The sequence below is a fragment of the uncultured Faecalibaculum sp. genome (assembly GCF_910588395.1).
GTDB lineage: Bacteria > Bacillota_I > Bacilli_A > Erysipelotrichales > Erysipelotrichaceae > Faecalibaculum.
The window spans coordinates 1-48,244 of the sequence record NZ_CAJUPA010000018.1 but is presented as its reverse complement, the minus strand read 5'-3'; the positions used below and the strand labels follow the sequence as shown (position 1 = coordinate 48,244).

The window sequence follows — 48,244 nt, the reverse complement described above, 5'->3', positions numbered from 1 at the left end:
TCCCATAGTGGACTTTCACCACCCAGATATGTGCCATGCCGGGCACACAAAAAAAGGGCATCCGCCAGGATCATTTGATCAGATGGCGGATGCCCTTTTGCGTCTTGTGTGTGGCAGGCATGGCTGCGGGCAGCGGCTGCCTCAGGAAGCAGTGTCCCAGGAACCGGATCCGGTCATATCCAGACAGGCAGTCTCCACCCAGCCCAGGACGCTGTGTTTCTTGATCAGAGCCTGGTCCTGACAGATCAGAACCACAGAGACCTGCTCCCCCTGTTCCACCGGCATCCGGTAATTGGTGTATTCACTGACATTGCCGGATTCCAGAAACGCATCCGGGACCCAGAAAGACCGGCGCAGCCACAGGGAATGCACCAGCGTCTGTGAACCGGCATGGTCTTCGATGGTGATCTCCCGGTGATTCCAGCTCATCGCAAACGGAATCTGAACACCGGGTCTGCAGCTTTGGATGACAGTGGTCCGGGGCAGCGCATCCACAGAGGCTGTGGTCACAGTTCCTTCCTGAAACAGGAGGGCATTCAGCTGTCCGGAACGCTTGACCACATTGCCGCCGTCTATGGACCAGATATTCCGGGCGGGATCGAACACCGGCTGGAAATCAATGGTCCGGCTGCGGTATTCCGAGACCGGCATATGACCCACGATGACCGGTCTGGAAAAAGATTGATCCGTGTGCAGGAAGAAGGGGGTGGTCATGACCTCCCGGAAATCCGATCCGAAATCCGTTTCGTTCATGATTGCCGCATGGGCGTAAATCCGTTCTGGAGATACCAGCACATGGGGCAGATCCGCGAGAAACGAGAGTTCCGGCAGATACGCCTGCCGCAGCTGCTGACAGAAAGCATCCATGTCCATGGTTTCCGGACTGATTCCCAGTGAATCCGCCATTTCCATGATCAGAGACTGTCTGGAGGTGATCACGGATTTCAGAAAGGACAGCCGGTAGGAAAACAGGACGTTTTTTGCTGTGAAATCGCAGTTGCCCATCAGACACCATACATCTCCGGTTTTCACCTGTTCCATCACATACCGCAGCAGAGCGAGATTTTCCGGTCCTTTTTCCACCAGATCACCCGCCAGAATCAGCCGGTCAGTCCCATGGCGGTAACCGCATTCTGCCAGCAGCCGGCGGTACAGAGACAGCGTACCGTGAATATCGGAAATGACGATTTCCCGCGCACCCGGACGGTCCAGAACCGGCAGCCGGCGAACGACCACCGAGCGGTTCATTGCAGCAGGAACCGGAGGAAGTCTCCGGCTTCCGACTGCCATGATTCCTCTGTATGTTCCCCCTGGGGTTTTACATGGAAACGGACGGTCATTCCTTTGTTCATGAGTATATTGGCCAGTGTGGTGCAGGCGGCAGTTTCCTCGATGAATGCATGCATGCCTGATCCCTCATGGGCGCCCCATGACATGTACATACGCGAAGGGAGCTGGACTTTCGCAGCGGAAACATCCGCCAGCAGCGTGCTGAGCACAGGCAGAATATAGGGTGAAATCACCAGAGACCGGGAATAGACATCCGAATGACAATAGGCTGCATACAGGGCCATAAGACCCCCGCAGCTGCTTCCGCCGATCCAGGTCCAGCGGCGGCTGGGTCTGGTGGGGAAGTGGGCATCGATATAGGGCTTCAGGTCATTGATGAAGAAATCCATGGTTTCCTGTCCTTTGCCGCTGAAATAGCCGAACTGGGCATCATAAAAGGGAAAGGGGCCATATTCATCGAGCCTGGCATTGCCTTCATGGGAGCATTCCTGTCCCACCACAATAAGGTCTGCGCCGGCATTGCGGATTTCGTCCTCCAGCCGCCAGGAGCGGCCGAAGGTGGCGTCTTCATCAAAAAACAGATTGTGGCCGTCAAACATGTACAGGACCGGATAGGTCTGCCCGGAGGTCAGATAATCATCCGGCAGGTACATGTGGATCATGCGGTCACACTGAAGCTTTTCCATGAAGACTTCGAATTTCAGGATCATTGCCGTTCAAAAGCCTTCAGGAAAAACTCCTGCCGCCGCTCCATGGAGGTGAAGCGGGCTTTGATTGTCACATCTCCCATGGCTGCGGCAAAGGCAGGTGGCAGATATTCGGTGTTCAGCAGTTCCGGACGGAACATATCTTCGATTTCATTCACGGAATAGCGGTAGGGGACCCCGTTGCGCCGCCCGGCGAATCCGGCGGAAAACTTCAGTTTCGAGGAGACTGCCGTATCCTTGCCGGTGATCACCTGAGCCCAGAGATCATAGATGTCCATGTCATTGGAGTAGTTCAGCAGATCAGGCGCGAATCCTCCTGGCGGCCGGAAATTCACTTCCAGGCCCATGAGCATGCCCTTGTGACCGAGTCCCGGCTTGTCCTGCCGCAGGCGGAAGTATTCTCCGTGGAAGAACCGGCTCCGGATGCCGAATGCATCCGCCACCCGCTGAGCTGTCTCGCGGTATTCCGGCGATACATCAAAGGTATAGTAGGTGCCGATGGAATCGTGCTGCTGCACGGAATCCATGCAGTTGCCCACATACTCCATGCTGCCCAGGAACCGGATCTGTCCGTTCTGATCCGTGATGCCATCCAGTGTGATCACATCCGCATCAATGTACTCTTCAAGAATCATGTGCAGATCCCTGGTCTGACTGAAGCAGTCGGCAAGCTGGGCTTCGTCCAGAATCTTGTAGGTGAAGGATGCGCCCACTCCGTGATCGGGTTTGAGCACAACCGGATACCCCACTTCGGCGGCGAAGGCCTTCGCTTCTTCCAGCGTGGCAGGCAGACACCAGCGGGAGACAGGAACGCCGGCTTTTTCATAGTATTTTTTCATGGCGGATTTCGACTGGAATTCCGTGATCTGTTCCAGGCTGAAGCCGGTTTTCACATTGAAATCATCCCGGAGCCGGGCATCCAGTGTGAGCCAGGCTTCGTTGTTGGATTCGATCCAGTCGATTTTGCCGTATTTCCAGGTGAAGTAGCCCACGGCTTTCAGCACTTCTCCGTAGTCGTGGAAGCTTTTGACGACGAAGCACTCGTCGATATGCGCCTTGAGTTCCGGCTTCAGTGAATCATAGGGCTGATCCACCACAGCCAGCACTCTGGCATTCTGCCGTTTGAGTCCCCGGCAGAACATCCAGAAGCTTTCCGGATAGTTGGGACTGATGAACAGAAAATTCATGTATTCTCTTTCTCGCTTTTCTTTCTTTCTTTTCGGATTTGCTTACTCTCCGGCAGCACCGGTATCCGAAAACCGGCAGCCGCCTGTGTGTTCCAGAACAGCCAGATACACAGCAATCAGCGTCTTTCCGTCGCAGATCTCGTTTCGCTGTGCCATGGCCAGGGCCTCCGGCAGATCCAGCCAGACAAGCTCCAGATCTTCATCCGGATCCGGATCCAGCCGGTGAAGAGCCGGTTCGGGATCATGAGCCTGATAGATGTAGAGCATTTCGTCGCAGAACCCGGGCGTGGACCAGAATTTCTGGATCAGGGTCATGGAACTGCACGTCAGTCCGGTTTCTTCGTTGAGTTCCCGCAGACCGCAGGTCAGAGGATCTTCACCGTATTCCAGCTTGCCGGCGGGTATTTCCAGTGTGCAGGCATTGACTGCAGGACGGTACTGCCGGACGAAGAGCATTTTTCCGTCCCGGACAACCTGCACCCCGACACCGCCGGGATGGCGGATGATTTCCCAGTCGTGGTCATGGAGCCGTTCGCGGTTCAGCGTGAAGATGTTTCCTTTGTACAGTGTTTCTTTTTTCATTTCCTTTTCCCTTTGGAAACGATTTTACCATACCGGAAAAGATAAATAAAAAAGTCCCTGCGGACTTAGTTGACAACTTTCAGAAAGGCTTCTGCAACCGCTTCCCCGATCCGGTCCTGATAGCTGGTGTCGGTGAGCTTGGCATAGTCATCCGGATTGGTGATATAGCCCAGCTCCAGCAGAATGCTGGGGAGTTCCCGGTCCATGAGAATGGGAAAGTTCGAGTAGTGATCGGAATCAACGCCCTCAAAGCTGGACAGGTTGATGGAAGACACTGCCTGACCGGCGGCTTTTCCCAGCGCCTCCAGCTGATCGGAAGGCTGCGTGAATACCGCAAACCCCCGGTCCAGGGGATCGGGACTGCTGGAGAGCTGCACGGAGACCAGGTACTGGGCCCCCTGCTGTTTCATGCGGCTGATCCGGTCCTGACTGGCGGCGGCTTCGGTGTCGAAGTCCGGCACATCGTCCGACTCTCTGGTGTAAATCACCTGATAGCCCGCAGCAGCCAGCTTCCGGCCAACAGCCTGGGCCAGATCCAGATTGATGTCCTTTTCCGGTATGGTGGTATCCGAGGCATAGCCGTAATCGGTGCCGCCATGGCCGGCGTCTATGGCGATCACAGCGTGGGACTGGCTGGTGGTCAGCGTGGCGTCTTCGTTGGTGGTGGACCCGTTCTCGCTGACAGCGGGGACACGGACGTCCGGTCTGGAGAAGGAACTGTCCAGTCCGGGATGGAGCACCAGCAGGGCAAACAGACCCAGCAGCAGATAGATTGCGGCTTTTTTCATCCCGGCAGACCCCCTTTCCCGAAATTCCGGAAGTCCTATCAGTATATCACAGTCTCATGGGTACATGTTCTCTTCTATGGTATAATTCCCGAAGGTGAATGCATGGAATTTTTGGTTACACTGAATGAATTTGAAGGACCGCTGGATCTGATGCTGCATCTGGTGAGACAGCACAAGCTGGATCTTCACAACCTGAACATGGCGGAACTGGCGGATCAGTATATTCTGTATCTCAAAAGCATGGCGGATCTGCATCTGGAAATCGCCAGCGAGTACCTGGAGGAGCTGGCGGTGCTGGTGGAGTACAAAAGCCGGATGCTGCTGCCCCGCCAGACAGAAGAACAGGAAGACAATTATGAAGAAGACCACCGGGAAGAGCTTGTCAGACGGCTGCTGGAATACCAGGCGTACAAGGAAGCAGGGCAGATGCTGTCCCGGCGGTTTGAGGAACGCTCGCTGCTGCTGAGCCGGCCGGCGGATCCACGGATCCGGGAGTGGAGTGCACCGGTGGAGGAACCATGGTCCGGCACCGGCGACGAACTGGCCAGGGCCATGGAACGGGTGCTGCGGCGCTATGCCGTGCTGGTGCCTCACCAGACCAGAGTGGAGACCAGAGAACTGTCTGCATCCGCCAGGCGCCAGCAGATCCTGCAGCGTCTGGCACCCGGCAGCCGCAGCACGCTGTGGGAACTGTGCAGCGACTGCACGGATCTGCACATGGTCGTGGTGACCTTTCTGGCGCTGCTGGACCTTCTGCATGAAGGCCTGGCACAAGCCCGCCAGCAGGGAGATGACATCGCCATCGAAATGCAGAATCAGGCTGCATGTGATGACAGGATGGTTCAACAGACGGAAGGGATGAGTGCATGACAGAAACGGAAACCGCGGTGAGTCCCCAGGGACTGAAGATCCTGGAGGGACTGCTTTTTCTTGCGGGAGAAGAGGGACTGGATCTCTGGCAGCTGCAGGCCGGTCTGCCGGAGTATACCCGCGAGGAACTGGAGACGGGTCTTTGCCGGCTGAAGGAAGACTGCGCAGACCGGGGCATTGATCTGGTGGAACTGGCAGGCCGGTGGCGGTTTGTGGCCAGGGCAGAGGTCTTTCCCTATGCCCGGGAACTGTTCCGGGAAGTCCGGCCTGCCTCTCTTTCCCCGGCTGCTCTGGAAACCCTGGCGGTGATTGCCTACAGACAGCCCATCACCCGGGTCCAGATCGAGGAGATCCGGGGCGTGGCCTGCGATACCATTCTGAAAAAACTGCTGGCCAGAGGCTTCATCGAAGCCAGGGACCGGCTGGATGCGGTGGGCAGACCTCTGCTGTACAAGGTCACGGACACGTTTCTGGATGCCTTCAGCCTGGACACCCTGCAGTCTCTGCCGGAACTGTCTGAACCGCAGGAACCTGCCACCCTGTTCGAGGATGTGCAGCCACTGGCCAGTCAGGAAGAACAGAGTGCCAGCCGGGACAGCTAGCCGGGCAGCAGCGGTACGGCTCCGGAAGCATGAAGCCCGGAGAACCTGAAGACTCGTCATACCCCGGCAGCAGCCTGGCTGCATCGGCACCGGGAAAACAGGTGCATAATGGAAGAGTACAGATAAATCTGAATCAAGAAATGCGCACAAGAGCGTGCCGGTCATGACCGGCGGTGAACTGGAAAGGAAGTACGAATCATGGAACGACTGCAGAAAGTGATTGCCCAGGCAGGGGTCTGCTCCAGGCGGAAGGCGGAGGCGCTGATTGCCAGGGGCCGGGTCCGGGTCAATGGCAAGGTGGTAACGGAGCCGGGGACCAAAGTCAGCGGGTCGGATGCCATCGAGGTCAACGGAAAGGTCCTGGACAAGGAAGACAAAGTGTATTATCTGATGAACAAACCGAAAGGCACGATTTGCAGCGTGAGCGACGACAAGGAGCGCAAAACCGTGCTGGACTATCTGCCGAAGGACAAACGGATCTACCCGGTGGGCCGGCTGGATTTCGATACCAGTGGCATCCTGCTGCTGACCAATGACGGGGAGTTCACGAACCGGATGATTCACCCCCGTTACCACGTTCCGAAAACTTACACCATCAACCTGCAGGGGATGCTGACGCCGGAAGATATTCAGCGGCTGAAGACCGGGCTCAAGACCCGGGATGAGAGCTATCAGCCGGCGAAGGTCCGGATCCTTCAGAAGGACTACACCAGAGACCGGATGATTCTGGAGCTGACGATCAGCGAAGGAAAGAATCACCAGGTCAAGAACATGATGGAGGCTCTGGGGCATGAGGTGCGGAAGTTGAACCGGAAGTCTTTCGGGCCGCTGAGTGCCGAGGGGATGAAGCCCGGGGAATACCGGGTCCTGAAGCGGCATGAAATCAGGGAGCTGCTGCGGCTGGCTGCCGAAGGGGAGCAGAGGCGTGAAGGAGAAGAGCGCTGATGAAGCAGGTCTTTGCACCGGGTCCCTGTGCGCTGGACTCCCGGATCATGCTGGATCCCGACCAGGCGCATCATCTCTTTGATGTGCTGCGCACGACACCCCGGGAAACGGTGCGCGTGGTGGCCAACGGAGAGGTCTGGCTGGGCCATGTCCAGGAAAAGCCCTTTCTGTGGCTGTTCGGCAAGGAGCAGACAGAGGCCCGGCGGCAGGAGATCACTCTGTGCACGGCGCTGATCAAGTCGGATAAATTCGAGTGGATGCTGCAGAAGGCTGCGGAGCTGGGTGTGACCCGGATCGTGCCCTTTGTCAGCCGGCATTCCATCATTCAGCTGGATGACAAGCGGGCGCTGCGGAAGATGGAGCGCTGGAATCAGATTCTGACAGGTGCCTGCCGGCAGTGCAACCGGACGGATCTGGTGGAACTGGCGCCGGTGTCAAGGCTGCAGGATCTGGTGCAGTACAAGTCGGATCTGAATCTGGTGGCGTACGAAAAAGAGCAGAGTCATCACCTGGCACATTACCTTCAGGCTGATCCGGCCAGTGTGACCTGCTGCATCGGGCCGGAGGGCGGTTTCGAGGTTTCGGAAGCGCTGTGGCTGGAGGAGAACGGATTTGCACCCTGCACGCTGGGAAACCGGATTCTCCGGGCGGAGACGGCGGCGCTGTATGTCCTGTCCTGCTGTGAATACCAGAGTCATGTACCGGCAGCAAAAGCCGGCCAGGAGGAAGCCTGATGCGGTTTTCCATTACCACGCTGGGATGCAAGGTCAATGCCTATGAATCCCGCTATTATGCCCGGAAGCTGGAGGAACTGGGGTTCGAGGAAGCGGACCAGGACGTGGATGTGTGCATCATCAACACCTGCACGGTGACAAACACCGCAGCGGCAAAGTCCCGGCAGATGATCCACCGGGCCAGAAAGCACAATCCCCGTGCGCGGATCGTGGTGGTGGGCTGCTATGCCCAGACAGCGGAAGAAGAAGAGAAGCAGAAGCTGCAGGCAGATCTGATCATCGGTGCCAGGCACAAAAACGAGCTGGCTGCCCGGGTGCAGGAGATGCTGCAGGATGACCGGTCCCGGGATCTGACTTCTCATGAAGAAGGGGCGGGGTTTGAGTCGATGCCCATTGCCCGGTTCGAAGGCCGGCACCGGGCGTTTCTGAAGGTCCAGGACGGCTGCAATCAGTTCTGTTCCTATTGCGCGATTCCCTTTGCCCGGGGCAGAGAACGGTCCATTTCCATGCCGGAGGCTCTGACGCTGGTGCAGGAGCTGGAGGCTGCGGGACACCGGGAAATTGTGCTGACGGGCATCCATACCGGGCGCTGGCAGGGAGAAAACGGCGAAGATCTGGCGGCTTTGCTGCGGGAAATGCTGCAGGTGACCCGGGATGTGACTTTCCGGATTTCCAGCATCGAGATCACGGAGGTCACCGATGATCTGATCCGGCTGCTGGCCACGGAGCCCCGGATGATGCCGCATCTGCACATTCCGGTGCAGTCCGGCAGCGATGCGGTGCTGGAACGGATGAACCGGCCGTATACCGTGGCGGAGTTTGAAGAACGGCTGGAAGCAATACGGGCGGCGGTGCCGGATATCAGCGTGAGTACGGATGTGATCTGCGGGTTTGTCCGGGAAACGGATGAGGAATTCGAAGAGATGATGGCCACGCTGCGCCGGATGCGGTTTTCCTTCCTGCATGTATTTCCGTATTCCGAGCGAAAGGGGACCAAAGCCAGCCGGATGGGACCGGCTGTCAACGGCACCATTCAGAAAGAGCGGGCTGCAAGGCTGCTGGCGCTGTCCCGCGAGCTGCGGATGCAGGACATGGCCCGGTTCGATGAAGAGACGGTGCTGGTGGAGCAGGAGGAAAACGGGGTGTATACGGGATATACCAGACAGTATCACCCGGTGAAGATCCATTCGGATCATCCGCTGGAAGGCCGCATTACAGGCAAGCTGCAGCTGTCCCAGGACGGCTATATCATGGAGGTATGAATCATGCGTCTGTCTAAACTGTTCAAAAACGCACCCACGACCAACGTCACCGGGCTGTGTTTCGATTCCCGGAAGGTCAAGCCCGGTGATGTGTATTTCTGTCTGCCGGGGCTGACCTACGACGGACATGATTTCATTGATGATGCCCTGGACAAGGGCGCTGTGTGCATCGTGTATTCCCGTGATCTGAAGGAAAAGCGTCCGGGGGCGATCTATGTGCGGGTGCAGGATGTGAATGCGGCGATGAATCAGTGCGCCAGACTGTTTTATCAGAAACCCAGCGACAAGATGCGCATGTTTGGCATCACCGGGACCAATGGAAAGAGTTCCGTGGCCAACATCATTAGGGCGATCATGAACACCCAGGAACCCACAGGGTACATCGGCACCATTGGCATTGATTACGGCGATCAGCACCTGATGCCCGATCTCACCACGCCGGATGCCCTGTTTCTGCAGCGTACCCTGAATGACATGGTGTCCGCGGGGATGAAGGACTGTGCCCTGGAGGTCTCCAGCCACGGTCTGGCACAGGGCCGGGTGGATGCGATCCACTTTGACGCCGCGGTGTTCACCAACTTCACCTACGACCATCTGGATTTCCACGGGACGATGGAAAACTATTTCGATGCCAAGAGCAAGCTGTTCAAGGAACAGGTCAAGGCGGATGGGGTGTGCATTCTGAACATGGATGATCCCCGGTACAAGGACCTGGAGCGGCTGAGCAAGGCCCGGGTGGTGTCCTATGGCATTGACTCCGAGGCGGATTACCGTGCCATAGACATTCAGATGACCAGCACCAGCTCTCATTTCAATCTGGTGCACCAGGGCCGGCTCTATCCGGTGATGACCAACCTGGTGGCCCGCTACAACATCTACAATCTGCTGGCTGCCATTGCGGCGCTGCATGAAACCGGCATGCCCTTTGACAGGATCCTGCCAGCCTGTGAAAACCTGCCGCAGATCAAGGGCCGGCTGGAGCAGATCGATGCGGGACAGGATTTCCATGTGATCGTGGATTTTGCCCACACACCGGATGGCATGGAGCAGATGTTCCAGTTCGGACGGTCCATTACCGGGGAGAACGGGGATGTGATCGCGGTCTTCGGCTCTGCCGGCAAGCGGGATGTGGCCAAGCGGAAGGTGTTCGGCGAACTGGCGGACAAATACTGCGATCTGATCATCCTGACAGAGGATGATCCCCGGGATGAAAATCCCCGGGAAATCGCGGCACAGATCCGGGAAGGCATCAAAAACACCAACAATCTGTACATTGAAGATCGGTACGAGGCGATCAATCAGGCGATTTCCAGTGCCAAGAAAGATGATGTGGTGCTGATCCTGGGCAAGGCGGATGAGCCCTTCATTTACCGGGAAAACGGCCGGAGTCCCTATATCGGCGACAATGTGGCGGCGAAAGAATGCATCGAAGCCCTGAGAAAATAGACATTGAAACCTTTGAGATCCAGGGCCTTCCGGCACAGCAGCCGGCGGCCCTTTTCTCTGAAGAAAAGACTGACAGGATGCTGACGCTGGTCCACCTGTCGGATGTGCACAGCTGCCGCCGCAGGGACCTGGCAGCGGCTGTGATCCAGCTGCATCCGGACGGTGTGATGATCACCGGAGATCTCTTTGACGGTGTGCAGGTACCTGATCCGGCTTTCGACCTGGTCAGAGAACTGCGTCAGGCGGATCTGGAGGTATTTTATGTCACGGGAAATCACGAGCTGTACCGGCTGGATACCCGGGAACTGCTGAACGAACTGCGGGAGCTGGGGGTCCGGGTGCTGGAAAATGAAGTGCTGTCCTGGAAGGGAATCCAGGTGGCGGGAATCATCGAGGATACCTGGCCGGAGGACGTGAGACTGCCGGATACGGACCGTTTTCGGCTGCTGCTGATCCATGATCCCTACAAAGCAGACCGCCTGCCGGCAGGCACAGCCAGTCTGATTCTGTCCGGCCACATGCATGGCGGCCAGTGGCGGATCGGACAGCAGGGACTGGCAGGTCCGGGCCACAGGCTGTTTCCGAAATACACCTCGGGGCTGTACAGCACCGTCAAAGGCGCCCGGCTGATTGTGTCCCGGGGACTGGGGGACTGGATGAAGATCCCCAGGATCTGCAATCCCTGGCATCTGCCGGTGATCCATCTGCGGCTGTCGGCGGATACTGAAGATCCTGCCGATGGAAACCAGGAGGCATGAACATGAACCGGCTGCCTGTGCCGGTGGCCGCCAGAGTGCCTGTTCCGGCCTGCAGCCGGACTGACAGAGAGAAACAGGCAGAAAGGAAAAAGAAACGGAATCGTATGTCTTCAAGCAGAGAATTTGTGGAGTATGTGAAAGAACAGCTTTCCACCAGACCGGATGTCATCATCCGGCCGATGATGGGTGAGTATCTTGTGTACTGGGGCGGCAGGCTGGGCGGCGATATCTGCGACAACCGGCTGCTGGTCAAACCAGTGCCGGCTGCCCTTGAACTGCTGCCAAAGGCGGCCATGGAACCGCCGTATCCAGGTGCAAAATCCATGGTCCTGGTGGAGAATCTGGAAGACCGGGCATTTCTGCGTCGGCTGATGGAGGCCATGGAGCCGGAACTGCCGCTGCCGAAGAAGCGGAAGCCGAAGAAGAAGGCGGTTCAGTGATGGTACGGCAGACGACCGGCTGCAGCGGGGAGCAGTGAAGCCTGCTGTGGAGACCGGTTTTCCGGTAAAAGAGAGGAAAAGTGAATCGGTGAACCAGGGAAGCATCGTATCGTATATTGGATGTTTCCTTTTTTATCGCTCATGAGGATCGGCCCATCGGATTTCATGAAGGAAAAAGAAAGGTGAAGGATACCCGGAGCTCTGGATGCGGGCAACCGGGATGAGGTGCTGGCTTTGCTCAGACATTTGAACGAAAGCGGAAAGACCATTGTGATCGTCACCCATGATCCGGTGGTGGCGGCTTCCTGCCACAGAGTGATCAATCTGTCATAAAGCTCATGGCGTGGAGGAACCATCAGCAGAAAATGCCTCTTCTGAAAACTCCTGACCTATTTTCATTGACTCTTACATCCATTTTCATTAAGATGGTTATAACCTAGAAAACAGGTAGGAAATGGAGGGCGCAGATGCCGGATTTTGTACAGCTGATCCGCCGGAACTTCCGATTCGGCCGAATGTGATGACTGACTGCAAAGAGATACGTACAGTTCATCAGCAATCGGAAACAGGGAGGAACAGAACATGAGTGAAAACAAATACAGATTCGAAACCCGCCAGCTGCACGTGGGACAGGAAACTGCAGATCCCGCCACAGATGCCCGGGCAGTGCCCATCTATCAGACCACATCCTATGTCTTTCACGATGCACAGCATGCAGCGGACCGGTTCGGTCTGGCAGATGCCGGCAACATCTACGGCCGGCTGACCAATTCCACCCAGGATGTGCTGGAAAAGCGCATCGCCGCACTGGAAGGCGGTGTGGCGGGACTGGCTACGGCTTCCGGTGCAGCGGCCATCACCTATGTCATCCTGGCAGCCGCCCAGACCGGCGATCACATCGTCGCGCAGAATACGATTTACGGCGGCAGTCACAACCTGCTGGAGCACACCCTGCGGGATTACGGGATTGAAACCACCTTCGTGAACACCCATGATCTCCATGAGGTGCAGGCTGCCATCCGGCCGGAAACCCGGGCAGTGTTTCTGGAGACTCTGGGAAATCCCAATTCCGATATCGCAGATGTGGATGCCATTGCCCGGATTGCCCATGAACGGGGGATCCCTGTGATCATAGACAATACCTTTGGCACACCATACTTCTTTCGCCCTCTGGAACACGGCGCGGACATTGTGGTGCATTCTGCGACAAAATTCATCGGCGGCCACGGGACTTCCCTGGGTGGCATCATTGTGGATGGAGGAACCTTTGACTGGACAAGCGGGCGCTACCCCCGCTTCTCCCGGCCCAATCCCTCGTATCACGGTGTGGTCTTCGGGGATCTGCCCGCTCCCTTTGTCACGTACATCCGGGCAATCCTTCTCCGGGACACCGGTGCGGCAATTTCCCCCTTCAATGCCTTCCTGCTGCTGCAGGGGACCGAGACACTGTCCCTGCGTCTGGAACGTCATGCGGAAAACGCACGGAAGGTGGTGGAGTGGCTGGATGGACATCCGCATGTGACCAGAGTGAATCATCCCGCTCTGCCCAATCACCCGGATCACGCCCTGTATCAGCGGTATTTCCCCGACGGCGGTGGCTCGATTTTCACCTTCGATATCGAAGGAAGTCAGAAAGAAGCGCACCGGTTCATTGACGGACTGGAGCTCTTCAGCCTGCTGGCCAATGTGGCGGATGTCAAATCCCTGGTGATCCACCCGGCCACCACCACCCATGCGCAGCTCTCGAAGGAAGAACTGGAAAAGCAGGGCATTCACGAAGCCACGATCCGGCTCTCCATTGGCACGGAGCACATCGTGGATATCCTGGATGATCTGGAAAAAGGGTTCCAGGCGGCTTTCGGTCCGGATAACCGGCCGTGAACCGCCCCTCAGTCTGTACAGAATACAGGACGGATGACACTTCCAGCCCGGTCTGAACCGGTCCGGCGGTGTTTTCCGTCTTTTTTTATTGTCAGACCGGCGTTTGGATGAAACAATGAAATAGATTTACCGAAGGAAAGTAAAGAAAAGGAGTTCTTATGGACGAGAATGTCTCAATGGTCCTCAGTCTGCTGACGGGCGTGGCGCTGTTCCTCTTCGGAATGTCTTCCATGTCCGATGGCCTGAAGAAAGTGGCCGGAAACAAAATGGAGATGATCCTGTACAAACTCACCAACACCCCTCTGAAGGGATTTCTGCTGGGAACCGCGGTCACCTGTGCCGTGCAGTCCTCCAGTGCAGCCACGGTGATGGTCATCGGCTTTGTGAATTCCGGCATGATGAAATTCACCCAGGCCATTGCGGTGATCCTGGGGGCCAACATCGGCACGAGCATTACCGGCTGGATCGTGTCTCTTTCCTATGTGGAAGGCGCCGGCTGGGCTTCCTATTTCTCCAGCACCACGATTACGGCAGCGGTGGCAGTGGCCGGCATGCTGCTGCATATGTTCGCCAAGAAAGATGTGCTCAAGAGTACCGGGGCGATCCTGCTGGGCTTTGCCGTGCTGATGGCCGGCATGTCCATGATGTCCGGAGCCGTGGCACCATTGCGGACCAACCCGGTGTTCATCAACACCATGGTGGCGCTGAACAATCCGCTGTTGGCGGGGCTTTTCGGCATTGCCTTTGCCGCGGTGCTGCAGTCCAGTTCCGCCGCTGTGGGTGTGATTCAGGCGCTGTCCACCACCGGTGCCATTACATTTCAGGGGGCCTTTCCCATGGTCATGGGCATCGGCATTGGCGCTTCCTTCCCGGTACTGCTGGCAGCCATGGGCTCCAGCCGGGCGGGGCAGCGGACCAGTCTGGCCTACCTGGTGGTTTCCATCCTGGGCATGCTGCTGGGGGCACTGATCTACTATCCGCTGGAAATGACAGGGATCCTGGGCCTGAACGCCATGGTCATGGACCCTTTCACCATCGCCGCCACCAACACCCTGTACCGGTTCATCACCATGACGCTGATGCTGCCGGCGGTCAGGGGCATCCGCTCGCTGATCATGCTTCTGCTGCCGGTGAGCGCCGCGGAACAGGAAGATCAGCCGGATTTCGAGAAACTGGATTCCCGGCTGCTGCAGAACCCGGAACTGGCTTATGAACGGGCCATGGAAGTCATGGACGGCATGGCGAAAAAAGCCCGGAAGAATGTGCACCGGGCGATCCGTCTGCTGGAAAACTATTCCGATGAAGGCTACCGGAAGGTGGAGCATCTGGAAAAGACACTGAACAAATACGAAGACAAGCTGGGGAAGTACCTGGTGGCGATCATGTCCATGTCCATCAGCGAAGATCAGTCCCGTTCCATCTCCAAGAGCCTGCAGGCCATCGGTGATTTTGAATCCATTGGCGACTATGCCCTGGAAATCGCGGAGCTGGCCCGGTCGGTGAATCAGAAGAAGGATAACTTCTCCCTGGAGGCCCGGGACGAACTGGCGGTGATGAGCGCCGCAGTGGAGGAAAGCATTGATCTGACAGTGGAGGCATTCCTGAGCGACGATGCGTCCCGGATCCGGCGGGTGTTCCCGCTGCGGGAGCTGGTGACGGTGTCGGCGGATGAAATCAAGAAACGCCACATCCGCCGGCTGCAGGAGGGCAAGTGTTCCATGGAAATGGGCTTCATCCAGAGCGAGATCCTGGTGAACATGCAGCGTATTGTGGATCACTGCGCGAACATTGCCCTGGACATGGTGAAACAGGCGGAGCAGGACTTCAATGTTCACCGGTTCCTGCGCAAGTACCAGGAACAGTCCAGGAGCGAATACGCCGATCTGCTGTCTCAGTATGAAGTGAAGTACAACATCAACGAACCGGCTGTTCAGACAGGGTCTGCCTGAGAATGACGGTTTCGTGAAGACAGCAGGAAAAACCGACACCATACAACCCGGAAACCGGTCTGTTGCATACAGCGGCTTCCGGGTTTTTTCCTGCAGCACCGGGCAGAAAACCAGGGAATGAAGGCTGCTCCCAGGTCGCTGCGGGAAAATGACTTTCCGGCAAACCGCCTGTACTCGAATGCGTCGGATTCTGCTATAGTATGAAATATGGAACTATCACATACAAACGACTCGCGATCACAGCCTTGCCAGATCAACAACCCGCAGCAGTCCTCACACCCGCAGCCCCTCATGCCGGATCCAGGCAGTCAGCCGCAGCCGGGCGTCATTCTCCGCCAGATCCGCACAGAACGGAATCTTTCTCTGGAACAGGTTGCAGTCATGACCGGCGTCTCCCGCCCGATGCTTTCTCAGATCGAACGGGGCAGCTCCACTCCCACCGTGACCACGCTGTGGAAACTGGCCTCCGGGCTGAAAGTGCCGCTGTCGCGGCTGACCCGTCCCGCTTCCGTGACCCTGCTTCGTTCCCTGCAGCAGGATCCCATCGAAGAGGAAGACGGGAAGATGAAAGCCTGGCTCCTGTTTCCCTTTGATCCGGACAACGGAACCGAAATCTGGCGGGTCACGCTGGATGCCGGCTGCGTGCATTCATCTCAGGCACATGCCCCAGGCACCCGGGAATACATTCTGATGGAATCCGGCGATCTGACCATGACCGTCGGGTCATGCAGGGAACAGCTGACCTCCCGCCAGGCGCTGCAGTTTGGCGCAGATACAGCCCATCAGTATGCGACAGCAGACGGATGCTCCTTTTACAACGTCATCACCTATCAGTGACACGATCTGCAGACATCCGCAAAGAAGCAAAGAAGAGGAGGGAACGACATGTACGAACTGAAGAATATCAAAGGCAATACCTGGATCATTGAATCTCCCGCAAAAGTTGGCCTTGTCCAGGTGACAGACAATCGGGTGGTACTCATCGATTCCGGCAGTGACAAAGAAGCCGGACCGAAAATCCGGCAGATCCTGGACAGACACCGGTGGCAGCTGGAAGCCATTTACATCACCCACTCCAACGCGGATCACATCGGCGGCTGCCGCTTTCTGCAGGACCGCACCGGCTGCAGCATCTATGCCCCGGGCATCGAATGCGCCTTTACGGAATATCCGCTGCTGGAGCCTTCCTTTCTCTATGGCGGGTATCCATTCAAAGAGCTGCAGCACAAGTTTCTCATGGCCCAGCCCAGTCACTGCAGGCAGCTTGCGGAAGCCGATCTTCCTGCCGGCTGGTCGCTGATCCGGCAGCCGGGGCATTTCTTCGATATGGTCGGTTTCCGGACCCCGGATGATGTGGTCTTTCTGGCGGACTGCCTCAGCTCCCGCCAGACTCTGGAGAAGTACGGGATTCCTTTTATATATGACGTAAAGGCCTATCTGGAAACGCTGGACATGATCCGAAATCTGAAGGCGGCTTTCTTTGTACCGGCTCATGCCACGGTGACAGAAGACATCAGGGCGTTGGCGCTGTTCAATCAGCAGCATACTGAGTTTTTGCTGATCCGGGTCCGGGACATTCTGACAGAACCGAACACCTTTGAAGATCTGCTGGCTGCTTTATGCGATGAATACGGAATCCGGCTGGATCCAGCGCAGTATGTACTCGTTGGCAGCACGGTCCGCTCTTTCCTTTCTTATCTGAAGGATGCGGGTGAAGCCAAATACTGGTTCGAAGGAGGAAAAATGTGGTGGAAGAGGCAGGGAATCAGCCTCAGCTGACTGCGACAAAAGAAATGAAAAACGCATCGGATACGAATTCTGCAGTCCGATGCGTTTCTGTAGTGTAACTGCCGATGATGGCCAGGACAGTCACTGATTCTGACTGGAATCGCTTTGCTGCTTGAGCATGATCCAGAGTCCGACGCCCATGACAATGGAAAATGCAAAATGCGTGAGCAGTTTGTCTGTCAGCTCAGAGGTTCCTCCGTAGCACAGAATCAGAAAAGCCAGCTCCCAGGTCCAGCCCAGAGGGATCCAGATGCGGTTTTTCATGGAAGGAAGCAGGTTCCGCAGAAAGAAATACGCCGCAATCAGACACAGTCCCAGAATGATCAGCGCCATCAGACCAGTCCAGTTTATCTGACTGCCTTCCAGCCTGCCGCTGACAAATCCTGCAATATCTGCCGGCGGGTTGATCATCAGTACGACCAGGACTGTGAGGACAATCAGGATCATGAGCCAGAGAAATGCATGTTTCATGGTATGCCTCCACTTAAATATGATGGTAGTTTCTTACATGAATGAGTGTGTCATTCTAACTGGGCTAGTTGCTATATAGCTAACATGATAAGATTCAGTGTCTATCCCCATAAACAGGTTGTAAAATCCCATGCAATTTTAATACCGAATTGTGCCGCAACAGCCCAGAAGGTAATCGAACCGCTCAATAATTTCACTGCGTCTGTAAGATTTAAACCTGTTGCCTGTACAATACATGTAGCCACTTTTGCATATTTCGTTGGATTAGCAATTACATCTTGCCAGTTTCCGTAGTTGTAATCTGGCCAGTCAGATTCATAAGGTTCAATTCCGTAATTTTCTGCAGCAGCAACAGGCAGTGCGTTTATAACAGGGATTGAAAACAGTGCTAGTTGGAGAGCAAGAAAAGCGCTAACCATTTTTTTCATATTTACCTCTTGTTATTAGTAATTATTGTCGGGTATCAGCTAATTGATTTGAGAGTTTGAATATCTGCTATGGCTGGTCACTTAGAGCTATTTCTTTTAGTTTGTCATTAACAGGGTCTGTCCCCTGAACGGCCCAGTTAACTGTACCATTGTCAACTTCTAGCAATCCGGGTGTTCCTGTCAAGCAGGTTTTTGAATTTGCGGAGCAAGCAGTGAGAGAATCTTTGATCTCTTCATCTGCTTCAAGGATATGCAAAGGGATCTGATTGTAGTTCCGAAGGTAATGGGCAATGACCGGATCAAGCATATCGCAAAAATAACAGTTTTCATTTGTGATAAAGAGCAGGTAAGGCTCAGTATCTACATGCAACGCATCATCAAAGCTGTCCACTTGCAATGTTTCCTGATCCATGAGTAATTCATCACTTTCAGATGATTCCAATTCAGATCTGGTTTCCTGAGATTCCGATTGTTTTGATTCGCTGGAACAGCCGATAAAGATAACAGCGAACAGGGACATAGAAATCAGAAGCCGAAGATACTTTTTTGAAATACAGCTTTTTCTAACTGGATACAATCGCATCACCTCTTTTATTTACAAACAGCTTACGAAGCTTAGCGGTTTCATCATAGTAAAATGCATGTGACATATTACGGAATCCACCTCAGTTGATACGTTTTCAAGCTATTGTGTAAGAAATTGCAATTAGCTACCTCAACCAAAGGTATAAGAGAGCCTTCTAAACGAACTAGGGAGCTATATGAAGTTAAATGCTGCCTTATACGGATTGTCGATAGTTATCATCGATGGAAAACCGAAAGCTGTGGACTTCTACAGCTGTGATAAAAAGGGCAGGGTAAACTCTTGAGCATCGTCAACAAATATCAATTTTCCCTTAACCTGGTAATAAATGCTGATTCTTATCTCATTTGTAAGCTTTTAGAGGATCATCTGCAGCCAGTTTTAGAACGTTGATTATCCAGATTCTTATCATGGAAGTTATGAGATATTCTTGTATAGGTTGCTCATATAAGATTTGGTGTAATAATTCTTCGGTCTGTCCCATAGCTTTTTACGTATTTATCCCCTCCACCTTCTGCGGTTGTACGGAATATGCATGTTTCAGAAGATGTCAGATTTAGGTTTTTTTCGCTATGCAAATGTATCGATTCACTTTCGTCCCTCCAGCGACTGCAGGCCAGCTTTGAATATTCTGGGATTCCAGCAGACACAACTGGTTTTTTTTCGGTCGGTTCCTGCCGGAATACACCTTTTTCAGCCCGAAATCCCGGCCTCCATCGGCAGGGAAAATCAAAATCATTTGCATTCATAAAGGGTCTGCGCTATACTCTGTACGTATGACTTGGGAAGGGAGGTTTGTCTGCATGCCTAAAGTTGTTGTCAAAGAGAACGAACAGCTCGATGACGCCCTGCGCCGGTTCAAGCGCCAGGTATCCCGCAACGGCACCCTTGCCGAGGCTCGTAAAAGAGAATTTTACGTGAAGCCGGGAGTACGCCGCAAGCTGAAATCTGAAGCTGCACGCAAAGCCCGTAGAGGAAAATAAACAAATAATCTGCTTTTGCAGATTTTTTTGTTTGAGAGGAAGAATATGGAAACCAAGACACTGAGCCTGGACTGCACGGACTACGACATGTCCCTGCTGCAGGTCCTGGCAGGCAGTCACGACGAAAATCTGGATGTGCTCTCCACCGCCTTCCGGGTTCCGGTGGTCCTGCGGGGGCATCAGATCAAGGTGCTGGAGGTTCGTCCGGAGGATGAAGAAGCCATTCTGGAGGTGCTGAACAAGGCGCTGGGCATCATTGATGAACGCCTGGAACTGTCCACTGCCGATATGAAGTATCTGTGCACCCTGGCCAAAGCCGGGAAACTGGCAGCCTTTTCCGCCGCCAGCCTGAAACCCGTGGCCCACACCAAAACCGGGCGTCCGGTGTATCCCCGGACAGCCGGGCAGGCAGCCCTGACCCAGGCGTTCGAGGACAGTGACATTGTCTTTGCGGTGGGAGCAGCGGGAACCGGAAAAACCTATCTGGCTGTGGCCTGGGCCGTGCAGCAGCTGAAAAAAGAGAAAATCGAGCGGATCATCCTGACCCGTCCGGCGGTGGAAGCCGGGGAATCCCTGGGCTTTCTGCCCGGTGACATGAAGGAAAAAGTCGATCCCTACCTGCGACCGCTCTATGATGCGCTGTATGAAATGCTCGGTCAGGAAACCGTGGACCGGTATCTGGAACGGGGCATCATTGAAATTGCACCCCTGGCCTTCATGCGGGGGCGCACACTGAACAAAGCCGTGGTGATCCTGGACGAAGCCCAGAACGCCACCAGAGCGCAGATGAAGATGTTCCTGACCCGGATGGGCCGCCAGTGCCGGATGATCGTCACCGGAGACGTGACCCAGATTGATCTGATCCGGCGCCAGGACTCCGGCCTGGTGCAGGCAGCGGCTTTGCTGGAGGATCTGGAAGGCATTTCCGTGATCCGGCTGACGGAACACGATGTGGTCCGCCATCCTCTGGTGGCGAAAATCATCGCCGCTTACGCATCTGTTGAATAAAGAACAGGCTGCGTGTAAAATATTGACCGAATGCGAAAGGTGAGATACTAATGGGCAGACATTTTGAGGTCCGTGCTGCAGCAATGCAGAAAACCGCGAACCAGAAAGCGAAAATCTATTCCCGCTACTCCAAGGAAATCCTGGTGGCAGCCAAGAACGGCGACCCCAACCCCGATATGAACCAGACGCTGAAGAAAGCCATCGAACGGGCCAAAGCCAACAACGTTCCGGCGGATGTCATCAAGCGTGCCATTGACAAGGCGAAATCCAGCGCCGACGAATCCTACAGCGAAGCCCGCTACGAAGGATTCGGCTCCGGCGGCGGCAGCACCATCATCATCGACTGTCTGACAGATAACGCCAACCGGACCATCGCCAATCTGCGGGCCTGCTTCAACAAGTCCCACGCGAAAATGGGTGTGGGCGGTTCCGTGTCCTTCGGCTACGAATATCTCGGCGTCATTGTCATTCCCTATGAAGATGAGGAAGCCATGATGGATGCGATGATTGAAAACGACATCGAGCTCAAGGACATCGAAATCGAAGACGGCTACATGACTGTCACCGTGGATCCCACCCAGCTGGATGATGCCAAGGAAGTCATCGACCGGCTGATCCCGGATGTCAAATACGAAGTTCTGGAATCCAAAATGGTTCCCAATGAAGAAGTGGAACTGCAGGGAGAAGACCTGGAGCTGTTCCGCCGTCTGGTGACCCTGCTGGATGACGTGGACGACGTCCAGAACGTATACCACAACGTATCGAACCTGAACTGATCGATCCGGAAAGCGGCAGCGTCAGCACGGCTGCTTTTCCGCCCGTCCCTGTCTGACAGGGACGTTTTTTGTACCGGAGGCCCATACTCCGGCCATCAGCCGCAGTCAGTTTGCAATACATGACAGGAGGAACCATCATGACTTATCAGATCCCCCGGGGCACCGCGGATCTTCTTCCGGATGACAGTCCGGCCTGGCAGGCGCTGGAACAGCACCTGAAGGATTTCTGTTACCTGTATGATTTCCGGGAAATCCGGACCCCGATCTTCGAACACACCAATGTGTTCAAACGCGAAAACGACTCCAGCGACATGGTGAACAAGGAAATGTACACCTTCACCCTGCCCGGATCGAAAACCAGTCTCACCATCCGCCCGGAGGGCACTGCCGGCGTGGTCCGCAGCTTTGTGGAAAACAAACTGTATGCCAGTCCGGACCTGCCCGCCAAGCTGTATTACCTCGGTCCCATGGCCCGGCACGAACGGCCGCAGAAAGGACGCCTGCGGATCTTCAATCAGTTCGGCGTGGAATCCCTGGGCGCCAAAAGTCCCTATGCGGATGCGGAAGTCATGGTCCTGGCTTACTCCATTCTGAAAAGCCTGGGTCTGTCCGATATCAGGATTCTGCTGAACACCCTGGGAGACGATGAAAGCCGCAGCGCCTACCGTCAGGCTCTGAAGGACTACTTTGCCCCCTATGTGCAGGATCTCTGCGGCGACTGCAAACGCCGTTATGAACAGAATCCGCTGCGGATCCTGGACTGCAAAGTGGACCACGACCTGGACTGCATGAAACACGCACCGAAAATGTCCGACTATCTCAACGAAGAATCCCGGACCTACTTCCGGACCGTCTGCGAAATCCTGGACCGTCTGGAGATACCCTATGAGGTGGAAGAAGACCTGGTGCGGGGACTGGACTACTATACCCACACCGTATTTGAAATCGTGTCGCTCAACCGGGAAATGGGCGCCCAGTCCACTGTTCTGGCCGGCGGGCGCTATGACAACCTGATTCCGTATTTCGGCGGACCCGAAGGCATGTCCGGCATTGGCTGGGCCCTGGGCCTGGAACGGCTGCTGATCGCCCTGCAGGCAGAAGGCATTTCTCTGCAGGAAGCCGCCGGCGTGGACTGCTATGTCATGGTCCTGGACGAGCAGGCCAGACTCTTCGCCTTCGAAGTGCTCACCGCCCTGCGGGCAGCGGGCTACCAGGCGGACATGGATTTCCAGGGCAGGGGATTCAAAGGCCAGTTCAAAGCCGCTGACCGCGCCCATGCAAAGCATGTGCTCATCATCGGCACGCGGGAGTTTGAACAGCAGGCTGTCACCGTCAAGAATGTGGCCGACCAGACCCAGGAAACCGTGCAGGCCGGGGCGCTGATCGAATACCTGGACGGTCAGGAAGCTGCCGGCGAACACGGCCATCACCATGAAGGACACGAAGAAGGCTGCCAGTGCGAGGCATGCCGGGGAGAATGACACTATGATGCGAACCATTGAAAACGGGACACTGCGCCCGGAACACATCGGCCAGGCTGTGGAGCTGGTGGGCTGGGTATCCAAAAAACGGAACTTCGGCCAGCTGTGCTTCATTGACCTGCGGGACCGGACGGGGATCTGCCAGCTGGTCTTTGACGAAGACAAAAAAGATGCGGTCAAAGATGTCCGCAACGAATACATCCTGCACGTAAAGGGCGTTGTGCGCGAACGCGCCAGCAAAAACCCCGAGCTTCCCACCGGAGATGTGGAGGTGGAAGTCACGGACTTCGACATCGTCAACAGTGCCGCCACCACCCCGCTGATCATTGCCGATCAGACCGATGCCCTGGAAGACACCCGGATGCAGTACCGCTACCTGGACCTGCGCCGTCCCCTGATGCAGAAACGCCTCATGGAACGCGCCGCCATTGTCCGGTCCATGCGGGAGTATCTGGACAATCACGGGTTCATTGAAGTGGAAACCCCGATGCTGGGCAAAAGCACCCCGGAAGGCGCCCGGGACTATCTCGTTCCCAGCCGCGTGCACCCCGGCAGCTTCTACGCCCTGCCGCAGTCACCCCAGCTGTACAAGCAGCTGCTCATGATCGCCGGCCTGGAACGGTACTATCAGTTCGCCCGCTGCTTCCGGGATGAAGACCTGCGGGCAGACCGGCAGACCGACTTCACCCAGGTGGATCTGGAAACCAGCTTCCTGGATGAGCAGGAAATCATGGGCATGATGGAAGAAATGCTGCAGAAGCTCATGAAAGACGTCAAGGGCCTCGATCTGCAGCTGCCCCTGCGCCAGATCACCTGGACCGACGCCATGAACACCTACGGCTCCGACAAACCGGATGACCGCTTCGGCATGGAGTTCCAGGATCTGAAGGATCTGTTTGCCAGCACGGAATTTGCTGTCTTCAAGGATGCCGAAGCCATCAAGGGCATCCAGGTGAAGGGACTGGAACATCTGTCCAACAAGGACATCAAGAAGTACACCGAAGTCGTGAAGAAAAACGGCGGCTCCGGTCTGGTGGTGCTGAAAGTCCAGGACGGCCAGCTCCATGGCTCCGCTGCGAAATTCCTCACTGATGCAGAAAAAGCCGCCCTGCTGGAAAACATGCAGGAAGGGGACGCCTGGTTCATCGTCTCCGGCCCCTGGCTGAAAACCGTCACGGCTCTGGGTGCTTTGCGGAACGAACTGGGGTCCATCATGGGTCTGAAGAAAAAAGACGAGTTCTCCTTCCTCTGGGTCGTGGATTTCCCGATGTTCGAGTGGAGCGAAGAGGAAAACCGCTGGACCGCCTGCCACCACCCCTTCACTCAGCCCAAAGCCGAGGATATCCCGCTGCTGGAATCCGACCCCGGCGCCGTGAAAGCCAACGCCTATGACATCGTCCTCAACGGGTACGAGCTGGGAGGCGGCAGCCTGCGTATCCATGACAACAAGCTGCAGAAACAGATCTTCGAGATCCTGGGACTGTCTGATGAGGACATCCGCAAAAAGTTCGGCTTCTTCATTGATGCCTTCCAGTACGGTACCCCGCCGCACGGTGGACTGGCCTTCGGTCTGGACCGCATTGCCATGATCCTTACCGGCAGCGATTCCATCCGGGATGTGATTGCCTTCCCGAAAAACGCCGCTGCCAACGATCCCATGTCCAAAGCCCCCACACCTGTGGACCAGGCACAGCTGGACGAACTGAAGCTCGCCGTGGTCTCTGACTGATTCAGAGCGGCATCAAGGCCTGAAACCGGTTCTGCCGGAATCAGGCTTTTTTTCGAACCGGTTCATGCCGATGGGCTGCGCCCTGACAGGGCATCAAAGGCAGCGGTGCGGGACCGGCCGGCCATGACAGGAGAACAGCGGCTGGTCCATCCGGTGCCGGAAATTGTTGAATGTTATACCGGTTACAATACATAAGAATTTGGCTTGTATTCCAAACCCGAATTTACTATGATGGATGTGCCCAAGGATAATACAGTTTTTCCTACATGAAGAGATACGGGCAGACGGACGTTGCCTGTTTGTGTTGAATACCGACTACGTTGCCGGGATCCTAAAATCAGACACAGTCAGCCCACCTGTAGATACAGGGAAAAATCTCAGTTCTTGGGTATTTGTGCGAAATAAGGCGGAGAGGATTCACCAGTCCTCTCCTTTTTTTGCCCCCTATGTTCCGGTTCGCCCGGTCTGCGTGCAGCCAAGAAAAAAACAGGATCTGTTTTCGGGAATGTGTTCTTTTTCCCGTACAGATCCTGTTTTGCGTCTGTCTTCATTCCATAGGCGGCAGGGAATCCAGTGCCTGCATCTGGTCCGGTGTCAGTTCAAAATCGAAGACATCCAGATTTTCCCGGATCCTGGCGGCATTGGCGGATTTGGGAATGGGAATGAATCCTTTCTGGATCTCCCAGCGCAGGCAGATCTGCGCCGGCGATTTTCCGTGTTCCTGTGCCAGCTGCCGGAGCAGATGATTGTTCAGCACCCGGCCCCGCCCCAGAGGGCTCCAGGCCATGACCTGAATTCCGTGCTGCCGGCAGAAATCCGTCACAGTTTCCTGCTTCCATCCCGGATGAACCATGATCTGGTTGACCATGGGAACGATTTCCATGTCAAACAGCGGCAGCAGGTTTTCCGGCATGAAGTTGGATACGCCAATGGCCCGGACCCTGCCGGCTTTGTACAGGTCGATCAGCGCCTGCCAGGTGGAGCGGTCCAGTTCCGGATCCCCGGAGGGCCAGTGAATCAGGTACAGATCCAGATACTCCAGTCCCAGATCCGCCAGGCTTTTTTCGAAACTTTCCAGTGTCTGTTCATACCCCATGGCGTCTTTCCACACCTTGCTGGTGACAAACAGGTCTTCGCGTTTCGCGCCCTCATCCATCGCCTGACAAAGTCCCTGACCCACGCCGGTTTCGTTGTGATAAAACGAAGCACCGTCAATCAGACGGTATCCATCTTGAATCGCATCCAGCACGCAGGATGCAGCCTGTGCGTTGTCCAGCAGATAGGTGCCGAACCCGATGGCTGGCACAGTCACCCCGTTGGAGAGAGTCTTTCTTTCACTTTTCACCATGAAATCAATCTATCACTGGCGGATGGAAGAAACAATTCTGCTGTCTGTCCAGGTGTCATACCAGGGATCGTGTCCGGTGATCAGATCCGCTGATTCCTTCAGACACAGCAGCAGCCAGAACAGGATCCCGGCAAAATCAAAGGGGAACCACAGTCTGGCAGCCAGCAGCGGCAGCCAGAGCAGCCCTGCCAGACTGAATATACCCCGCAGCAGCCGGCCGGTGAGCCCGTGACCGGATTCCACCTGCAAAGAAACAGTCATCATCCCCAGGGTACGTCCGCAGGCCATGGAGATCAGGATATACAGCGTGATCATCTCCGGCCACCAGCGACCGCACCAGAAGACTGTGAAAACCAGGCACAGTCCATCCACAAAGGCGGCCAGAATCCTGCGAAGAGCCGAGACGTGTTCACCGGCTTTGAGACTGGCGGCATCCACCTGGGACCGGGCGGGCAGGATTTTCATTACTGGTCCCATCACCACCCATCCCAGCAGGCCGCCCAGCGTGTTGGCCAGCAGGTCATCCACATCGAAGAGCCGGTAGGGGCGGGGATACAGTCCATACAGACCCGAAAGCTGTGTCAGCTCGAAGAACAGCGACAGGCCAAAGGAGATCAGAAGGCTTTTTCCCAGACTGAACCCGAACCAGTACCGCAGGTACATGCCCAGCGGCACCAGCATCAGGATGTTGAAGGCAAACTGCCACAGGGCGGGATTGTGCCAGATGCCATGAGAGGGCATTTCCTTCAGGAAATCCCGCAGGACGCCGAAGAGATCCAGATTCATTTCCCGGCCGGTCATGTGTGTCACAGCTTCCCGGCTGGGAAGGGGCAGGATCACGAGGAAATACACCGTCATGAGATACAGAATCAGAGAATAGACCACCAGAATCCGGAAAGACCACAGAGATCCGTATTTGTGGTAGTTGTAGAATGCATAGGGCGCTGTAAACAGCAGCGCGACAAAGGGAAACCAGACAAAGGAATCCCGGATCACCTGAATATACTCGTTCATGGCTGCATCGTATCCTGTCCGGACTGTCCGGTCTCTTACATTGCTGACATCTGCCAGGAAACCGCAGGCAGCGGGACGAAAAAAGCTGCCGGAAACGGGCAGCTGGCCGGATTTTGAACTGTGGTCCTGACGGAAAGCAGACTGGCCTCAGTCCTGATCCGGTCTGTTTCCAGAACCGGCCGCATCATGCCAGAATCCGGATTCATCCCAGTTGGAGAGAACCGTCAGGAAGTTGTCCCGGGCCATGGGATACTTGCGGTAGACCAGTTCCAGGTCATCCTTGATGCTCTGACGCTGGGTGAAGCCGTCATTGGGGCAGACGCGGCGAACGCTGGGGATCCCGTTGTCCTGACAGGCCTGAATGATCTCGCTTTCCCGCAGCAGCACCATGGGCCGGATCAGATCCATCTGCATCCGGGACATGTACTGCAGCGGCTGGAAGGTGGCGGCTTTGGATCCGTGGATCATGTTCATGAAAAATGTCTCTATGGCATCATCGGCATGGTGGCCGAAGGCGACCTTGCTGCAGCCCAGCTTTTTTGCGGTTTCAAAGAGGACTCCCTTTTTCAGCTTCGAACAGAGGGAACACTGGATCTGTCCCTGTGTCCCGCGGTTTTTCTCCAGCTGCAGGATCGGGAAAATCCTGGTTTTTTCGATATGCAGCGGCAGGTCGTTTTTCCGGCAGTACTCTGTCATCAGATCATGGTCGAATTCCTCGAATCCCACATCCACGTGAATTCCCACCAGCTCAAAATCCGTATGGGGGAATTTCTGGTACTGCCGCAGGGCTGTGAGCAGCAGCATGCTGTCCTTGCCGCCGGACAGTGCCACTGCGATTTTGTCACCGGGCTGGATCAGCCCGAACCGTTTGTCTGCCTGCCGGATGCCCCGGAGAATGGTCTGTATTTTCATGGTTGTATCCTTCCTTGTTCCCACAGATTCTGACAGGATTGTCCGCAAAGGTAAAGCCGCGGGCGAATGCGTCTTTCATCCGGGAACAAAACCGGTAAAATAGGAACGGTGATAGCGATGAAAGAAAAACAGACAGAATCTCTGGACGGGATTCTGGTGATCGACAAGCCGGCCGGTATGACAAGTCACGATGTCATTGCCCGGCTTCGCCGCAAGTATAAACAGAAAAAATTCGGCCATACCGGCACACTGGATCCGGACGCATCCGGAGTGCTGGTGATCCTGGCAGGCAAGGCAGCCAAGTGTCTGCAGTTTTTCCCGGATACAGACAAGGAATACATTGCCCGGCTGGCTCTGGGAACGGAAACAGACACGGATGATGCCACCGGCCAGGTGACCTGCGAAAAACCGGTGAACCGGGACTTCTCTCTGGCGGCGGTGCTGAAGGAGTTTGAAGGCCGGCAGCATCAGCTGGTGCCTGCCACTTCCGCCAAGAAAATCGCCGGCAAGAAGCTTCTGGAGTATCAGAGACAGGGGAAGGAAGTCCCGCCGGTCTATGCGGATGTGACCATTTATGAAACCGAAGTGCTGGATGAGGAATCCCTGACATTCCGGGTCGCCTGTTCCTCCGGCACCTACATCCGGGCGCTGTGCCGGGATGTGGCCAGAGCCACAGGGAACTGCGGTCACATGCAGTCGCTGCGGCGGACCAGAGCCGGAGGATTCACACTGGAGCAGGCGGAAAGCCTGGACCAGGAAATGCACCGGATTCATCCCGTGGAAACCGCCCTTGACGCCCTGCCGCAGATCGGCGCAGATCAGGTTTCACTGCAGGATGTACGCAACGGCAGGCATCTTCATCTTGATCTGGAAGAAGACAGAGTGCTGATTCTGGATGAAAACGGACATGCACTGGCTGTCTATGACCGGGACCACGGGGATGTGTTTGCCTGTGCCAGGGGGCTCTGGTGATGAAGATCTGCCGGTTTCCCTATACAGATATTCCCGATCTGCCGCATTCGGTTCTGGCAGCGGGATTCTTTGACGGGTTTCACAAAGGACACCGTGCTCTGCTGAAAGAGGCAGCCGAAAAGGCCAGACAGCTGGGACTGCCCTGGGGGGTCCTGACCTTTGATCCGGATCCCTGGACGATTTTCCGCCCGGACGACCCGCTGGATCACATTCAGACCCTGGCAGACCGTCAGCAGACAGCCAGGACGCTGGGTGCGGATCTGTTCCTCATTGTGGAATTCACCCGGTCCTTTGCGGCTCTTTCCCCGGATGGGTTTCACCGGGTCCTGGAGCAGATGCATGCGGATTACATAGTCACCGGGTTTGATTTCCATTATGGCGCCCGGAATGCCGGTGATGTGCAGTCTCTGGCGGCTGCCGGGTTTGCGCATTCGGTTGTGGAAGCCGTCAGGGACACAGACGGCAAGATATCCAGCACCCGCATCGAAGCAGCCATCCGGGCCGGTGATGTGCAGGCTGCAGCCCGGATGCTGGAACAGGACTACTCGATTCCGGGGACGGTGGTGCACGGATACGGTCGCGGCAGCCGTCTTCTGGGATTTCCCACCGCCAATCTGGAACCGGAACCCGGCTGTATCATACCTGCGGCGGGTGTCTATGCCGGTTTTGTCAGGACAGATGCCGGTATGTATCCGGCCATGATCAATGTGGGCAGCAATCCCACCTTCGGCAACGGGCATCAGACGCTGGAAGCCTGTCTTTTCGGTTTTTCCGGGGATCTGTATGACCGTCAGGTCCGCTTCTTCTTTTCGGAAAGACTCCGGGGGGAAATCCGCTTTGAGAGTCCGGCGCAGCTGAAACAGCAGCTGGAACAGGACCGTGAGAGATCCCTGATGGTGCTGCAGGGACATGATCCCGATCCGCTGCATATCTTTGCGGATGAGAAGTCGGGAACCTGAGGCATCATGATGCCCTGCCTTCATCGGCATCGAAAGAGCAGGTCCATGCACCCTGCAGGCCGCGATCCGGGACCAGTGCGTGACAAGGAAGCTCATTGTGGTATAAAATGACTGCGTAGAAACAGGTGAAAGCATGGCAAAAGAATTTATACAGTTACCTTCCAGAGATTCTCTGGGAACGATCAACCTGAACCGGAGCGTGTTTTCCACCATTGCCACGAATGTGATCGATGAGATGGAAAATGTGCAGCTGTTCGAGGGATCAAAACCGTTCAAGGGCGGTGTGCAGACAAAAATCGAAGACAATCAGCTGTGGCTGACGGTTCCGGTGAAGATCCAGTACAACACGAATGTCACAGATATCTGCGCAAGCCTGCAGAACCAGATCTTTGAAAGCATTTCGTACATGACGGACTACAAACCCGAGTCCATCGAAATCGAAGTCGTAGGGTTCTTGTTTTAACAGGGAAATCGCAGGATTTCCTTTTTTTAGATAACGGGAGAATGTAAGAATATGGACACAAGAAAACTGTCGCGCAGTGAAATGCGCAAAATCGCCATGGAGGCTCTGTACCAGCACCTGCTTATGGACAAGGACATCCGCGCTGCGGTGTTTGACATCACCAGGACCAATCAGATCGACGGATATCTGTTCGCGCTGACGATGGGGACTGTGGAAAATGAAGAGGAACTGACGGAGAAGCTGCAGAGCATGCTGCGCAGCGACTGGTCGGTGGACCGTCTGTCGAAGCTGGATCTGGCGATCCTGCTGATGAGCATGCAGGAGATCCTGTACAATGAAACGCCCAAGGCGGTGGTCATCAATGAAGCAGTGAGTCTGGCCAAGAAGTATTCCGATGAAGATTCCTTCAAGATGATCAACGGCATTCTGGACCGGTTATGAGCGAACAGCTGGTGGTGCCGGTTTCGGCGCTGGTCACCAGAATCAAAACCACGCTGCAGCAGAATCTGCGTCTGAACGGGGTGTGGATCCAGGGAGAGGTATCCAATCTCACCAAACACCGCAGCGGCCATTACTACTTTTCCATCAAGGATGCAGCCAGTGAACTGACCTGTGTCATGTTCCGCTCCTATGTGCAGAAACTGACGTTTCCCCTGGAGGAAGGCATGTCTGTGCTGGCCAGCGGGGAAATCAACGTGTATGAACAGCGGGGCAGTCTTCAGTTCTATGTCCGTGCGCTGAAGCCCGATGGTGTGGGGGAGCTGTACCTGGAGCTGGAGCGGCGGAAGAAAAAGCTGGAAGCCGAGGGTGTGTTTGCGATGAACAAGCGCCCCAAGCCCAGGGGCATTCAGAAAATCGGAATCATCACCGCAAAGGAAGGCGCGGCTCTGCAGGATGTGCGCACGACCATTGCCCGCAGATGGCCCATGGCCGAACTGTTTCTGTTTCCGGCGACGGTGCAGGGCAAACAGGCACCTGCCAGCATTCTGCGGGCTCTGGATCAGGCGGATGATGCGGGTCTGGATGCGATCCTGCTGGTGCGGGGTGGCGGCAGTTTCGAGGATCTGTTCTGTTTCAATGACGAAGCCATAGCCCGGCGGCTGGCCCGCATGAAAACCTACACGGTGACAGGGGTGGGACACGAAGTGGATACCACTCTGGCAGATTACGCCGCGGATCACCGGACGGCGACGCCCACAGCCGCAGCACAATGGATCACACCGGATCAGAACGAAGTGATGCAGTGGTTTGAGCAGAAACGGGCGCAGCTGATCCAGAGCATGAACAGCCGGATGGATCAGGCGGCAGCCAAGCTGCTGCAGTACCAGTCCAATCCCTATCTGGCGGATCCCCTGGCCTGGGGACAGAGGAAGGAACTGGAACTGCAGGCGGCGTTCATGAAGCTGAAATCGGCGCAGACGGCTTTTTCGGCTGCACAGAACAGCCGGCTGACAACGCTGCGGCTGGACTTGAGCCGTCACGATCCCCGGGGGCGCATACAGACAGAATCTGTCCGGCTGAAGCAGCTGGACGAGGCGCTGCAGGGGGGCATCCGGGAATTTGCCAGAGCGCAGAGGGACCGGCTTTCCCGGACGGCTTCGCTGCTGGATGCCTACAGCCCGCTGAAGGTACTGGCCAGAGGCTATGCCATGGTCACCATTGACGGGCAGATCATGACCAGTGTCTCTCAGGCGGCTGCCGACAGCCTGGTGGATATCCGTCTGCAGGACGGGCAGGTCAAAGCCAGTATCATCGGGCAAACAGCCGGTGCCGGAAAAGAGAAGGAAACAGACGCAGTCTGCGGACTGGATCCCAAGGCGGAATCCGGCAGTCTGCATCAGGAGGAACGATAAACAATGGAAACACAACAGCTGACTTTTCAGCAGGCCATGGTCCGGCTGGACGAAATCGTCCGGCAGCTGAACTCCGGGAATCTGGAACTGGAAAAAGCCATGGAACTCTTTGAAGAAGGACTGAAGCTGACCCAGCAATGCGAGGTGCAGCTCAAGGCTTTCGAAAACAGAATGAACACCCTGATCGTGGAGACCGCCGCCGATGCGTGATTTTGAGACCTGGCTGCAGCGCACCATGGACAAGCCGGATTCCCGGACCAGGCAGGCGATGAGCTATGCTTTGCTGGCACCGGGCAAGCGGATCCGTCCGGCGCTGCTGCTGGCGGCACTGGAGGATTACGGCTGTCCCCGGCAGGCGGGGTATCCGGCGGCAGCTGCTCTGGAAATGATCCATTCCTATTCGCTGATCCACGATGATCTGCCGGCCATGGACGACGACGACCTGCGCCGCGGCCGTCCCAGCACTCACCGGGCTTTTGACGAAGCCACAGCCATTCTGGCCGGTGATGCCCTGCTGACACAGGCATTTGAAACCGTTCTGGGCTGCGACAGAAGCAAAGTTCCCGAACTGGTGGAGATCCTGAGCCGGAATGCCGGAGCAGAAGGCATGATCCTGGGACAGACGCTGGATCTTGGCGCAGAAGGCGCCCGGGACATCACCTTTGCCCAGCTGGAGGACATTGACCGCTACAAAACCGGCTGTCTGATTGCCGCGGCACTGGAAATGGCAGCTGTGCTGGCGGGACATGAAGAGGATCAGGAAACCATGCGGGACATCGGGCTGATGCTGGGAATCGAGTTCCAGATCCAGGATGACATTCTGGATGTGACCAGCACGGAAGAAGCCATGGGAAAATCCCTTTCGGACAGAGACCGGGAAAAATCCACCTTTGTGAGCACGCTGGGACTGAATCCCGCCCGGGATATGGTGAAGGACCTGGACAGCCGCATCCGCCTGCTGGCCAGATCCCTGCATATGGAACCGGACAGACTGCTGCAGGTCTTCGATCAGCTTCTCAACCGCTCCCGCTGACCGGACGGCAGATATACAACGGCATCTATGGAAGGAGGCCCTATGCGGATACTGGATATCAAGAATCCCGGACAGATCAGACAGCTGTCCATGCCCCAGCTGGAAACGCTGGCCGGTGACATCCGCAGTTTTCTGATTCAGTCTCTGTCCCGGACCGGCGGACATCTGTCCAGCAATCTGGGAATCGTGGAACTGACTCTGGCACTGCATTATGTCTTTGAATCCCCCCGGGACAAGCTGATTTTCGATGTGGGACATCAGTCCTACGTGCATAAGATCCTCACAGGCCGGGCACCGGAATTCGGTACCCTGCGTCAGCGGCACGGGCTTTCCGGATTTCAGAAGCGGGAAGAAAGCGAACATGATCCCTGGGAAGCAGGTCACTCCAGCACGTCGCTGTCGGCGGCCATGGGCATGGCTGTGGCCAGAGACCTGCAGAAGCAGGAAGGAGAAGTCATTGCTGTCATCGGGGATGGTGCCCTGACCGGCGGCATGGCCATGGAAGCCCTGAACAACATCGGCGCCCGGAAGGAAAAACTGATCATTGTCTACAATGACAATGACATGTCCATTTCCCCCAATCACGCCGGGTTCAAGAACCATCTGACCAGTCTGCGCTCCTCCAGAACCTACCGCACTGTCAAGCGGGATGTGAAAGCCGGTCTGGAACCGAGTCCGGTGCTGCTCAACAGTCTGTCCACGATCCGGGATGTGCTCCGGGACAATCTGGTGGACGGCGGCCTGTTTCATGAATTCGGCCTGGACTATCTGGGACCGGTGGATGGTCACAACCTGCCGGAGCTGATCCGCACCCTGGAAACCGCCAGAGAACACAAGGGTCCGGTGGTGGTGCATGTCCGGACAAGAAAGGGACTGGGATTCGCTCCAGCGCAGCAGGACAAAACCGGTCAGTGGCATGGCGTGCCGCCTTTTGATCCGGTGACGGGAAAATTCCGGAGCAGCAGCTGTCCCGGAGAAGAGAGCTGGTCCATGATCATCGCGGATACGCTCAGCCGGCTGGCCAGATCCGATCACCGGATCACGGCGATCACGCCGGCCATGGCCAACGGATCCAAACTGCTGCAGTTTGCGGCGCGGTTTCCCGACCGTTTTTTTGACTGCGGCATTGCCGAAGAACACGCGGTGACAGCAGCGGGGGGTATGGCAGCCGGCGGACTGCGGCCGTTTGTCTCCATTTATTCCAGTTTTCTGCAGCGGGCCTATGACCAGGTGCTGCATGACGTCGCCCGGCAGCATCTGCCGGTGGTATTCGGTGTGGACCGGGCGGGACTGGTGGGCGAGGACGGAGATACTCATCAGGGAATCTACGATATTGCCTTTCTGCGGACAATCCCGGATATCGTCATCTGTCAGCCCAAGGATTCCCCGGAGGCCCAGGATCTGCTGTATTCCGCCTTCTGCAATGAAGATCCCTGCTTTATCCGCTACCCCCGGGGATCTGCCCTGCATCAGCGCAAGGAGAAGCTGGAGAAGATCGAAACCGGCACCTGGACCAGTTTTGATGAAGGAAAACCGGAGCAGATCGTGATCACCTATGGACCTGAAGTGGACCGGGTGCGGGAAAAAGCCCGGATCAACGGCATGGGTCTGCGGGTGGTAAACGCCCGGTTTTTCAAGCCTGTGGACAGAACCATGCTCCGGGAGATCTTTGCTGCCGGACTGCCGGTCACGGTGTTTGAAACCGATGTATCCCAGGGGGGACTGTCCTCTGCCATCCGGGACGAACTGGCCGGCCAGGACGGACCGGTTCCGGCTTTTCATGTCATCGGGCTGCCGGATGCCTTCATTCCTCACGGCAGTGTCCGGACACTGCGCCGGGAAGAGGGAATCTCGCTGGAGGACCTCTTTGACTGGCTGGAATCCCGCAGGGGTGCGCAGTCATGAGACTGGACAAACTGCTGGCTGAACAGCTGGGGTCCAGAGCCCGGGCCCAGGATGCGATCAAGGCGGGCAGAGTGCAGGTGAAAAACCGGACAGTCACCAAGGCCAGCCTGGATGTGGCAGATCCGGAGGAAGTCACGGTGCTGCCTGCGGCGCAGGACTTTGTTTCCCGCGCCGGGGCCAAGCTGAAGAAAGCCGTGGATGAATGCGGCATCCGGCTGGAGAACCAGGTGGTGCTGGATATCGGCGCCAGTACCGGGGGATTCACGGATGTCTGTCTGCAGGAAGGTGCCAGAAAGGTCTATGCCCTGGATGTGGGGCATCTGCAGCTGGCCGAACGTCTCGATCATGATCCCCGGGTGGTGAAGATGGAAGGGTTCAATGCGAAGAATCTGAAAGCATCGGACCTGGCGGAAACACCGGATTTTCTGTGCATGGATGTTTCCTTCATTTCTGCTGTTTCGGTCCTGGATCCCGTTCTCCGGCAGCTGCCTGTCAGGCATCTGGCGGTCCTGGTGAAACCGCAGTTTGAATGCGGACCGGCAGCGCTGAACAAGCATGGTGTCCTGCGGGATGACCGGATCCGCAGCCGGATCATTCAGGACATGAAGAGCTGGCTTCTGCAGCATTTTGCCCACGTCCGGATCGTGGATGACATTCTTCCCGGGCGCAGCGGAAACCGGGAAGCCATGCTGTATGCCTGGGAAAGGAGAAAGCCGTGATTGAACAGATCACTGTACAGAACTACATTCTGTTCGACAAAGCTTCGGTGGATTTCGACAGCGGGATGTCTGTCATCACCGGAGAAACAGGAGCAGGGAAATCGCTGCTGATCGATGCCATCGGCTATCTGTGCGGCGGCCGGATCCAGGGCGATGTGGTCCGTCAGGGAGCAGACAAAGCTGTGCTGCGCATGGTTCTGACCTCCAGTCCGGCAGCCGACGCGCTTCTGGAAGAAAACGGCTTCGAGCCGGAGGATGTTCTGACCATTACCAGAACGGTGAGTGCGGCAGGCAAGTCTCAGGTCCGGGTCAACGGACAGATCACCACACTGAACTTCATCCGCCGCCTGACCTCCAGACTGATTGATATTCACTCTCAGATGGATACCATTCAGCTGATGGATCCGGCTGTTCAGCTGGAACTGCTGGATCAGTATGCCGGGGCAGACCGCAGCGGGGTGCAGGAAGCCTGGAAAGCCTATGCGGCAGCCCGGCAGGCGCTTGTACAGGCAAAAAACGAAACATACTCCGATGAAGAACTGGACTTTGTGACCTCTCAGCTCAATGAAATCGATGCTGCCAAAGCCCGCCCGGGAGAACTGGACCAGCTGCAGGAAGCCATCAAATCCGCCAGCCGATCCCAGAAGACCGAAGAGGAAGTCCGGGAGATCCTGGGTCTGCTGAAGCGGGACGGAGGCATTCTGGAAAGCGTCTACGAGCTGGCCAGGGTCATGAAGCGAAACCCCGGTCTGGCCGGTCGAAGCGGGGAAATCCAGTCATTGTATTTTCAGCTGGAGTCGGTGGGAGAAGAAGCCCAAGACCAGCTGGACAGCGTGCGGGATCAGGCCCGGGATCTGGATGCCATGCAGGACAGGGAATATCAGCTGAAGCGGCTGTACCGGAAATACGGGGGCAGCTATGAATCCATGATGGAAAAACGGCAGGCACTGGAACAGCGGGTGGACCGCATTCTGCACCGGCAGGATCTGTTTGAAAGACTGGAGAAACAGAGAAAGGCAGCCCTGGCTGTCTATGCGGAAAAAGCCAGAGCCCTGTCCGAGGCGAGAATGGCCGTGATACCGGAACTGGAACAGCAGATTCTCTCTCATGCCCGGGACCTGATGCTGGAGCATGCCCGTTTTGAAATCCGCCGCAGTGAAAAGACACCCGGAGAAAACGGTCTGGATGAAATCACATTCATGGCCAGCATGAACCCTGGACAGCCCCTGACACCCGTCAAACAGTCTGCCTCCGGCGGTGAACTGTCACGCCTGATGCTGGCGCTGAAAACCGTGTTCCAGACCCGGGATGGCATTGACACCATCATCTTTGATGAAATCGATACCGGTGTCTCAGGCAAGGTGGCGCTGGCCATGGGATCCAAAATGCACCGGCTGTCGGAAAGCCGGCAGGTTCTCTGCATCACCCATCTGGCCAGCGTTGCAGTCTGGGCCGACAGTCATTTCTGTGTATCCAAGGAAGCCGGACAGGATTCCACCACAACACACGTCAGCCGCCTGGATGCGGATGACACACTCAGGGAACTGGCAGTCATGGCCCACGGTCACGCCACAGAACAGGCGGTGGATGGCATGCGGGAACTGCAGAAGGAGGTCCGGAATGGCACGTGTTCTGTTTCACATTGATCTGAACGCCTTTTTTGCCAGCGCGGAAGAACTCCGTCATCCGGAATACAAAGACAAGCCCATGGCCGTGGGCTCTTTGTCTTCCCGGGGAGTTCTGTCCACGGCAAACTATGCCGCCAGAGCCCTGGGCATTCATTCGGCGATGCCGGTGTTCCAGGCAAAACAGCTGTATCCGGATCTGATCATCGTCCCCGGGGATCATGCCTACTACCGAAAGCTCTCCGGGGATTTTTTCCGTCTGCTGCGCCGCTACTCTCCCATGCTGGAACCTGTTTCCATTGATGAGTGCTTTCTGGATGTTACGGACACCATCCGCCGGTACAGACGGCCGCTGGATCTGGCTGTGGCGATCCAGACCGCCGTATATGAGGAGCTGGGACTGCGCTGTTCCATCGGTGTGGCGCCCAACAGGTTTCTGGCGAAAATGGCCAGTGACATGCGAAAGCCCATGGGAATCACGGTTCTGCGGAAATCAGAAGTGCCGGTGAAGCTCTGGCCGATGGATATCGGCTCGATGGTGGGGATTGGAAAAAAAACAGTACCGCTTCTCCGCCGGGAGGGGATCGATACCATCGGCGAGCTGGCGGATCCGGTTCATGAACAGGCTGTCCGACGTATTCTGGGCAAGAATGCGTTGTCCATGATTGCCAGGGCCAGAGGAAATGGTTCTGACAAACTGGAATTCTCTTCCACACACAAATCGGTATCCGTATCCCGGACGCTGAATGTGGATATCTACACGCTGGAAGAAGCGCTGAGTTTTGCCAGGGATCTTTGTCGGGAACTGGTCAGACGGCTGCAGAAAGACGGGCAGAAGGGCATGCTGGTCAGTGTCGTCTTCCGGGATGTGGATTTCCGGAACAAAGTCCGGTCCCGGTCCCTGGACAGGTACACCAATCAGTTTGAGCCGGTGTATGAAGCGGTGCAGTCCATTGTGGAACAGAACTTCGAATCCGCCGGTTACCGCCACATGGGTGTGACCATGGGCTCGCTGCAGAATGCCGAACATATTATGGAACAGCCGACGATTTTCGAACCGGTTCAGGATACTGCCAGAGATGTGGTGAATCTGCTGAACCGGAAATTCGACCAGTCAGTCTTTACCACAGCCGGGGATCTGCTGCGCAGCAAAGCTGACAGCACAGCCGGTCTGAGCGGGGAAACGAAGCAGAAAGAGGGAAAAGATGAGCAGCAGTGACAACAGCTGCCGGAAAACCGGCCAGCTGCGCCAGGACTGGTTTCTGGATCCGGACCGCCGCATCTGGCAGCATCCGGATCACTTCCGCTTCAACACAGATACAGCTTTGCTGGCAGAATTCATGGAGATCCGCCCGCAGGAGTCGGTCATCGACATAGGCACCAACAATGGCGTTCTGCTGGTCTATGCGGATCAATTCTCCCCTTCGAAGATGACAGGCATCGAACTGCTGCATGAACCCGCAGAGGTTGCCCGGCTGAATCTTGCCCGGTGCAACAGTCCCTGGCAGATCCTGGAAATGCCGGTGCAGGAGGTGCGGGATCTGAAAGCCAATGTGGTGATTTCCAATCCACCGTATTTCGCACTGGATGCCTCGGATCTCCGCATTCCCCTGACATTGCGGCAGCAGGGAAGGGCAGAGTTCCATCTGACCCTGGAGGATCTCTGCCGGTGCGCAGCGGGATTTCTGGACGACGGAGGGCGGCTGTATCTGGTTCACCGTCCGGACAGACTGCAGGAAATTCTGACTGCCCTGCAGAAGGAGAATCTTGGTGTGCGGCGGATTCAGCTTGTGTATGACCGACGGGATGACCGGTGCAAATCACTGCTGGTGGAAGCGAGAAAGGGCGGCAGTCCGGCAGGAGTGCAGGTCATGGCACCACGCTGGATCGGGGAAGCCCGCTGATGGCCTGGCTGCACCCTTCTGCTTTGCAGCGCACCAGCGGACAGTGTATGATACACTTTGACAGTCAGAAGGAGGAAATGAAGTATGTCCTGTGAAGGATGCCCATCCAAGGGGAACTGCTCCAAGGACAGTTCGCTGTGCTCGGTGCAGACGAATCCGAAAAATCATATCAAGCATGTCATTGCCGTGCTTTCCGGCAAAGGTGGTGTGGGAAAATCCACGGTGACCGTCCTGCTGGCCCGTGCATTCCGTCAGCTGGGGCTGCGTGTGGGTGTCATGGATGCGGATATCACCGGTCCCAGCATTCCCCGGCTTTTCGGCATTGAAGGCGAGAAAGCCTATGCCACCGGAGAAAATGAAATCATTCCGGTCAAGACACCGGAAGGGATTGAGGTCATGTCTCTGAATTATCTGCTGAAGAACGAAGATGATCCCGTGATCTGGCGCGGACCAATCGTGGGCAATGTGGTCAAGCAGTTCTACACCGATGTGATCTGGGGAGATCTGGATGTGCTGCTGATCGATATGCCCCCGGGAACCGGAGATGTGGCTCTGACGATTCTGCAGCAGATGCCGGTACAGGGTGTTGTGATGGTGTCCACTCCGCAGCCCATGGTGTCCATGATTGTATCCAAGGCTGTGCACATGTGCGAGCAGATGCATGTACCGGTGCTGGGAATTGTGGAAAACATGGCGTATCTGGACTGCCCGCACTGCAGTGAGCGGATTGATTTCTACAACACCGATGAACTGAACCGCTTCCTGGAATCCACGGGTCTGAGACTCTATGGTACACTTCCCATGATGGATCTCATCCGGGATGTGAATGGATATGAGGGATATGACCTCCGCAGCCGTGCGCAGGTGGATGGATACATGAAAGATGTGGCGGCTCAGCTTCTGGAAGACGTGGAGGACAAACCGGCTGGAAAAGCCTGAGTCCTGCGTGCAATCCAATGGCTTCATGATGCAAAACAGGCATGGCACTGAGAATCTCACGGATTCCAGGCCATGCCTGTTTTTAATGGAATATCACGATCAAAACAGAAAACGAATAAAAGCCGGAATGGTTCCGGCTGTATTCGTATACAGAAACAGACAGCAGTTACTGGTTGTGAATGTATCCATCCAGCAGGTGCGCCATTTCTTCCGGACTCTGCCGGCAGCCGTCCAGCACCCAGTGGGACATCAGAAACACAAATCCGCCTGTCTGATAGATGATCCGGTTGTGCATGGCGGTGGAGTCACCTTCGATTTTGTACACCCGGGGAAGAAGCACTTTTGCAAAGTTGTTGAAATGCTCAAGAGCCACAGCACACAGCTGGGGCGTTTTCAGTATTTTGTAGTTAATCTCTTTCTGTTCCAGAATCTCTTCAAAGATTTCCTTGTACCATTCATACCGGTTCTGATAGTTTCCTTCATCGAACTGTTTCAGCAGTCTGTCGGTACGGGTTTTGAGAAACTGAATGACGACGTCTTCCTTGTTTTCATAAGTCCGATAATACGTCATGCGCGAGACGCCGGCTTTCTCAGCCAGTTCCGAAATAGTGATATCTTCGTATTTCTTCTGGTCCAGCAGCAGCATCAGCGCCTCAAATATGCAGGTCCTCAGAAATTCGCTGGTCTTCCTTTGTCTTGTCATGTTTAAGTCACCTTTTTTCAAATTCAGTATACGCCATAAAGAGACAAATGGCCTGACAACTGCCCCAGGCAAAATATGTTAACTGAAAATAAATGAAAAATCGGGACTGCTGAGATCCGGCAGGGTACAGAAAAGGGATGCACAGCATCCCCTGAACGGTCATTCAGACATTGATTTCAGCAGAAAGATTCAGTGCGTCCTGATTGGCTTCCAGTACCGGAACCACATATTCCCGGAAGAAGGCTTCTGTCTGAGCCGGTGCACGGCCGACAAAACGGGAAGGATCCATTGCCTCCAGAATCTGTTCCCGGCTCAGGCCAAACCGGGGATCAGCGGCAATCCGGTCCACCAGGTCGTTTGGCTTTCCAAACTCCTTGACCTGCCTGGCTGCTTCCATGGAATGTTCCCGGATGGCTTCGTGCAGTTCCTGTCTGTCGCCACCGGCTTTCACAGCATCCATCATGATGTTTTCCGTAGCCATGAAAGGCAGTTCCCGGAGAAGATCGGCTTCAATCACCTTGGGATAAACCTTCAGTCCGTCTGTGATGTTCAGATACAGATCCAGAATGCCGTCTGTTGCCAGAAAGGCCTCGGCTACAGCCATACGGCGGTTGGCGGAGTCATCCAGAGTCCGCTCAAACCACTGGGTGCTGGCGGTCATGGCCGGGTTCATAGCGTCTGACATGACGAAATTCGCCAGAGCCGCCATCCGCTCGCTGCGCATGGGATTGCGCTTGTAAGCCATGGCACTGGAACCGATCTGGTTCTTTTCGAAGGGCTCTTCTATTTCCTTCATGTGCTGCAGAAGCCGGATGTCGTTGCTGAATTTATGTGCACTCTGGGCAATGCCGGAAAGGGCATGGAGTACACGGGTGTCATATTTGCGGGTATAGGTCTGGCCGGAAACCGGGAAAACTTTGTCATAGCCCATTTTTGCGGCAATCAGTCCGTCAATCTGGCTGGCTTTTTCTTCGTCTCCCTCAAAGAGTTCCAGGAAACTGGCCTGGGTTCCGGTTGTGCCTTTCTGCCCCAGCAGTTTCCTGTTGTTCAGCAGATACTGAATTTCCTCGTAGTCCATGAGCAGATCCTGTGCCCACAGCGCTGCCCGCTTGCCCACAGTCGTGGGCTGTGCCGGCTGGAAATGCGTAAACGCCAGGGTGGGCATATCTTTGTATTTCAGAGCAAATTCCCGCAGCTGTGCCAGTACACTGACGATTTTCTTCTGCAGAAGTTCCAGACCCTCGTGCATGACAATCAGGTCGGTGTTGTCCCCCACATAGCAGCTGGTGGCACCCAGATGAATGATGCCTTTGGCGTCCGGACACTGCTGTCCATAGGCATAGACATGCGACATGACATCGTGACGTACCTCGGCCTCCCGTTTTCGGGCTGTCTCGTAATCGATGTCGTCAATGTGTTCCCGGAGCTGGGCAATCTGTTCATCGGTGATGTCCAGACCCAGCTCCTGTTCGGCTTCTGCCAGAGCCACCCAGAGTCTGCGCCAGGTGCTGAATTTCTTGTCATCGGAAAACAGCTCCTGCATGGGACGGGAAGCATAGCGGGCTGACAGCGGGGAAGACCAGATGGAATGGTCGGCCATTATTCAGCCTCCGTGAAACCCATCCGGGCAAACACTTCTTTGTATGCGCCTTCCGGATCTCCCAGATCCCGGCGGAAACGGTCCTTGTCCAGGTGTTCACCGGTTTCGATGTCCCAGTAGCGGCAAGTATCCGGAGAAATCTCGTCCGCCAGTACGATGGTTCCATCTGCGGTTTTGCCAAACTCCAGCTTGAAATCAATCAGTTCAATGCCAATGCCCTTGAAGAACTCTTTCAGGTAATCATTGACCCGGAAGGCATAGTCGGTAATGGTATCGATCTCTTCCTGAGTTGCCGCACCTATGGCTTTTGCCATGTAGCTGTTGATCAGCGGATCTCCCAGATCATCGTCCTTGTAGGAAAACTCCAGGGTGGAGCAGAGCAGATCAGACCCTTCAGGAATGCCCAGGCGTTTGGAAAAGCTGCCGGCTGCCCGGTTGCGGATGATGACTTCCAGAGGAATGATGTCCACTTTCCTGACAACGGTTTTCCGGTCATCGATTTCCTCCACAAAATGGGTGGGAATGCCTGCTTTTTCCAGCTGTTTCATCAGGTAGTTGGTCATGCGGTTGTTGATGGCGCCCTTGCCGGTGATGGTGCCTTTTTTCAGACCGTTGAATGCTGTTGCATCATCCTTGTAGTCCACAATCACCAGTGCAGGGTCATCTGTCGCAAACACTTTTTTTGCTTTGCCTTCGTACATCTGTTCGAGCTGTTTCATGGTTCCTCCTTCAGATTCCTTCCACAGTCAGCCGGGCTGACCATGTTTTATTATACGGAGGGGCAAGGTATAATAAAAGGCAGTTTTGGAGGGCGCTTCATGAAAAATCTATCTGTGGCAGCGGTCCGGCTGTCCCGCTGGCTGCTGTCTTTTGCCGGCCGGGGCGGATCTCTGCCGGGGCAGATCGGCCTGAAAATCGATCCGCAGATTCTGTCGAAAATCCGGATCACCGGTCCGGTTGTGGTGGTGACTGGCACCAACGGCAAGACCAGTACCGCCAACCTTATTGCCGATCTTCTTCAGGAGGCAGGCTATGACGTGGTGACCAACCGCAAGGGAGACAACCTGCGGGAAGGGATTGCCACAGCTCTGCTCTCCCGCACAAGTCTGTCCGGCACCGTCAAAGCCACAGCAGCGGTCCTGGAGACCGATGAACTGAATGTAAAATACATACTTCCGGCCTTGCCTGTCACCGCTCTTGTGGTAACCAATTTCTTCCGGGATCAGCTGGACAGAGCCAGGGAAATGGAACAGCTCATAGAATCCATCGAAGGAGTGCTGGAACCGTTTCAGGGAACGCTGGTGCTGAATGCCAATGATCCTAATGTGATGCGTCTGGCAGACAAGGCACCGCAGGCTTCGGTGGTGACTTTCGGCGTGGCCAGAAATCAGGAAAGCACCAGAGTCACCGGCGAAGCAGCCGAGGGCAAGTTCTGTCCCCGCTGCTCCCGTCCTCTGGTCTATGACTGGTATCAGTATTCGCATATTGGCCGGTTCCGCTGTGAAGCCTGCGGATTTGGCACCCCTGACACAATTGACGTGAATCTGGAGGATATCGATCTCGCTGCGGGAACATTTGCCTGGAATGGCAGTACATTTCACAACCCTTATGAAGGGCTTTACTCCATGTACAATGCCGCTGCTGTCCTGGCTCTCGGCAAGCTTCTGGGGATTCCGGCTCCCAAAGCAGAGGCTGTCTTCCGGCATGCTCCGCAGCCGGCCGGAAGAAATGAAACCTTTGAAGCAGACGGCAGAAGAATCGTGCTGAATCTGGTGAAAAATCCCACCGGCGCCAACGAAGTCATGAAAGTCATTGAACGGGATCCGGCTTTGAAGCAGATTGTGATCGTCCTCAACGACAGGGAACAGGACGGCCGGGATGTCAGCTGGATTTATGACACTCATTTCGAGAAATTCATGAATCCCGCCACACAGGCAATCTGGTGTACGGGAACCAGGTCCGGGGATATGGGACTGCGGATGCAGTATGGTGGATGGACCGGTCCTCTGCACATGGTTTCCGATTTGAAAGAAGCGGTGCATGAAGCGGCAGCTGCCGGAGATGTGATTTATGTGGTTGCCACCTATACGGCTCTGGTACCTGCCAGAAACGCCATTCTGGAGGAGGTTCGAAAATGAAAATCGCCTGGCTCTATCACGATTTCATGGATCTGTACGGTGACAAGGGAAATATCATGGTTCTGCAGAAACGGTGTGAAGACAGAGGCATTCCCTGCCAGGTGGACAAGATTGGCATCGGCGATGAAACGGACCTGTGTGACTATGACCTGATCTTTCTTGGAGGCGGCGCAGACAAGGAACAGCTGCAGCTGATTCCGGACCTGATGGCCCGCAGGGAGAATATCCGGAAAGCCATGGACGAAGGCACCTTTGCGCTTCTGATCTGCGGGGGATATCAGCTGTTCGGTGAATACTATATTGCCGCAGACGGTACGAAAATCGATGGACTGGGATTTCATTCCTACTATACAGATACGGGAAAAGCCGGTGCCCGCTGCATCGGGAATATCGTCATTGAAGCCCAGCTGGATGGCCGCACCACAGAAATCATGGGATTTGAAAACCATGGCGGCCAGACTTGCCATGTCACACATCCTCTGGGAAAAGTCATCAAAGGATGCGGCAACAGCTTCGATGCAGGATTTGAAGGGTATCTGGATGACCATATGCTGGGGACATACATCCATGGACCGCTGCTGCCGAAGAATCCGGATGTTGCGGACTTCGTCATTGTCAAAGCCATGCAGAAACGGAATCCTTCCTTCCGGCTGGAAGACCTGAAACCGCTGGATGACAGTGTTGCACAGCTGGCCAGAGAACAGGTCCGCCGAAAACTGGGGCTTACAGAATAACCGGCAGGCTGGATTCCTGAAATCCGGACAGCCGCTGAACAGAAAACGAAAAAGGTCTCTTTCCTGATTCATAGACAGAATCTGCGGGAAAGAGACCTTTTGCATGATCAGACATGAGGACCGCCTGATGGGATGCGGACAGAATCAGCCAGTCAGCTGAATGTGCTCCAGAGCCCAGGATCCAAGGCGGCGCAGAAGGAAAGACTGATATTCCTGGAAGGAAATGCTTCCCCGGCGGACAAGTATTTTCATCGGGACATCAAAGAGCAGGACAGTGTAATCCATAACGCTGAAGCCGTTTCGGCGATAGAATGCCAGACGACGGTTCTCCTGACTGTCCGGTGCCGTGCCTTCCGGATTTTCAATCTCCAGCACAACCGGCTGATCCGGAAACTGCTCCCCGAAAAGACTCAGTGCCCGGGAGCCATACCCCCGGCTCTGTTTTTCCGGATCCACAGCCAGATAGTCAATCAGCATGACTTCTTTGTCTTTCATGGTGATCAGCAGACCGCAGAAGTCCGGATCCATCATCATCAGGATGTCTGCGTTTCCGGTTTTCTGCATGGAGAGAATCATGTCAAAGGGTTTGCGTTCACTGTCCGGAAAGGATTGATCATATAGTTGTTCGACCAGCTGCAGGTCCTGGCTGGTCTGTGCTTGTTTCAGTTTCATAAAAATGACTATACCATCTGATGCCGCTTATGGCCAATACAGGCTTAAAGTAGTCCGGGATCCTCCAGGTCAGATCAGCGATACCAGCCAGGAAATCAATGGCAGGGTACCCATGGAGAACAGAGTGGAGACAAAAATGAGTTTGGAAGCAAATGCGGGACTGCGATGGTATTTCTGGGCGAGCATTCCTGTGGTACTGGCTGCCGGCATGGCAGAGAGTACGACGCAGACCTGCAGAGCCAGCCGGCTGACAGGAAGCAGAGAGAGACATCCCCAGATGATGAGCGGCAGAGACAGCAGCCGTACAAACGAATACACGAGAACCACAGGAGAGAAAACGTCCTGTTTGTCAGCATCAGCCATCATGCCGCCGATCATCATCATGGACAGAGCTGTGTTGCAGCTGGCAACTGCTCCGATCGTGCGGTCCAGACAGTCCGGGAGACCAATGCCGTTCATTCTCAGAACCAGAATCACAACACCCAGTTCCAGGGCGATGATACAGGGGTGAAGCAGAACTTTCCGAATGGCAGTACGCCGGTCTGCGGCGGTATAGAGTGACAGTCCCGCACTCCACATGACAATGCGCTGGGGGATCAGAAAGATGGAAGAACACAGCAGACCGATGCTGCCATACAGCTGTTCACAGATGGGCATCCCCATGAAACCGGCATTGGAAACCAGTGTCCCGTAGCAAAGGTTGATTCTGTGGTTTTCCGGTTCTTTTCTCCACAGCAGTTTTGCAGCGATGGAATACAGAATCTGGATGCCAATGGAGCAGAAAAGAACTGCAGACAGCGTCGTGAACTGTTCCCAGGTCAGATCCAGTTCAAAGGAACGGATGATGGATGCCGGCAATACGAGATTGAGCACCAGCGAGGTGATCTGATCCCTGGTGTTCCTGGCAAGAATTCTGCGACTGGCGAGAAACCAGCCAAGTGCCAACAGAAGAAAGATTTCAAGCTGCAAGGATAACATGTCAATCCGGGCCCCTTTCTGATAAAATTCCCTGATGAACGGAGGTTGGAAAATGAAAAAAGTCAAAGCGGTCATTCTGGCCGCAGTCACTGCTCTGTCTCTGGGTGCCTGCAGCAGCCGGGATCCGGCGGTGATGCTGAAGGATGACGTTTCATTCAAGCTGATGGATGCCCTGAAGGTCACGAATCAGACAACGAATACAGTGTATTATTACTATCTTGCTTCTGTCGACAATCAGTCGCAGGAAGCGTATCCCATGGACTCTCTTTCTTTCAAGGTGACAGACGAAGCAAATGATGAGATTCATGCAATCGACAGGAAGCAGACAATCATTGCGAAATCTGTCCAGCCGTCTCATTCCACGCTTGTCTATGGCTATACGGGATATCCCAACAATGACCAGAAACATATAGGGCTTCTGTTTTCCCGGAACGGGGGATTCATTCCCTTCGATGCTGTCAGACTGCGGCAGATTTCCGATAAAAACGTAACGTATTCCGAGGAGGAGAAGTTTACTCTGTATGAAGACAGGGATTTTGCTTTCCGGGTGGATGCGTCAAATGCAGAATACAGTTATGAAAATGGAAATTCGTATGTAAAAGGTCTGATCATCACCTATGAAAACAAAACAGATGACCGGCTTGTTGTTCCGTACATTACTCCGCTGTGTCATCTGACTGGCATTCGACTTTCCGATTATAAAGACAAGGGGAATCTGGCGGATATGAGCCTGGATGAAATCCGCAAAGTCGATTTCAAAACTGATGGAATGGCTCCGAAAACCGAATCTTATGAAGGGACAGCCTCGGGGTATGAATGTCTCTATCTTGATCCTGAGATGAGTCTGCCCTGTACCGTGGATTTCACGTTTGAGGGTGTGATTCCGGATTTTGCCAATTACAATCCCAAGTCTCTGACTATTGATTTGAACTCAGCGTCTCTCGGGTATTCCCAGGAGCTGTATATTCCATATTGAGATCAGATCTTCATGGATGATCTCGGGGCATTGTTGTTCGCAAAGATGCCCTTTTTTTAATTTGAAAACAACCTAGATGTCGAAGCACACCACTGCCAGAGCCTCCAGA

Annotated in this window: 49 protein-coding genes; 33 read left to right on the top strand and 16 right to left on the bottom strand. The window is 55.4% G+C overall.

What is annotated here, in order from left to right; genetic code table 11:
• Window positions 1-141: 141 nt before the first annotated feature.
• From QZ305_RS06460 to QZ305_RS06440, 5 genes are all read right to left on the bottom strand, one after another.
• Window positions 142-1,290, bottom strand: a complete 1,149-nt coding sequence (locus QZ305_RS06460; protein WP_294730921.1) for a metallophosphoesterase — start codon at window positions 1,288-1,290, stop codon at window positions 142-144.
• A complete protein-coding gene (locus QZ305_RS06455; RefSeq protein WP_294730920.1) occupies window positions 1,245-2,000 on the bottom strand; it encodes an alpha/beta hydrolase in 756 nt (251 codons plus the stop codon). The genes QZ305_RS06460 and QZ305_RS06455 overlap by 46 nt, the downstream gene beginning before the upstream one ends.
• A complete protein-coding gene (locus QZ305_RS06450; RefSeq protein WP_294730919.1) occupies window positions 1,997-3,184 on the bottom strand; it encodes an acetyl-CoA carboxylase biotin carboxylase subunit family protein in 1,188 nt (395 codons plus the stop codon). The genes QZ305_RS06455 and QZ305_RS06450 overlap by 4 nt, the downstream gene beginning before the upstream one ends.
• A gap of 42 nt (window positions 3,185-3,226) precedes the next feature.
• On the bottom strand, window positions 3,227-3,766 hold the full coding sequence (locus QZ305_RS06445) for an NUDIX hydrolase (RefSeq protein ID WP_294730918.1): 540 nt from the start codon (window positions 3,764-3,766) through the stop codon (window positions 3,227-3,229).
• Window positions 3,767-3,831: 65 nt separating this feature from the next.
• Window positions 3,832-4,554: an N-acetylmuramoyl-L-alanine amidase gene (locus tag QZ305_RS06440; protein ID WP_294730917.1), complete on the bottom strand. Its 723-nt coding sequence runs from the start codon at window positions 4,552-4,554 to the stop codon at window positions 3,832-3,834.
• Between the two features lie 102 nt (window positions 4,555-4,656).
• Between QZ305_RS06440 and QZ305_RS06435 the strand changes: the two genes are divergently transcribed.
• The 12 genes from QZ305_RS06435 (at window position 4,657) to QZ305_RS06380 (ending at window position 17,220) form a co-directional block, all read left to right on the top strand.
• Entirely contained in the window at window positions 4,657-5,424 is a 768-nt protein-coding gene (locus tag QZ305_RS06435; RefSeq protein WP_294730916.1) for a ScpA family protein, read from the top strand.
• Window positions 5,421-6,026, top strand: a complete 606-nt coding sequence (gene scpB, locus QZ305_RS06430) for an SMC-Scp complex subunit ScpB (protein WP_294730915.1) — start codon at window positions 5,421-5,423, stop codon at window positions 6,024-6,026. Before QZ305_RS06435 ends, scpB begins: the two co-directional genes overlap by 4 nt.
• Before the next feature lie 198 nt (window positions 6,027-6,224).
• Window positions 6,225-6,971, top strand: a complete 747-nt coding sequence (locus QZ305_RS06425; protein WP_294730914.1) for a pseudouridine synthase — start codon at window positions 6,225-6,227, stop codon at window positions 6,969-6,971.
• Window positions 6,971-7,705 carry a 16S rRNA (uracil(1498)-N(3))-methyltransferase gene (locus tag QZ305_RS06420; RefSeq protein ID WP_294730913.1) on the top strand — a complete coding sequence of 245 codons (735 nt, stop codon included), beginning with the start codon at window positions 6,971-6,973 and terminating at the stop codon, window positions 7,703-7,705. Before QZ305_RS06425 ends, QZ305_RS06420 begins: the two co-directional genes overlap by 1 nt.
• Complete coding sequence (gene mtaB, locus QZ305_RS06415; protein ID WP_294730912.1) at window positions 7,705-8,967, top strand: tRNA (N(6)-L-threonylcarbamoyladenosine(37)-C(2))-methylthiotransferase MtaB; 1,263 nt, start codon at window positions 7,705-7,707, stop codon at window positions 8,965-8,967. The genes QZ305_RS06420 and mtaB overlap by 1 nt, the downstream gene beginning before the upstream one ends.
• Before the next feature lie 3 nt (window positions 8,968-8,970).
• The gene (locus tag QZ305_RS06410) at window positions 8,971-10,413 is read left to right on the top strand and encodes a UDP-N-acetylmuramoyl-L-alanyl-D-glutamate--2,6-diaminopimelate ligase (RefSeq protein WP_294730911.1); all 1,443 of its coding nucleotides are present in this window, start codon (window positions 8,971-8,973) and stop codon (window positions 10,411-10,413) included.
• Window positions 10,389-11,171 (top strand): metallophosphoesterase, encoded by a 783-nt coding sequence (locus QZ305_RS06405; RefSeq protein ID WP_294730910.1) that lies wholly within the window; start codon window positions 10,389-10,391, stop codon window positions 11,169-11,171. Before QZ305_RS06410 ends, QZ305_RS06405 begins: the two co-directional genes overlap by 25 nt.
• A 2-nt stretch (window positions 11,172-11,173) precedes the next feature.
• Entirely contained in the window at window positions 11,174-11,611 is a 438-nt protein-coding gene (locus tag QZ305_RS06400; protein ID WP_294730909.1) for a competence protein TfoX, read from the top strand.
• 582 nt (window positions 11,612-12,193) lie between these two features.
• Window positions 12,194-13,492 (top strand): O-acetylhomoserine aminocarboxypropyltransferase/cysteine synthase family protein, encoded by a 1,299-nt coding sequence (locus tag QZ305_RS06395; protein ID WP_294730908.1) that lies wholly within the window; start codon window positions 12,194-12,196, stop codon window positions 13,490-13,492.
• Between the two features lie 158 nt (window positions 13,493-13,650).
• Window positions 13,651-15,441 carry a Na/Pi cotransporter family protein gene (locus tag QZ305_RS06390; protein ID WP_294730907.1) on the top strand — a complete coding sequence of 597 codons (1,791 nt, stop codon included), beginning with the start codon at window positions 13,651-13,653 and terminating at the stop codon, window positions 15,439-15,441.
• 207 nt (window positions 15,442-15,648) lie between these two features.
• Window positions 15,649-16,278 carry a helix-turn-helix domain-containing protein gene (locus tag QZ305_RS06385; protein ID WP_294730906.1) on the top strand — a complete coding sequence of 210 codons (630 nt, stop codon included), beginning with the start codon at window positions 15,649-15,651 and terminating at the stop codon, window positions 16,276-16,278.
• A 48-nt stretch (window positions 16,279-16,326) separates the two neighbouring features.
• Window positions 16,327-17,220 (top strand): MBL fold metallo-hydrolase, encoded by an 894-nt coding sequence (locus tag QZ305_RS06380; protein WP_294730905.1) that lies wholly within the window; start codon window positions 16,327-16,329, stop codon window positions 17,218-17,220.
• A 90-nt stretch (window positions 17,221-17,310) separates the two neighbouring features.
• Here the strand turns inward: QZ305_RS06380 and QZ305_RS06375 are convergent, their stop codons facing one another.
• The 3 genes from QZ305_RS06375 to QZ305_RS06365 form a co-directional block, all read right to left on the bottom strand.
• Window positions 17,311-17,700: a hypothetical protein gene (locus tag QZ305_RS06375; RefSeq protein WP_294730904.1), complete on the bottom strand. Its 390-nt coding sequence runs from the start codon at window positions 17,698-17,700 to the stop codon at window positions 17,311-17,313.
• Window positions 17,701-17,801: 101 nt separating this feature from the next.
• The gene (locus QZ305_RS06370; protein ID WP_294730903.1) at window positions 17,802-18,128 is read right to left on the bottom strand and encodes a hypothetical protein; all 327 of its coding nucleotides are present in this window, start codon (window positions 18,126-18,128) and stop codon (window positions 17,802-17,804) included.
• Window positions 18,129-18,195: 67 nt separating this feature from the next.
• Complete coding sequence (locus QZ305_RS06365; RefSeq protein WP_294730902.1) at window positions 18,196-18,540, bottom strand: hypothetical protein; 345 nt, start codon at window positions 18,538-18,540, stop codon at window positions 18,196-18,198.
• 974 nt (window positions 18,541-19,514) lie between these two features.
• Here QZ305_RS06365 and rpsU point away from each other — a divergent pair.
• From rpsU to aspS, 5 genes are all read left to right on the top strand, one after another.
• The gene (gene rpsU, locus QZ305_RS06360) at window positions 19,515-19,694 is read left to right on the top strand and encodes a 30S ribosomal protein S21 (RefSeq protein ID WP_022355884.1); all 180 of its coding nucleotides are present in this window, start codon (window positions 19,515-19,517) and stop codon (window positions 19,692-19,694) included.
• Between the two features lie 45 nt (window positions 19,695-19,739).
• Complete coding sequence (locus tag QZ305_RS06355; RefSeq protein WP_294730901.1) at window positions 19,740-20,702, top strand: PhoH family protein; 963 nt, start codon at window positions 19,740-19,742, stop codon at window positions 20,700-20,702.
• Window positions 20,703-20,752: 50 nt separating this feature from the next.
• On the top strand, window positions 20,753-21,478 hold the full coding sequence (locus QZ305_RS06350) for a YebC/PmpR family DNA-binding transcriptional regulator (protein WP_294730899.1): 726 nt from the start codon (window positions 20,753-20,755) through the stop codon (window positions 21,476-21,478).
• A 137-nt stretch (window positions 21,479-21,615) separates the two neighbouring features.
• On the top strand, window positions 21,616-22,959 hold the full coding sequence (gene hisS / locus QZ305_RS06345; RefSeq protein ID WP_294730898.1) for a histidine--tRNA ligase: 1,344 nt from the start codon (window positions 21,616-21,618) through the stop codon (window positions 22,957-22,959).
• 4 nt (window positions 22,960-22,963) lie between these two features.
• Window positions 22,964-24,688: an aspartate--tRNA ligase gene (gene aspS / locus QZ305_RS06340; protein WP_294730896.1), complete on the top strand. Its 1,725-nt coding sequence runs from the start codon at window positions 22,964-22,966 to the stop codon at window positions 24,686-24,688.
• A gap of 547 nt (window positions 24,689-25,235) precedes the next feature.
• Here aspS and QZ305_RS06335 read toward each other — a convergent pair.
• The 3 genes from QZ305_RS06335 to QZ305_RS06325 all read right to left on the bottom strand — a co-directional run bounded on the left by QZ305_RS06335 (window position 25,236) and on the right by QZ305_RS06325 (window position 27,962).
• Complete coding sequence (locus QZ305_RS06335; protein WP_294730894.1) at window positions 25,236-26,036, bottom strand: aldo/keto reductase; 801 nt, start codon at window positions 26,034-26,036, stop codon at window positions 25,236-25,238.
• 12 nt (window positions 26,037-26,048) lie between these two features.
• Window positions 26,049-27,050: a VanZ family protein gene (locus QZ305_RS06330; protein ID WP_294730892.1), complete on the bottom strand. Its 1,002-nt coding sequence runs from the start codon at window positions 27,048-27,050 to the stop codon at window positions 26,049-26,051.
• A gap of 147 nt (window positions 27,051-27,197) precedes the next feature.
• Window positions 27,198-27,962, bottom strand: a complete 765-nt coding sequence (locus tag QZ305_RS06325) for an ATP-binding protein (protein WP_294730889.1) — start codon at window positions 27,960-27,962, stop codon at window positions 27,198-27,200.
• Window positions 27,963-28,079: 117 nt separating this feature from the next.
• On the opposite strand from QZ305_RS06325, the gene truB reads away from it, so the two are divergent.
• The 13 genes from truB (at window position 28,080) to QZ305_RS06260 (ending at window position 40,334) form a co-directional block, all read left to right on the top strand.
• The gene (gene truB / locus QZ305_RS06320; RefSeq protein WP_294730923.1) at window positions 28,080-28,934 is read left to right on the top strand and encodes a tRNA pseudouridine(55) synthase TruB; all 855 of its coding nucleotides are present in this window, start codon (window positions 28,080-28,082) and stop codon (window positions 28,932-28,934) included.
• Window positions 28,934-29,893: a riboflavin biosynthesis protein RibF gene (gene ribF, locus QZ305_RS06315; protein ID WP_294730922.1), complete on the top strand. Its 960-nt coding sequence runs from the start codon at window positions 28,934-28,936 to the stop codon at window positions 29,891-29,893. Before truB ends, ribF begins: the two co-directional genes overlap by 1 nt.
• A gap of 133 nt (window positions 29,894-30,026) precedes the next feature.
• Complete coding sequence (locus QZ305_RS06310; RefSeq protein WP_294730888.1) at window positions 30,027-30,356, top strand: Asp23/Gls24 family envelope stress response protein; 330 nt, start codon at window positions 30,027-30,029, stop codon at window positions 30,354-30,356.
• Window positions 30,357-30,407: 51 nt separating this feature from the next.
• On the top strand, window positions 30,408-30,797 hold the full coding sequence (gene nusB / locus QZ305_RS06305) for a transcription antitermination factor NusB (protein ID WP_294730887.1): 390 nt from the start codon (window positions 30,408-30,410) through the stop codon (window positions 30,795-30,797).
• Entirely contained in the window at window positions 30,794-32,209 is a 1,416-nt protein-coding gene (gene xseA / locus QZ305_RS06300) for an exodeoxyribonuclease VII large subunit (RefSeq protein WP_294730886.1), read from the top strand. Before nusB ends, xseA begins: the two co-directional genes overlap by 4 nt.
• Before the next feature lie 3 nt (window positions 32,210-32,212).
• Window positions 32,213-32,419, top strand: a complete 207-nt coding sequence (gene xseB, locus QZ305_RS06295) for an exodeoxyribonuclease VII small subunit (protein ID WP_294730885.1) — start codon at window positions 32,213-32,215, stop codon at window positions 32,417-32,419.
• Window positions 32,412-33,242: a polyprenyl synthetase family protein gene (locus QZ305_RS06290; RefSeq protein WP_294730884.1), complete on the top strand. Its 831-nt coding sequence runs from the start codon at window positions 32,412-32,414 to the stop codon at window positions 33,240-33,242. Before xseB ends, QZ305_RS06290 begins: the two co-directional genes overlap by 8 nt.
• Before the next feature lie 42 nt (window positions 33,243-33,284).
• A complete protein-coding gene (gene dxs / locus QZ305_RS06285; protein ID WP_294730882.1) occupies window positions 33,285-35,147 on the top strand; it encodes a 1-deoxy-D-xylulose-5-phosphate synthase in 1,863 nt (620 codons plus the stop codon).
• Window positions 35,144-35,866, top strand: a complete 723-nt coding sequence (locus QZ305_RS06280) for a TlyA family RNA methyltransferase (protein WP_294730881.1) — start codon at window positions 35,144-35,146, stop codon at window positions 35,864-35,866. The genes dxs and QZ305_RS06280 overlap by 4 nt, the downstream gene beginning before the upstream one ends.
• Complete coding sequence (gene recN, locus QZ305_RS06275) at window positions 35,863-37,512, top strand: DNA repair protein RecN (RefSeq protein ID WP_294730879.1); 1,650 nt, start codon at window positions 35,863-35,865, stop codon at window positions 37,510-37,512. The genes QZ305_RS06280 and recN overlap by 4 nt, the downstream gene beginning before the upstream one ends.
• Complete coding sequence (gene dinB / locus QZ305_RS06270; RefSeq protein ID WP_294730877.1) at window positions 37,487-38,710, top strand: DNA polymerase IV; 1,224 nt, start codon at window positions 37,487-37,489, stop codon at window positions 38,708-38,710. The genes recN and dinB overlap by 26 nt, the downstream gene beginning before the upstream one ends.
• Entirely contained in the window at window positions 38,697-39,395 is a 699-nt protein-coding gene (locus QZ305_RS06265) for a tRNA1(Val) (adenine(37)-N6)-methyltransferase (protein WP_294730875.1), read from the top strand. The genes dinB and QZ305_RS06265 overlap by 14 nt, the downstream gene beginning before the upstream one ends.
• An 84-nt stretch (window positions 39,396-39,479) precedes the next feature.
• A complete protein-coding gene (locus QZ305_RS06260) occupies window positions 39,480-40,334 on the top strand; it encodes an Mrp/NBP35 family ATP-binding protein (RefSeq protein WP_294730874.1) in 855 nt (284 codons plus the stop codon).
• 166 nt (window positions 40,335-40,500) lie between these two features.
• On the opposite strand, the gene QZ305_RS06255 is transcribed toward QZ305_RS06260, so the two are convergent.
• The 3 genes from QZ305_RS06255 to purC form a co-directional block, all read right to left on the bottom strand.
• A complete protein-coding gene (locus QZ305_RS06255; RefSeq protein ID WP_294730873.1) occupies window positions 40,501-41,037 on the bottom strand; it encodes a TetR/AcrR family transcriptional regulator in 537 nt (178 codons plus the stop codon).
• Between the two features lie 163 nt (window positions 41,038-41,200).
• The gene (gene purB, locus QZ305_RS06250; protein WP_294730871.1) at window positions 41,201-42,637 is read right to left on the bottom strand and encodes an adenylosuccinate lyase; all 1,437 of its coding nucleotides are present in this window, start codon (window positions 42,635-42,637) and stop codon (window positions 41,201-41,203) included.
• On the bottom strand, window positions 42,637-43,356 hold the full coding sequence (gene purC, locus QZ305_RS06245) for a phosphoribosylaminoimidazolesuccinocarboxamide synthase (protein ID WP_294730870.1): 720 nt from the start codon (window positions 43,354-43,356) through the stop codon (window positions 42,637-42,639). Before purC ends, purB begins: the two co-directional genes overlap by 1 nt.
• A gap of 99 nt (window positions 43,357-43,455) precedes the next feature.
• Here purC and QZ305_RS06240 point away from each other — a divergent pair, with 99 nt between their 5' ends.
• Window positions 43,456-44,775, top strand: a complete 1,320-nt coding sequence (locus tag QZ305_RS06240; RefSeq protein WP_294730868.1) for a MurT ligase domain-containing protein — start codon at window positions 43,456-43,458, stop codon at window positions 44,773-44,775.
• Window positions 44,772-45,509 (top strand): type 1 glutamine amidotransferase, encoded by a 738-nt coding sequence (locus QZ305_RS06235; RefSeq protein WP_294730866.1) that lies wholly within the window; start codon window positions 44,772-44,774, stop codon window positions 45,507-45,509. The genes QZ305_RS06240 and QZ305_RS06235 overlap by 4 nt, the downstream gene beginning before the upstream one ends.
• 144 nt (window positions 45,510-45,653) lie before the next feature.
• Here the strand turns inward: QZ305_RS06235 and QZ305_RS06230 are convergent, their stop codons facing one another.
• Entirely contained in the window at window positions 45,654-46,181 is a 528-nt protein-coding gene (locus QZ305_RS06230; protein WP_294730865.1) for a GNAT family N-acetyltransferase, read from the bottom strand.
• A gap of 69 nt (window positions 46,182-46,250) precedes the next feature.
• Window positions 46,251-47,150 carry an AEC family transporter gene (locus QZ305_RS06225; protein ID WP_294730864.1) on the bottom strand — a complete coding sequence of 300 codons (900 nt, stop codon included), beginning with the start codon at window positions 47,148-47,150 and terminating at the stop codon, window positions 46,251-46,253.
• 61 nt (window positions 47,151-47,211) lie between these two features.
• Here QZ305_RS06225 and QZ305_RS06220 point away from each other — a divergent pair, with 61 nt between their 5' ends.
• The gene (locus QZ305_RS06220; RefSeq protein WP_294730863.1) at window positions 47,212-48,135 is read left to right on the top strand and encodes a hypothetical protein; all 924 of its coding nucleotides are present in this window, start codon (window positions 47,212-47,214) and stop codon (window positions 48,133-48,135) included.
• The last annotated feature ends 109 nt before the right edge of the window (window positions 48,136-48,244 follow it).

Coding starts and splice junctions, on each gene's coding strand:
- QZ305_RS06460 (WP_294730921.1), bottom strand. CDS start 1,290: ATGGCAGTCGGAAGCCGGAGACTTCCTCCGGTTCCTGCTGCAATGAAC.
- QZ305_RS06455 (WP_294730920.1), bottom strand. CDS start 2,000: ATGATCCTGAAATTCGAAGTCTTCATGGAAAAGCTTCAGTGTGACCGC.
- QZ305_RS06450 (WP_294730919.1), bottom strand. CDS start 3,184: ATGAATTTTCTGTTCATCAGTCCCAACTATCCGGAAAGCTTCTGGATG.
- QZ305_RS06445 (WP_294730918.1), bottom strand. CDS start 3,766: ATGAAAAAAGAAACACTGTACAAAGGAAACATCTTCACGCTGAACCGC.
- QZ305_RS06440 (WP_294730917.1), bottom strand. CDS start 4,554: ATGAAAAAAGCCGCAATCTATCTGCTGCTGGGTCTGTTTGCCCTGCTG.
- QZ305_RS06435 (WP_294730916.1), top strand. CDS start 4,657: ATGGAATTTTTGGTTACACTGAATGAATTTGAAGGACCGCTGGATCTG.
- scpB (WP_294730915.1), top strand. CDS start 5,421: ATGACAGAAACGGAAACCGCGGTGAGTCCCCAGGGACTGAAGATCCTG.
- QZ305_RS06425 (WP_294730914.1), top strand. CDS start 6,225: ATGGAACGACTGCAGAAAGTGATTGCCCAGGCAGGGGTCTGCTCCAGG.
- QZ305_RS06420 (WP_294730913.1), top strand. CDS start 6,971: ATGAAGCAGGTCTTTGCACCGGGTCCCTGTGCGCTGGACTCCCGGATC.
- mtaB (WP_294730912.1), top strand. CDS start 7,705: ATGCGGTTTTCCATTACCACGCTGGGATGCAAGGTCAATGCCTATGAA.
- QZ305_RS06410 (WP_294730911.1), top strand. CDS start 8,971: ATGCGTCTGTCTAAACTGTTCAAAAACGCACCCACGACCAACGTCACC.
- QZ305_RS06405 (WP_294730910.1), top strand. CDS start 10,389: ATGCATCGAAGCCCTGAGAAAATAGACATTGAAACCTTTGAGATCCAG.
- QZ305_RS06400 (WP_294730909.1), top strand. CDS start 11,174: ATGAACCGGCTGCCTGTGCCGGTGGCCGCCAGAGTGCCTGTTCCGGCC.
- QZ305_RS06395 (WP_294730908.1), top strand. CDS start 12,194: ATGAGTGAAAACAAATACAGATTCGAAACCCGCCAGCTGCACGTGGGA.
- QZ305_RS06390 (WP_294730907.1), top strand. CDS start 13,651: ATGGACGAGAATGTCTCAATGGTCCTCAGTCTGCTGACGGGCGTGGCG.
- QZ305_RS06385 (WP_294730906.1), top strand. CDS start 15,649: ATGGAACTATCACATACAAACGACTCGCGATCACAGCCTTGCCAGATC.
- QZ305_RS06380 (WP_294730905.1), top strand. CDS start 16,327: ATGTACGAACTGAAGAATATCAAAGGCAATACCTGGATCATTGAATCT.
- QZ305_RS06375 (WP_294730904.1), bottom strand. CDS start 17,700: ATGAAACATGCATTTCTCTGGCTCATGATCCTGATTGTCCTCACAGTC.
- QZ305_RS06370 (WP_294730903.1), bottom strand. CDS start 18,128: ATGAAAAAAATGGTTAGCGCTTTTCTTGCTCTCCAACTAGCACTGTTT.
- QZ305_RS06365 (WP_294730902.1), bottom strand. CDS start 18,540: ATGGATCAGGAAACATTGCAAGTGGACAGCTTTGATGATGCGTTGCAT.
- rpsU (WP_022355884.1), top strand. CDS start 19,515: ATGCCTAAAGTTGTTGTCAAAGAGAACGAACAGCTCGATGACGCCCTG.
- QZ305_RS06355 (WP_294730901.1), top strand. CDS start 19,740: ATGGAAACCAAGACACTGAGCCTGGACTGCACGGACTACGACATGTCC.
- QZ305_RS06350 (WP_294730899.1), top strand. CDS start 20,753: ATGGGCAGACATTTTGAGGTCCGTGCTGCAGCAATGCAGAAAACCGCG.
- hisS (WP_294730898.1), top strand. CDS start 21,616: ATGACTTATCAGATCCCCCGGGGCACCGCGGATCTTCTTCCGGATGAC.
- aspS (WP_294730896.1), top strand. CDS start 22,964: ATGATGCGAACCATTGAAAACGGGACACTGCGCCCGGAACACATCGGC.
- QZ305_RS06335 (WP_294730894.1), bottom strand. CDS start 26,036: ATGGTGAAAAGTGAAAGAAAGACTCTCTCCAACGGGGTGACTGTGCCA.
- QZ305_RS06330 (WP_294730892.1), bottom strand. CDS start 27,050: ATGAACGAGTATATTCAGGTGATCCGGGATTCCTTTGTCTGGTTTCCC.
- QZ305_RS06325 (WP_294730889.1), bottom strand. CDS start 27,962: ATGAAAATACAGACCATTCTCCGGGGCATCCGGCAGGCAGACAAACGG.
- truB (WP_294730923.1), top strand. CDS start 28,080: ATGAAAGAAAAACAGACAGAATCTCTGGACGGGATTCTGGTGATCGAC.
- ribF (WP_294730922.1), top strand. CDS start 28,934: ATGAAGATCTGCCGGTTTCCCTATACAGATATTCCCGATCTGCCGCAT.
- QZ305_RS06310 (WP_294730888.1), top strand. CDS start 30,027: ATGGCAAAAGAATTTATACAGTTACCTTCCAGAGATTCTCTGGGAACG.
- nusB (WP_294730887.1), top strand. CDS start 30,408: ATGGACACAAGAAAACTGTCGCGCAGTGAAATGCGCAAAATCGCCATG.
- xseA (WP_294730886.1), top strand. CDS start 30,794: ATGAGCGAACAGCTGGTGGTGCCGGTTTCGGCGCTGGTCACCAGAATC.
- xseB (WP_294730885.1), top strand. CDS start 32,213: ATGGAAACACAACAGCTGACTTTTCAGCAGGCCATGGTCCGGCTGGAC.
- QZ305_RS06290 (WP_294730884.1), top strand. CDS start 32,412: ATGCGTGATTTTGAGACCTGGCTGCAGCGCACCATGGACAAGCCGGAT.
- dxs (WP_294730882.1), top strand. CDS start 33,285: ATGCGGATACTGGATATCAAGAATCCCGGACAGATCAGACAGCTGTCC.
- QZ305_RS06280 (WP_294730881.1), top strand. CDS start 35,144: ATGAGACTGGACAAACTGCTGGCTGAACAGCTGGGGTCCAGAGCCCGG.
- dinB (WP_294730877.1), top strand. CDS start 37,487: ATGGCACGTGTTCTGTTTCACATTGATCTGAACGCCTTTTTTGCCAGC.
- QZ305_RS06265 (WP_294730875.1), top strand. CDS start 38,697: ATGAGCAGCAGTGACAACAGCTGCCGGAAAACCGGCCAGCTGCGCCAG.
- QZ305_RS06260 (WP_294730874.1), top strand. CDS start 39,480: ATGTCCTGTGAAGGATGCCCATCCAAGGGGAACTGCTCCAAGGACAGT.
- QZ305_RS06255 (WP_294730873.1), bottom strand. CDS start 41,037: ATGACAAGACAAAGGAAGACCAGCGAATTTCTGAGGACCTGCATATTT.
- purB (WP_294730871.1), bottom strand. CDS start 42,637: ATGGCCGACCATTCCATCTGGTCTTCCCCGCTGTCAGCCCGCTATGCT.
- purC (WP_294730870.1), bottom strand. CDS start 43,356: ATGAAACAGCTCGAACAGATGTACGAAGGCAAAGCAAAAAAAGTGTTT.
- QZ305_RS06240 (WP_294730868.1), top strand. CDS start 43,456: ATGAAAAATCTATCTGTGGCAGCGGTCCGGCTGTCCCGCTGGCTGCTG.
- QZ305_RS06235 (WP_294730866.1), top strand. CDS start 44,772: ATGAAAATCGCCTGGCTCTATCACGATTTCATGGATCTGTACGGTGAC.
- QZ305_RS06230 (WP_294730865.1), bottom strand. CDS start 46,181: ATGAAACTGAAACAAGCACAGACCAGCCAGGACCTGCAGCTGGTCGAA.
- QZ305_RS06220 (WP_294730863.1), top strand. CDS start 47,212: ATGAAAAAAGTCAAAGCGGTCATTCTGGCCGCAGTCACTGCTCTGTCT.